52 protein-coding genes (1 of these 52 running past the window's edge) are annotated in these 57,671 nt (G+C 75.9%); 34 read left to right on the top strand and 18 right to left on the bottom strand.

The features are described from left to right. The 4 genes from ACI79Y_RS11825 to ACI79Y_RS11810 all read left to right on the top strand — a co-directional run. On the top strand, positions 1-145 hold the final stretch of the coding sequence (locus ACI79Y_RS11825; protein WP_457158671.1) for an SAF domain-containing protein. It extends 599 nt beyond the left edge of the window; the window shows 145 of its 744 coding nt (coding positions 600-744); its start codon lies beyond the left edge, outside the window; its stop codon occupies positions 143-145. Next, a complete protein-coding gene (locus tag ACI79Y_RS11820; RefSeq protein WP_457158670.1) occupies positions 145-1,422 on the top strand; it encodes an AAA family ATPase in 1,278 nt (425 codons plus the stop codon). Before ACI79Y_RS11825 ends, ACI79Y_RS11820 begins: the two co-directional genes overlap by 1 nt. Positions 1,423-1,514: 92 nt before the next feature. After that, positions 1,515-2,912, top strand: coding sequence for a WS/DGAT/MGAT family O-acyltransferase (locus ACI79Y_RS11815; RefSeq protein WP_457158669.1), 1,398 nt, complete (start codon positions 1,515-1,517; stop codon positions 2,910-2,912). A 132-nt stretch (positions 2,913-3,044) separates the two neighbouring features. After that, a complete protein-coding gene (locus tag ACI79Y_RS11810) occupies positions 3,045-3,557 on the top strand; it encodes a DUF6912 family protein (RefSeq protein WP_457140539.1) in 513 nt (170 codons plus the stop codon). A gap of 13 nt (positions 3,558-3,570) precedes the next feature. Here the strand turns inward: ACI79Y_RS11810 and ACI79Y_RS11805 are convergent, their stop codons facing one another. Next, positions 3,571-7,740, bottom strand: a complete 4,170-nt coding sequence (locus ACI79Y_RS11805; protein WP_457158668.1) for an FtsK/SpoIIIE domain-containing protein — start codon at positions 7,738-7,740, stop codon at positions 3,571-3,573. A 152-nt stretch (positions 7,741-7,892) separates the two neighbouring features. On the opposite strand from ACI79Y_RS11805, the gene ACI79Y_RS11800 reads away from it, so the two are divergent. Further along, the gene (locus ACI79Y_RS11800) at positions 7,893-8,186 is read left to right on the top strand and encodes a WXG100 family type VII secretion target (RefSeq protein WP_457158667.1); all 294 of its coding nucleotides are present in this window, start codon (positions 7,893-7,895) and stop codon (positions 8,184-8,186) included. 92 nt (positions 8,187-8,278) lie between these two features. On the opposite strand, the gene ACI79Y_RS11795 is transcribed toward ACI79Y_RS11800, so the two are convergent. The 3 genes from ACI79Y_RS11795 to ACI79Y_RS11785 all read right to left on the bottom strand — a co-directional run bounded on the left by ACI79Y_RS11795 (position 8,279) and on the right by ACI79Y_RS11785 (position 10,369). Then, the gene (locus ACI79Y_RS11795; protein ID WP_457158666.1) at positions 8,279-9,208 is read right to left on the bottom strand and encodes an MFS transporter permease; all 930 of its coding nucleotides are present in this window, start codon (positions 9,206-9,208) and stop codon (positions 8,279-8,281) included. After that, positions 9,205-9,693 (bottom strand): hypothetical protein, encoded by a 489-nt coding sequence (locus ACI79Y_RS11790; protein WP_457158665.1) that lies wholly within the window; start codon positions 9,691-9,693, stop codon positions 9,205-9,207. The genes ACI79Y_RS11795 and ACI79Y_RS11790 overlap by 4 nt, the downstream gene beginning before the upstream one ends. 238 nt (positions 9,694-9,931) lie before the next feature. Further along, positions 9,932-10,369 carry an NUDIX domain-containing protein gene (locus tag ACI79Y_RS11785; protein ID WP_457158664.1) on the bottom strand — a complete coding sequence of 146 codons (438 nt, stop codon included), beginning with the start codon at positions 10,367-10,369 and terminating at the stop codon, positions 9,932-9,934. A 105-nt stretch (positions 10,370-10,474) separates the two neighbouring features. Between ACI79Y_RS11785 and ACI79Y_RS11780 the strand changes: the two genes are divergently transcribed. The 5 genes from ACI79Y_RS11780 to ACI79Y_RS11760 all read left to right on the top strand — a co-directional run bounded on the left by ACI79Y_RS11780 (position 10,475) and on the right by ACI79Y_RS11760 (position 13,963). Further along, positions 10,475-11,098 carry a DUF6758 family protein gene (locus ACI79Y_RS11780; protein WP_457158663.1) on the top strand — a complete coding sequence of 208 codons (624 nt, stop codon included), beginning with the start codon at positions 10,475-10,477 and terminating at the stop codon, positions 11,096-11,098. Positions 11,099-11,308: 210 nt separating this feature from the next. Next, positions 11,309-11,464, top strand: a complete 156-nt coding sequence (locus tag ACI79Y_RS11775; RefSeq protein ID WP_457084898.1) for a hypothetical protein — start codon at positions 11,309-11,311, stop codon at positions 11,462-11,464. An 8-nt stretch (positions 11,465-11,472) separates the two neighbouring features. Then, positions 11,473-12,156, top strand: coding sequence for a PH domain-containing protein (locus tag ACI79Y_RS11770; RefSeq protein WP_457158662.1), 684 nt, complete (start codon positions 11,473-11,475; stop codon positions 12,154-12,156). Between the two features lie 51 nt (positions 12,157-12,207). Continuing rightward, entirely contained in the window at positions 12,208-13,065 is an 858-nt protein-coding gene (locus tag ACI79Y_RS11765; protein ID WP_457158661.1) for a PHP domain-containing protein, read from the top strand. Between the two features lie 49 nt (positions 13,066-13,114). Next, entirely contained in the window at positions 13,115-13,963 is an 849-nt protein-coding gene (locus tag ACI79Y_RS11760; protein ID WP_457158660.1) for a RecB family exonuclease, read from the top strand. A gap of 24 nt (positions 13,964-13,987) precedes the next feature. On the opposite strand, the gene ACI79Y_RS11755 is transcribed toward ACI79Y_RS11760, so the two are convergent. Next, a complete protein-coding gene (locus ACI79Y_RS11755) occupies positions 13,988-14,614 on the bottom strand; it encodes a LysE/ArgO family amino acid transporter (protein ID WP_457158659.1) in 627 nt (208 codons plus the stop codon). Positions 14,615-14,690: 76 nt separating this feature from the next. Here ACI79Y_RS11755 and ACI79Y_RS11750 point away from each other — a divergent pair, with 76 nt between their 5' ends. Continuing rightward, positions 14,691-15,560 (top strand): LysR family transcriptional regulator ArgP, encoded by an 870-nt coding sequence (locus tag ACI79Y_RS11750; RefSeq protein WP_457158658.1) that lies wholly within the window; start codon positions 14,691-14,693, stop codon positions 15,558-15,560. Here ACI79Y_RS11750 and ACI79Y_RS11745 read toward each other — a convergent pair whose 3' ends face one another. From ACI79Y_RS11745 to ACI79Y_RS11730, 4 genes are read right to left on the bottom strand one after another with little or no spacing between them, the layout of a single operon-like run. Continuing rightward, positions 15,561-16,475, bottom strand: a complete 915-nt coding sequence (locus ACI79Y_RS11745) for an oxygenase MpaB family protein (protein WP_457158657.1) — start codon at positions 16,473-16,475, stop codon at positions 15,561-15,563. Next, a complete protein-coding gene (locus ACI79Y_RS11740; protein WP_457158656.1) occupies positions 16,472-17,431 on the bottom strand; it encodes an alpha/beta fold hydrolase in 960 nt (319 codons plus the stop codon). Before ACI79Y_RS11740 ends, ACI79Y_RS11745 begins: the two co-directional genes overlap by 4 nt. A 45-nt stretch (positions 17,432-17,476) precedes the next feature. After that, positions 17,477-18,640, bottom strand: a complete 1,164-nt coding sequence (locus ACI79Y_RS11735) for an outer membrane protein assembly factor BamB family protein (RefSeq protein WP_457158655.1) — start codon at positions 18,638-18,640, stop codon at positions 17,477-17,479. Continuing rightward, complete coding sequence (locus tag ACI79Y_RS11730; RefSeq protein ID WP_457158654.1) at positions 18,640-20,595, bottom strand: DEAD/DEAH box helicase; 1,956 nt, start codon at positions 20,593-20,595, stop codon at positions 18,640-18,642. Before ACI79Y_RS11730 ends, ACI79Y_RS11735 begins: the two co-directional genes overlap by 1 nt. A gap of 211 nt (positions 20,596-20,806) precedes the next feature. Between ACI79Y_RS11730 and ACI79Y_RS11725 the strand changes: the two genes are divergently transcribed. Then, complete coding sequence (locus tag ACI79Y_RS11725) at positions 20,807-21,481, top strand: ferritin-like fold-containing protein (RefSeq protein WP_457158653.1); 675 nt, start codon at positions 20,807-20,809, stop codon at positions 21,479-21,481. Between the two features lie 120 nt (positions 21,482-21,601). Here ACI79Y_RS11725 and ACI79Y_RS11720 read toward each other — a convergent pair whose 3' ends face one another. Together ACI79Y_RS11720 and ACI79Y_RS11715 are read right to left on the bottom strand one after the other, a co-directional pair. Then, positions 21,602-21,832 carry a DUF3107 domain-containing protein gene (locus ACI79Y_RS11720; RefSeq protein ID WP_457158652.1) on the bottom strand — a complete coding sequence of 77 codons (231 nt, stop codon included), beginning with the start codon at positions 21,830-21,832 and terminating at the stop codon, positions 21,602-21,604. A gap of 105 nt (positions 21,833-21,937) precedes the next feature. Beyond that, the gene (locus tag ACI79Y_RS11715) at positions 21,938-22,594 is read right to left on the bottom strand and encodes a TetR/AcrR family transcriptional regulator (protein WP_457158651.1); all 657 of its coding nucleotides are present in this window, start codon (positions 22,592-22,594) and stop codon (positions 21,938-21,940) included. A gap of 103 nt (positions 22,595-22,697) precedes the next feature. On the opposite strand from ACI79Y_RS11715, the gene ACI79Y_RS11710 reads away from it, so the two are divergent. The 10 genes from ACI79Y_RS11710 to ACI79Y_RS11665 all read left to right on the top strand — a co-directional run bounded on the left by ACI79Y_RS11710 (position 22,698) and on the right by ACI79Y_RS11665 (position 35,880). Then, positions 22,698-23,723, top strand: coding sequence for an alpha/beta fold hydrolase (locus ACI79Y_RS11710; protein ID WP_457158650.1), 1,026 nt, complete (start codon positions 22,698-22,700; stop codon positions 23,721-23,723). 208 nt (positions 23,724-23,931) lie between these two features. Next, entirely contained in the window at positions 23,932-24,789 is an 858-nt protein-coding gene (locus ACI79Y_RS11705; RefSeq protein WP_457158649.1) for a DUF3152 domain-containing protein, read from the top strand. Positions 24,790-24,984: 195 nt separating this feature from the next. Next, positions 24,985-25,347, top strand: coding sequence for a DUF6578 domain-containing protein (locus ACI79Y_RS11700; protein WP_457158648.1), 363 nt, complete (start codon positions 24,985-24,987; stop codon positions 25,345-25,347). 224 nt (positions 25,348-25,571) lie between these two features. Then, positions 25,572-26,732, top strand: coding sequence for an adenylyltransferase/sulfurtransferase MoeZ (gene moeZ / locus ACI79Y_RS11695; protein WP_457158647.1), 1,161 nt, complete (start codon positions 25,572-25,574; stop codon positions 26,730-26,732). A gap of 156 nt (positions 26,733-26,888) precedes the next feature. After that, the gene (locus ACI79Y_RS11690; protein WP_457158646.1) at positions 26,889-27,476 is read left to right on the top strand and encodes a TIGR03086 family metal-binding protein; all 588 of its coding nucleotides are present in this window, start codon (positions 26,889-26,891) and stop codon (positions 27,474-27,476) included. Positions 27,477-27,827: 351 nt separating this feature from the next. Then, entirely contained in the window at positions 27,828-28,436 is a 609-nt protein-coding gene (locus tag ACI79Y_RS11685; protein ID WP_457158645.1) for a hypothetical protein, read from the top strand. Between the two features lie 3 nt (positions 28,437-28,439). Further along, complete coding sequence (locus tag ACI79Y_RS11680) at positions 28,440-28,754, top strand: MGMT family protein (RefSeq protein WP_457158644.1); 315 nt, start codon at positions 28,440-28,442, stop codon at positions 28,752-28,754. 51 nt (positions 28,755-28,805) lie between these two features. After that, entirely contained in the window at positions 28,806-32,024 is a 3,219-nt protein-coding gene (locus tag ACI79Y_RS11675; RefSeq protein WP_457158643.1) for an ATP-dependent helicase, read from the top strand. Continuing rightward, a complete protein-coding gene (locus ACI79Y_RS11670; RefSeq protein WP_457158642.1) occupies positions 32,021-35,347 on the top strand; it encodes an ATP-dependent helicase in 3,327 nt (1,108 codons plus the stop codon). Before ACI79Y_RS11675 ends, ACI79Y_RS11670 begins: the two co-directional genes overlap by 4 nt. An 83-nt stretch (positions 35,348-35,430) precedes the next feature. Next, positions 35,431-35,880, top strand: coding sequence for an N-acetyltransferase family protein (locus ACI79Y_RS11665; RefSeq protein ID WP_457158641.1), 450 nt, complete (start codon positions 35,431-35,433; stop codon positions 35,878-35,880). Positions 35,881-35,970: 90 nt separating this feature from the next. Here the strand turns inward: ACI79Y_RS11665 and ACI79Y_RS11660 are convergent, their stop codons facing one another. Continuing rightward, positions 35,971-36,855 carry an alpha/beta fold hydrolase gene (locus ACI79Y_RS11660; protein WP_457158640.1) on the bottom strand — a complete coding sequence of 295 codons (885 nt, stop codon included), beginning with the start codon at positions 36,853-36,855 and terminating at the stop codon, positions 35,971-35,973. 59 nt (positions 36,856-36,914) lie between these two features. Between ACI79Y_RS11660 and ACI79Y_RS11655 the strand changes: the two genes are divergently transcribed. The 5 genes from ACI79Y_RS11655 (at position 36,915) to nudC (ending at position 43,075) form a co-directional block, all read left to right on the top strand. Beyond that, positions 36,915-38,327 carry a dipeptidase gene (locus ACI79Y_RS11655; protein WP_457158639.1) on the top strand — a complete coding sequence of 471 codons (1,413 nt, stop codon included), beginning with the start codon at positions 36,915-36,917 and terminating at the stop codon, positions 38,325-38,327. A gap of 1 nt (position 38,328) precedes the next feature. Next, positions 38,329-39,213, top strand: coding sequence for a DUF2510 domain-containing protein (locus ACI79Y_RS11650; RefSeq protein WP_457158638.1), 885 nt, complete (start codon positions 38,329-38,331; stop codon positions 39,211-39,213). A gap of 207 nt (positions 39,214-39,420) precedes the next feature. Further along, positions 39,421-40,728, top strand: coding sequence for a M16 family metallopeptidase (locus ACI79Y_RS11645; RefSeq protein WP_457158637.1), 1,308 nt, complete (start codon positions 39,421-39,423; stop codon positions 40,726-40,728). Further along, positions 40,725-42,098, top strand: a complete 1,374-nt coding sequence (locus ACI79Y_RS11640; RefSeq protein WP_457158636.1) for a M16 family metallopeptidase — start codon at positions 40,725-40,727, stop codon at positions 42,096-42,098. The genes ACI79Y_RS11645 and ACI79Y_RS11640 overlap by 4 nt, the downstream gene beginning before the upstream one ends. Next, a complete protein-coding gene (nudC, locus tag ACI79Y_RS11635) occupies positions 42,095-43,075 on the top strand; it encodes an NAD(+) diphosphatase (protein WP_457158635.1) in 981 nt (326 codons plus the stop codon). The genes ACI79Y_RS11640 and nudC overlap by 4 nt, the downstream gene beginning before the upstream one ends. Here the strand turns inward: nudC and ACI79Y_RS11630 are convergent. The 3 genes from ACI79Y_RS11630 to ACI79Y_RS11620 form a co-directional block, all read right to left on the bottom strand. After that, complete coding sequence (locus tag ACI79Y_RS11630; RefSeq protein WP_457158634.1) at positions 43,068-43,601, bottom strand: uridine kinase; 534 nt, start codon at positions 43,599-43,601, stop codon at positions 43,068-43,070. The two genes, nudC and ACI79Y_RS11630, sit on opposite strands and share 8 nt — an antisense overlap. Before the next feature lie 137 nt (positions 43,602-43,738). Continuing rightward, complete coding sequence (locus ACI79Y_RS11625; RefSeq protein WP_457158633.1) at positions 43,739-44,335, bottom strand: ANTAR domain-containing protein; 597 nt, start codon at positions 44,333-44,335, stop codon at positions 43,739-43,741. Positions 44,336-44,457: 122 nt separating this feature from the next. Continuing rightward, complete coding sequence (locus ACI79Y_RS11620; RefSeq protein ID WP_457141907.1) at positions 44,458-44,721, bottom strand: mycoredoxin; 264 nt, start codon at positions 44,719-44,721, stop codon at positions 44,458-44,460. Positions 44,722-44,867: 146 nt separating this feature from the next. Between ACI79Y_RS11620 and ACI79Y_RS11615 the strand changes: the two genes are divergently transcribed. From ACI79Y_RS11615 to ACI79Y_RS11600, 4 genes are all read left to right on the top strand, one after another. Further along, positions 44,868-46,898: an ATP-dependent helicase gene (locus ACI79Y_RS11615; protein ID WP_457158632.1), complete on the top strand. Its 2,031-nt coding sequence runs from the start codon at positions 44,868-44,870 to the stop codon at positions 46,896-46,898. Positions 46,899-47,126: 228 nt separating this feature from the next. After that, a complete protein-coding gene (locus ACI79Y_RS11610) occupies positions 47,127-47,450 on the top strand; it encodes a hypothetical protein (RefSeq protein ID WP_457158631.1) in 324 nt (107 codons plus the stop codon). 147 nt (positions 47,451-47,597) lie between these two features. Then, positions 47,598-47,933: a WhiB family transcriptional regulator gene (locus ACI79Y_RS11605; protein WP_457158630.1), complete on the top strand. Its 336-nt coding sequence runs from the start codon at positions 47,598-47,600 to the stop codon at positions 47,931-47,933. Positions 47,934-48,051: 118 nt separating this feature from the next. Beyond that, positions 48,052-48,216, top strand: coding sequence for a hypothetical protein (locus tag ACI79Y_RS11600; protein WP_457084932.1), 165 nt, complete (start codon positions 48,052-48,054; stop codon positions 48,214-48,216). A 34-nt stretch (positions 48,217-48,250) separates the two neighbouring features. Here the strand turns inward: ACI79Y_RS11600 and ACI79Y_RS11595 are convergent, their stop codons facing one another. Both ACI79Y_RS11595 and ACI79Y_RS11590 read right to left on the bottom strand, forming a co-directional pair. Further along, the gene (locus tag ACI79Y_RS11595) at positions 48,251-49,573 is read right to left on the bottom strand and encodes an ABC1 kinase family protein (protein ID WP_457158629.1); all 1,323 of its coding nucleotides are present in this window, start codon (positions 49,571-49,573) and stop codon (positions 48,251-48,253) included. Next, entirely contained in the window at positions 49,566-50,642 is a 1,077-nt protein-coding gene (locus tag ACI79Y_RS11590) for a ThiF family adenylyltransferase (RefSeq protein ID WP_457158628.1), read from the bottom strand. The genes ACI79Y_RS11595 and ACI79Y_RS11590 overlap by 8 nt, the downstream gene beginning before the upstream one ends. A 342-nt stretch (positions 50,643-50,984) precedes the next feature. Between ACI79Y_RS11590 and ACI79Y_RS11585 the strand changes: the two genes are divergently transcribed. Next, positions 50,985-51,602: a M48 metallopeptidase family protein gene (locus ACI79Y_RS11585; protein WP_457158627.1), complete on the top strand. Its 618-nt coding sequence runs from the start codon at positions 50,985-50,987 to the stop codon at positions 51,600-51,602. Positions 51,603-51,720: 118 nt separating this feature from the next. Here the strand turns inward: ACI79Y_RS11585 and ACI79Y_RS11580 are convergent, their stop codons facing one another. Further along, positions 51,721-53,136 carry a zinc-dependent metalloprotease gene (locus tag ACI79Y_RS11580; protein ID WP_457158626.1) on the bottom strand — a complete coding sequence of 472 codons (1,416 nt, stop codon included), beginning with the start codon at positions 53,134-53,136 and terminating at the stop codon, positions 51,721-51,723. A gap of 171 nt (positions 53,137-53,307) precedes the next feature. Here ACI79Y_RS11580 and ACI79Y_RS11575 point away from each other — a divergent pair, with 171 nt between their 5' ends. Further along, a complete protein-coding gene (locus ACI79Y_RS11575; protein ID WP_457158625.1) occupies positions 53,308-54,330 on the top strand; it encodes a YlbL family protein in 1,023 nt (340 codons plus the stop codon). 238 nt (positions 54,331-54,568) lie between these two features. Beyond that, positions 54,569-57,544, top strand: coding sequence for a UPF0182 family membrane protein (locus tag ACI79Y_RS11570; protein WP_457158702.1), 2,976 nt, complete (start codon positions 54,569-54,571; stop codon positions 57,542-57,544). Positions 57,545-57,671: the final 127 nt, after the last annotated feature.

Genomic DNA, 57,671 nt, shown 5'->3' with positions numbered 1-57,671 from the left:
CGTCCCGACCGACGACGCCCCCGTGGTGCTGGCCGCCATCGGTGGCCGCGGGCTGGTCGTGGTCGTGCGCGACTCGGTCGACGCCGCTGCGGGAACAGCCACCTCCAGGGACGACGCCGCCGCCGACCGGGGACCGACCGGCTGATGGGGCTGCAGGTCTTCACCGCCGTCACCGGGGCGGCCTGGGAGTCCGAGCTGGTCGGTGCCCTGGACCGGGAGGACCACGGCGTCACCGTCGTCCGCCGGTGCGTCGACGTCGCCGACCTGCTCGCCGCGGCCAGCACCGGCACCGGCCAGGCCGCGCTGCTCTCCGCGGAGCTGCGGAGGCTGGACGGCGCGGCCGTGACCAGGCTGATCGCCGCCGGGGTCGCGGTGGTGGGGTTGGTCGAGCCCGGTGACCTGCGTGCCGGCGACCGGCTGCGCCAGCTCGGCGTCGAGCGGGTGCTGCCGGCCGACGCCCCGGCGGAGGAGATCGCGCGGGCGCTGCGTGCCGCGGTCGCCGGGGGTGTGCCGGCCGGCCGGGACGTCGCCGATCCGCGTGGGGCCCTCCGCCCGGCCGAGCCGGGGCGGGAGGAGCCGCCCCGGCCGTCCGGGCGTGGTCGGGTCGTCGCCGTCTGGGGTCCGACGGGAGCCCCGGGGCGGACCACGGTCGCGGTGGGCCTGGCCGACGAGGCAGCCCGGCTGGACGTGAGCACCCTGCTGGTGGACGCCGATGTCTACGGCGGCGTGGTCGCCCAGGTCCTCGGGCTGCTGGACGAGTCGCCGGGGGTGGCCGCTGCCGCGAGGCAGGCCGGCGCGGGCACCCTCGACGGCCCCGCGCTGTCCCGACTGGCCGGGGCGGTGGGGCCACGGCTGCGGGTGCTCACCGGGCTGGCGCGCGCCGACCGGTGGCCGGAGCTGCGTCCGCAGGCGCTCGCCGTGGTGCTGGAGGAGGCCCGGCGGCTGACCGCCCTGACCGTGGTCGACTGCGCGTTCTGCCTGGAGGAGGACGAGGAGCTGTCCTTCGACACGGCGGCGCCCCGGCGCAACGGCGCCACCCTGGCCGTGCTCGAGGCCGCCGACGAGGTGCTGTGCGTGAGCGGTGCCGACCCGGTGGCGCTGCAGCGGACGATCCGGGCGCTCGACGAGCTGCGTGAGGTGCTGCCCGAGGTCCACCCGAGGGTGGTCGTCAACCAGCTGCGCCGCGGCCCGGTGACCGGGGACCCGCGGCGGGAGGTCGCTGCGGCGCTGGCCCGCTTCACCGGCGCGGAGGTGGACTGCTTCCTCCCCGCGGACCGGCGGTCGACCGACGCCGCCCTGGCCGCGGGCCGGACGCTCGCCGAGGTGGCGCCCGGGTCTCCGCTGCGGGCCGCGCTGCGCGAGCTCGCCGCCGGCCTGAGCGGTGCGCCGGTGCCGGTGGGCCGCCGGCGCGCTCGCGGCTGAGCCGCCGGTCGGGGCGGATCCTGGGGGCACCCCCGACCGGGCGGCGGGCCACCCCGTAGGTTGGGGTGATCGTCAGTGAGGGGGGTCACGCCGTGGTTCAACGGCTCACCGCGCTGGACGCGTCCTTCCTGTACCTCGAGGAGCCGGCGACGCCCATGCACGTGGGTGGGGTGCTGGTGCTCGAGTGTCCCGACGGCGGGCTCGACCACGAGGCGCTCGTCGCGCTGGTCCGGGCCCGCCTGCCGCTCGTACCCCGCTACCGGCAGAAGGTGCTGGAGGTGCCCGGGCACCTGGCCAACCCGGCCTGGGTCGACGACCCGGACTTCGACATCAGCTACCACGTCCGGCGCTCTGCGCTGCCCCGCCCGGGCACCGAGGAGCAGTTGCTGGACCTGGTCGCCCGGCTGACCGCCCGACCGCTGGACCGCACCCGGCCGCTGTGGGAGATGTACCTGGTCGAGGGGCTGGCCGGTGACCGTACGGCGGTGGTGACCAAGACCCACCCGGCGCTGGTCGACGGGCTCGGCGCGATCGACATCGGGCAGGTCATCCTGGACCCCAGCCCGCACGCCGACGCCGGGACGGTGGCGGTGCCCGACGACTGGCGGCCCCGGCGCCCCCCGGGCCCGGCCGCGTTGGTCTGGGAGGCGGTCGAGGACTACCTGCAGCGGCCCTCGGCCGTGCTGGACACCGCCCGGACCGCGGTCGGTGACGTGCGGGCCACGGCCGCCCGCTGGGCCGGCGTGGCCACCGGCCTGCTGGCCGCCGCCGCCCGGACTGCGGTGTCGCCGGCTCCGGCCAGCCCGCTGAACGCGCCGATCGGCCGGCAGCGGCGGTTCGCCGTCGCCCGGGTGTCCCTGGCGGAACTGCGGGAGGTGCGCCGGTCCCTCGGCGGCACCATCAACGACGTGCTGCTCAGCACGGTCACCGGGGCACTGCGGGACTGGTTGCTGTCCCGCGGGGAGCCGGTGGTGGGCAGCACCGTGGTGCGGGCCCTGGTGCCGGTGTCGGTGCGCACCGACGACGACGCGGGCGGCAATCGGGTCTCCTCGTTGCTGGTGGACCTGCCGGTCGGGGAGCCGAACCCGCGGGTGCGCCTGGCCCGGATCAGCTACGCCATGCGCGGGCTGGCGCCCCGCGGCCAGTCGGTGGGCGCCGACACGCTCAGCGCGCTGTCCGGCTTCGCCCCGCCGACGCTGCACGCCCTCGGCGCCCGCGCCGCCAGCGGGCTGTCCCGGCGGCTGTTCAACCTCGTGGTCACCAACGTCCCCGGACCACAGGTGCCGCTGTACGCCGGCGGGGCCCGGATGGTCGAGGTCTTCCCGGTGGTGCCGCTGGTCCGCGGTCAGGGCCTGGCCATCGGCCTGACCAGTTACGACGGCACCGTGTACGTCGGCCTGAACGCCGACCGGGACAGCGTCAGCGACGTCGAGGTGCTCGCCGACCTCATCGAGCAGGAGGTCGGCGACCTGCGCGGGGCCGCCAGCTGAGGGAGGACCTCCTTCCCACTCCTCGCAGGCCCTCCGGGAGGTGGCCGGACCGGCTGCTCTCGCCTGCCGGGGAACGGTGCGCGCGGCCGGCGACGTTACGGTCGCTGTTCCACGACTGAGGAGGCGACCCGGGTGCGCGTGTACGTGCCGGCCACGACGACCGTCCTGCGACGGCTGCTGGACGACGGCCGACTGGAGGGGCCGCTGACGGTGTTCGCCGTCACGCCGCAGCTGCGCAGCCACTACGAGCTCAGCGACGGTCTCAGCGACGACGAGGAGCTGGAGTACGCCGCGCTGCTCGCCGCGGCCCGAGCCAGCCTCCGGCTGATCGACGTCGACCCGGCCGCCGCCCGGCGCCGGGTGGTGCTGGCCGCCGACGTGCCCGACGCCTCGCTGACCCCGATCGAGGACCCCGCCGCTGATCCCGGGGCCGCGCGGACCACCGCTGCCGTCGCCCTGGCGGACGTGGCCAGTGCGCACCTCGACGTGGCCGAGGCCGAGGCGGACGTCGCGGCCGCGGTCGCCGTGGTGCTGGAGGCGGACCTGGGCAGTGACGAGGCGCAGTTCACCGTGGACCAGGCCGAGGGCCACGAGCTCGCCTGGTACGCCACGCAGGAGATCGGGCCGGCGCTCGAGCTGCTCTGACCGCCGCGCCGGGTCATGCCGCCTCGCGCGGGTTCCGGCGCCGTGCGACCTGCACCCGCGTCGGCTCGCCGCGGACGAGCAGCCACCCGGAGCCGGGCCGGGCCGGCAGGGGCGTGCGCGGGACGCGCAGTCCGAGCAGTTCGGCGTCGCCGGGGCCCGGACGCAGCAGCAGTGCGGTGCGGGAACGGCGCAGCGCGGCCACCGGCCCGCGGAAGCTCCCGGCCAGCTCGGCCGGGCTGCCGGCCGCGATGACGAGCACGGCACCCGAGGCGGGTGCGTCGCCCGCGGGGCTCCCGGCCGGTGCGCCGCCCGCGACCGCGAGCGCGTCGGCCACCGCGTCGGGCAGCGAGGTGACGTCGTCGGCCAGCACCACTCTGGCGCCGGGGCCCGGCTCGGCGAGCCAGGCCCGCAACCCGGTCACATCGCCGCGGTCCACCCGGTCCACCCGGTGCTCCTGGCTGTCGTGGTCGTCGCCCGGGGGCGTCGCCGCCAGTTCGAGCACCCGGGCGCCGCCGGCGCGGCAGTGCCGGCCGAAGGCGCGCACCGCCTCGCTGCGGCCGCTCCCGGGCGGACCGACGACGAGCAGCCCACCGCCTGCCCCGAGGTCGACCCCGGTCACCTGCCCCTCGTCGCCACCGGGGCCCACGGGGAGCCAGCGGTACCTCGCGTCCGGGAACGGCAGCGGCAGCTCGGGGTCGGCAGGCAGGTCGGTGACCCGTACCGGGGCGGAGCCGCCGGTGCCCGGCGGCCAGGCCCGGACGGTGTCCCGGGGCGACGCCAGCTGGCACTCCACGGCGTCCTCACCCACCAGCGCCCGGCCCGGGGGGCGGTGTTCGGGAACCGCGCGGGCGGGCACCCCGGCGACCGCGTAGTCGGTGCGGTCCGGCAGTGGCAGGACCAGACGCTCCCGCACCGCACTGGCCAGCCTGCTCCCGGGCACCGCCCGATCGGCCGTCAGGGCGACGGTCAGCCCCACCGCACCGCCTTCCCGGCACAGGCGGATGAGATCGGCGGCGCCGCCCGTGGGGTCGCCGCTCTCGAGCTCGGCGGCGAGGCTGTCGTAGCCGTCGACCAGCAGGAGGACGAGCGGCTGGTCCGGCGGGTCGCCGGCACGCCGGCGCTCCAGCTCCGCCGCCAGCCGGTGCAGCAGCCGACCACTGCGGTGCGGGTCGCCGCGCCTCACCACGGTGCCGGTGTGCGGCAGCTCCGCGGCCCGCGTGGCCACCGCGCCGCCGCCGTGGTCGAGCACGTGGACGTGCAGCTCATCGGGGGAGAGCTGCGCTGCCGCCTCGGTCAGCACCGTCTCCAGCGCGGTGCTCCGCCCACTGCGCGGCCCACCCACCGCCAGCCAGCCGCCACCGGCGGCGAGGTCCATTTCCAGAGGCGGTTGCACCTGCCGGTCGGGGACGTCGAGCAGGCCGATCCGGAGGACCGTCGGGCTGGCCGTGGCCCGGTCGGTGGGCAGGTCGGCGACGGTGAGCCGGCTGGGCAGCGGGGGCAGCCAGGGACGCTGGGGCAGCTGCAGCCCCTCTCCGATCGCCCGCCGACCGACGGCGGCGGCGATCCGGGCGAGGTCGGTGGTGCCGTCGGTGCGGCCCCCTCCTGCGACCGGTGCGGACTGCGGTGGCCAGGCCCGCCGGCGGACGTGGACCTCCGGCCCCGCCGGTGCCGGTGTGGAGACCCGGGCGACCTGGAGGAGGACCGGTGCCGCGCCGCCGGCCCGCAGCCACGCCCGACCGGGGCGGTCGGCGGGCAGCTGGGCGGGCAGTGCGCTGCCGAGCACGTCGCGGGCCTCTGCCTCGTCGGTGGTGCGCAGGCAGATCCGCAGGGAGCAGTTGGCCCGGATCTCCGGGCTCACCACCCCGGAGGGGCGTTGGGTGGCGAGGACCAGGTGCACCCCCAGGGAACGACCGCGCTGCGCGATGCCCACCAGTCCGCTGACGAAGCCGGGCAGGTCCTCCACCAGGGTGGCGAACTCGTCGACCACGATGACCAGCCGGGCCAGCGCCACCTCGTCGGGCAGGCCATCGACGTCCCGGGCGCCGTGGGCGGCGAGCAGCCGCTCCCGGCGGGTGAGCTCGGCGGCCAGGGACCGCAGCGCTCGCGCGGTCGACTGGTGGTCCAGGTCGGTGAGCACCCCGACGGTGTGCGGCATCGCGGCGGCCTCGGCGAAGGCCGCGCCGCCCTTGTAGTCGACCAGCAGGAGGCTGCAGCGGTCCGGTGGGTGGTGCAGCGCCAGGCCGGCGACGAGGGTCTGCAGCAGCTCGGACTTCCCCGACCCGGTCGTGCCCGCGACGAGCGCGTGCGGCCCCTGGGCCACGAGGTCCAGGGTCAGCGGGCCGCGGGCGGTGGCGCCGAGGGTGGCCGTCAGCCGGGTGCGCGACCGGTCCCAGTCAGGGGTGGGCTCGTCGCCGGTCTGCCCGGGGGGTGCGCAGAGCTCGAGCAGCCGGGCGCTGTCGGGGATCCCGGAGCCGTCGGCCGGCGCGGTGAGAGCGGCCAGCGTGCGGGCCAGTGTCGCCGCCGTCGTCTCCTGCACCCCGTCCAGGGTGATCGGGCGGCCGGGGGTGCCGGGCAGCACCAGCCGGCCGGCCGAACCGGTCTCGCCGGTGACGGTCAGATGCGCACCGGACGCCGACCCCGGCCGGTCGGTGAGCTCGAGCACGGCCACGCGCGGCGCACCGGCCACCAGCGCAGCCCGCGCCTCTGCGTTCATGGGGCCGTCGACCACGACGAGGGTCCGGCCACCGGCGTCGCCGCCCCGGTCACCGCCTGCGCCGCCGGTCGGGGACGGGTCGGGCCGGTCGCCCGTGGAGAGCCCGGCCGGGTGGACCCCGCCCAGCTGGGGCAGCCAGCGGACCCACGCCCAGTCGGCGAGTCGGGCCGGGTCGCAGACCAGCTCGAGGGACAGGGCGCCAGGCGGGCTGAGTGCGGCCAGTTGGCACACGAGTGCCCGTGCCGTGCCCAGGACGGCCGGCCGCGGACCGGAGAGCGTCAGACCGCCGCAGGAGCCGAGGTCCAGGGTGACCGGGACGGCGTCGGCCGGCGCCGCGGACCGCCCGCCGTCCGGGCCGGAGACGGTCACCGCCGTGGGGCCGGGGCCGGTGCCCAGGCGCACCACCCAGGCGGACGGGTCGTGCGCGCCGCGGGACCACAGCGGTGAGACCCGCCGCCGCGCCGCGGCGACCAGCCGGGCGACGTCGGGGTGGCGCTCCTCCTGGCCGGCCACGTCCGCGGTGACCGCGGCAGCCAGCTCGAGCTCCGCCCGGGCCAGCGCGACCGCGTGCTCGGCGCGGGCCCGCCGGCCGGCCCGGCGGCCGGCGAGCCGGTCGGACCACCAGCCGGCCACCGCCACCGCCGGGCTGAGGAGGGCGAAGAACAGGAACGCCGGGGTGTCGAGCAGCCAGGCCATCGCGACGCCGCCGACCGCGGGCAGGGACACCGCCACCCAGCTCAGGCGCCGGCTCGGCGGGTCGGCCGGCGGGGCGGGCAGCTCGACGGTGACCGGGACGGCCGGCGGCGGGGTGCCCGTGAGGGGACGCACCACCAGCCGTCCCGCGCCGGTGTCCCGGCTCTCCAGCGGGGAGCCCGCGGGCCCGGTCAGTCGGAGGGTGGTGGCACCCAGCCGGATCGCCTCGCCCACCGGCCAGGTCGTCTCGGCGGAGCCCAGCGGGACGGCGCCCTGCCGCGTGGTCAGCACCGTGCCGTTCGAGGAACCGAGGTCGGCGACGGTCACCCGCCCCTCGGCGACGGTGACGGCGGCATGCCGGCGGGACACGTCCGGGTCGTCCAGGTTCAGCCCGCACGTCGAACTCCGGCCCACGACGAGCCGCCCGCGCTCCAGCGGCAGGCTGCGTCCGGCGTCGGGCCCACCGACGACCTGCAGCTCCAGTGCGCCGGCGCCCTCCGCGGCCGGGTCCCGCGGGGCAGGCCGGCCCCAGCCCAGCACCGCGGCGTGGTGCAGCTCGGGGATCGACAGCGGTGTACCGCCGGGCAGCTCCGTCGAGCTGGACCACAGCGGGCCGGCCGGCGGACCCAGCTCGGCGGCGAGGGCGGGCAGGACGTCGTCCAGCACGGCGTCCTCAGGCGCGGAGACCTCGACGTCGACGGCGCCCCGGGCTGTCTGCAGCGTCCAGCTGCGGCGGGTCGTCCGCGCCCCGCCCGGGGCGCCGGCTGAGGTGGGCACCGGGGGATCGTGCCGCTTCCGGATGGCCCGTGGCGCCGGCCCGGCGGATCTGTGGACAGCGCCGGAGGCTGTGGACGACGGACGACGCCGACCGGCCCGGCCACCTAGCGTCCTGCTCCACCCGGGAGGTGCCCGGGTCAGGAGGAGGAACCGTGAAGATCGACATCGCGACGCTGCAGGGGATGGCCGGCCGCTGCCAGGCCGAGGCCGGGGAGACCACGGCGCGGCACACGGCGTTGTCCGCCGGGATCAACACCTCGGTGCTCGAGGGGTGGACCGACAGCCAGGCGGCGGTGCAGTTCACCGAGCTCTACGAGAAGTGGCGGCTGTCCAGCCAGGGGCTGAGCGAGGCGCTGACCGGGATGGGGCAGCTGCTCACCAACGTCGCGGCCGCCTACCAGCAGCACGAGGCGGAGATGGCCGCCCGGATCGGCGCGATGATCTGAGTGCCGCGGTCTGAGGTGCCCGGGGTCTGAGGTGCCCGGGGTCTGAGGTGCCCGCGGTCTGAGGTGCCGGGTGCCGCCGCACCCGGCGCCGGTCAGTTCCGGGCGGGAGCCGGCACCGGTGCGGCGGGCCGGTCGGGGGTCGTGTCCCGGCGGCGGGCGGTGAGCCGCTCCCAAGGCAGGATCGACAGGATCGCGATGCAGTGCGGCAGGAAGATGATCCCGACGCCGGCGTAGACCATCACGTGGAAGCCGAGCAGGAAGAGCACCAGGCCGATCCGGGCCCGGTCGGTGCGCACCAGCAGGATCAGCGGTGCGGCCAGCTCGACCACGATCATCACCCACTGCGCCGCCGGCAGCAGCCAGGCCACGTCCAGCGTCCACATCGACAGGTCCGTGCCGCGGCGCAGCACGGCGCGGGTGAGCGTCGACCCGGTGGCCCAGTCCCAGCCCCCGAACCGGATCTTCGCCCAGGCGGCGAGGAAGTAGGTGAGCATCACGGTGACCAGCACGGCGGCCATCGCGAAGCCGGCGGCCTCCGAGGAGCGGCGGTCCCGGAACCGCGCCGCCCCGATGGTGGGCAGCACGGCGAGGGCGACCAGGAAGGCGATCCGGTCGTGGTCGACCTTCCCGTAGCTCATCGCGATCACCATCCACTCCATGTAGAGGAGGAAGACGGCGAAGCCCAGCAGCCGGGGCGCGCGGCCGGTGGCGGCGGCCACCGCGGCGAGCACCAGCGCCCACTGCACGACCACCACGACGGTGTGCGTCGGAGTGGGCAGGTGCAGCAGCCGGCCGATCAGCAGCGGCGCGTACCAGTCGGTGGGCACGTCGGCGTGCGCGCGCACCCAGGCGGTGGTGAGGAGGACGTCGACCGGGATGAACAGGTAGGCGATCGCCCGGAAGACCGCGATCCGGGCCAGCGGCACCGGGCGGAACCACCAGCGCGGGGTGCCGGGGACGGCCGGCGCCTCCTCGGGGCGCACCGGCGCCGCGGTGGGCGGGGTGGTGGCCGCGGTGCTCACTCGCCGTCCTCCAGCTGGTGCTCGATCAGGACCCGGTCGCTGACCTCGCCGGTCCGCTGGCCGTCGGAGAGCTCGAAGCGGCGTTGCACGACCTGCACCTCCACCAGCTCCTCGGCATCGGGGTGGCGCTCGGCGTAGGAGTCGGCGAGGAGCCCCAGCAGCGAGGGGTCGCGGTGGATGCGGGGGAGCTGCCCCTCGAACTCCGCCCGGCGCAGGCCGACCTCCCCACCGGACAGCCGCACCTCCGTGCCGGCCGTGGTCAGCCCGACCACCCGGGTGGAGGTCACCGGGGTGTCCGGGTTCGCGCGGGTCGAGTACATCCGGAACGGGCCGAAGGGGAACGCGTCGTCGTCGCCCCAGACGGTGCCGGCCAGCAGCAGCGCCAGCACCACCGTCGCGGCGGCGAGCCGGGCACGCCGTCCGGCCGGTGTCAGCCGCACCACCTCGCCCTCGGCGGGGAGGTCGGGAGCGGACTGCAGGCGCACCGGACCATCGTAGGAGCGGCGCCCGTCCGGACGGGTCATCGTCACCCCGCGCGGGCAACTCCCGTTCCGCGTGTGGAACGGGGTTCGCCTGTGGCGCCCGGGTCCCGTCGTCGCGAGCTGACGGTCGGGAGCCGAGCGCATGCAGTCCGGCCGGTACCGCGAGGAGTTCGTGGTGCCCGAGCGGGGCAGCGCGGCGGCGAGCACCCCGGCCGTCCGGAGCCGGTCCGCCGGTGACCGGTCACCGGTGGGGGAGCAGACCCCAGCCGGCCAGGGCCGCGACGACGCCGGGCGCCATCCGGCCGGCGGCCGCCAGCGCGGCCAGGCCGGCGGCGTCGACGAACGCCACCTCGGTGGCGTCGTCGCCGGCCACCGGCACCTGGCCGTCACCGGCCAGGTCGCAGGTCCAGTCGGTCACGGTGAACAGCACGCCGTCGCCGGGGATGCGCACCCGCCCGGCGACCGCGACCGGTCGCACCCGCAGCCCGGTCTCCTCGTGGGTCTCGCGCACCACCGCGTCCGGCTCGCTCTCGCCGGGCTCCACCCGGCCACCCGGCACCGACCACAGCCCCGCGCTCGGGGCGTGCCCGCGCCGGATCAGCAGCAGCCGGCCCGCGGCGTCGTGCACGACCGCGCCCACGCAGGGCACCTCCGGGACGGCGACCTCGAGCTCGGGCACGCCCGCAGGCTACGGCGGTGTGCACGGCCCCCGGGCGGGCGACCGCGACACCGCCGGGGGGCCGACGCTTGACGAAACCGCGTCGGGGACCGACGGTGAGCGGCGATGAGCGTCTCCCCGGTGTGCCCCCGATGCGGCGAGGCGCTGGTGGTGAAGCCCGGCTCCACCGCCGAGGGCTGGTGCCACCTGCACGCGGCGGTCACCCCGCTGCACCACACCGCGGTGGTCGCGCACGACGCCATCACCGCCGTCTGCGCCGACGCCCGGGTGCCGGCCTGGGTGCCCGACCCGATGCCACCGGGCTGGGCGGTCACCGGTCTGGCCTGGGGCGGTGAGCCCGGCGCCCGGGCGATCGTGGTCGCCTGCGCCGGCCCCGGCCCGCTGGGCGAGGCCGCGGAGGTGGTGCTGGTCGCCGAGGAGCCGGGCACGGGGCTGGGCTGCGGGTACGCCGGGCTCCCCGGCGTCGATCCCGGTGAGCTGATCGACGGCCCGTCCACGGCGGCCGTCCGCGCCGCCGGGCAGCGGGCGCCGCTGTGGGCCGTGCCCACCAGGGACGACCGGGCCGCGTTCGTCGGCGAGGCCTACGGGGTGTGGCTGTGGCTGGTGACCTGGCCGTCGTCGGCCGCCTGGCTGCTGGCCGAGGATCCGGCGCTGCTGGACCTGCGCGAGCGGGTCTACCCCGACCTCCCGCTGGGCCCGCCGACGGAGCGGCTGCTCCCCGGGCGCTGAGCGGGAGCGCTCCTCGGGCCCGCCGGCAAGCCCGACCCGCCGGCGGGATCCGACGATTCGCCGCCCCCCGGCGTGGCGGCTGGTGTTGCCCGTGGGACTGCTGTTACCCATGGGGCGCGGTCGAGCAGGCCGTGGTGAGTCGTGCCGTCGTCCGTGCACTGCGGCGCTCGGAGACCCGCCTGGCTGCCCGATGGGAGGAATGGTGCGACCGTGCTGAAGAAGGTGCTCACCTGGGTGGCCATCGCCTTCGTCGTCTTCTACGTGATCCAGCGACCGGAGGACGCGGCCGGGATCGTGCGCAGCGCGGGCTCGGCCCTGGGTGACGCGGCCCAGTCGCTGTCGGCCTTCGTGGGCTCGCTGGTCTGAGCCGGGGCGTGTCCGGCCCGCGACGGCCCCGCTGGGGCAAGGACGCCGAGAAGTACCTGCTCGCCGACGAACCGCCGGTGATCGCCACCCGCCGCCACCCGGCGGTGCTGGCGCGCCCCTACGTGCGGGGGCTGCCGGTGCTCGTCGTCGGCGTCTGGCTGCTCCAGTTGGACCCGGACAACCGGGTGGGCGCGGTGCTCGGCCTGGCCGCCGTCGTCGGGGCGCTGGCGTACCTCGGCCTGCACACCGCCGAGTGGTGGGTGCGGCACCTGCTGGTCACCCGGCGCCGGGTGCTGCTCACCTCCGGGGTGATCATCCGCACCGTCGCCGTCATGCCGCTGCGCCGGATCACCGACCTCACCTGGAAGGAGACATTCTGGGGGCAGATCCTCGGCTACGGCACCTTCCGCTTCGAGTCGGCCGGGCAGCAGCAGGGCCTGGACGTGGTCACCTTCATGCCGCACGCCGGGTCGCTGTACAAGCGGCTGAGCGAGCTGATGTTCGGCACCGACTTCTCCACCAACCCGGTGAGCAGCGACGAGGAGGCCGACGGGTCGCTGAGCGCCGACGACCGCGGGGACGACGGCGCGCCCGAGCAGCACCTGCCCCGGCCGCTGGTGTCCGGGCGGCGACACGACACCGAGCCCATCACGCGGGTGCGGGCCGGGCGGCGCACCCCGCCCGCCGAGTGATCGCCGGCCTCCGGTCGGCCGGCACCGCGCCCGGTGCGGCAGGCTGAGGGCGTGCTCATCGACCTGCACACCCACTCCGCGGTGTCCGACGGCACCGACAGCCCCGCGACGCTGCTCGCCACCGCGGCTGCGGCCGGCCTGGACGTCGTCGCCCTCACCGACCACGACACGACCGCCGGCTGGCAGCCGGCCGCCGCGGCCCGGCCGACCGGGCTCACCGTCGTGCCGGGCATGGAGCTGTCCTGCCGGTGGTTCCCGGCCGACGAGCCGCCGATGAGCGTGCACCTGCTGGCCTACCTGTTCGACCCGCAGCACCCCGGGTTCGCCGCCGAGCGGGTCCGGCTGCGGGAGGAGCGGCTCGAGCGCGCCGAGCGGATCGTCGGCAACCTGGTCGCCGCCGGCTACCCGATCACCTGGGACGTGGTGGTGGCCCGCAGCGGCGGCGGGGTGGTCGGCCGGCCGCACATCGCCGGTGCCCTCGTGGCGGCCGGCGTCGTCGACTCGGTCGACCACGCCTTCGCCACCGTGCTGGACCACCGCAGCCCGCACTACGTGACCAAGGCCGACACCGACGTGCTCGACGGCATCGCGCTGGTCCGCGCGGCCGGCGGGGTGCCGGTGTTCGCCCACGGGCTGGCCACCTCCCGTGGCCGGGTGGTCGACGACGCCGCGATCACGACGATGACTGACGCCGGCCTGCTGGGGCTGGAGGTCGACCACCCCGACCACACCCCCGCCCAGCGCGAGCACCTGCGCGGCCTCGCCGGTGGCCTCGGGCTGATCCGCACCGGGTCCAGCGACTACCACGGCACCAACAAGCTCACCCCGATCGCGGCGTGCACCACCGACCCCGACCAGTTCGAGGCGATCGTCGCTGCGGGCACCGGGAGCACCGTCCTCACCGACTGAGGACGGTCGGTGGCCCCGGCTACGGTGGCGACATGGGGGAGGACCGCCGGTGAGCGCCCAGCTGGAGATGCCGGGCATGCCCAAGCGGCTGTTCGCCTGCACGCCGAGCAAGCTCGCCACCTTCGCCGACTGCCCGCGCCGCTACCGGTTCGCCTACGTCGAGCGGCCCAGCCCGCCCAAGGGCCCGCCGTGGGCGCACAACACCGTCGGCTCCGCGGTGCACGCGGCCCTGCGCAGCTGGTGGGAGCTGCCGGTCGAGAAGCGGACCACCGCCGCGGTCCGCCAGCTGCTGTACGGCGTCTGGTCGCCCACCGGTTTCCGCGACGAGGAGCAGTCGCACCGCTGGCGGGCGAAGGCGGCCACCTGGCTCACCGACTACGTCGCCGGGCTCGACCCGGCCGACGAGCCGGCCGGCACCGAGCGCACGGTCGGGACGACGACGCCGGCGCTGGCGCTGTCCGGCCGGGTCGACCGGATCGACCGGCGCGGCGACGAGCTGGTCGTCGTCGACTACAAGACCGGTCGGACGCCGTCCACCGAGGACGAGGCCCGCGGCTCACCGGCGCTGGCCGCCTACGTGCTCGGCGTCCGCCGCACGCTGCGCCGGCCGTGCAGCCGGGTCGAGCTGCACCACCTGCCCAGCGGCACGGTCGCGGCGTTCGAGCACACCGACCGGTCGCTGGCCAACCACGTGCGCCGCGCCGAGGACATCGCCGCCGACATCGCCACTGCCACCGAGGCGGTCGAGGCCGGGCAGAGCCCCGACGAGACGTTCCCGACGGTCACCGGCCGGCAGTGCAGCTGGTGTGACTTCCGGCCCAGCTGCCCCGCCGGCCAGGCCGCCGTCCCCGCACGGGAGCCGTGGAGCTTCCTCCCCGAGGAGCCAGCGGTCGACTGAGCCGGCTGCCGGACCGGGACGGGATCAGGCGCTGCGCACGCCGCGGATGACCAGCGAGAGCGCCAACGACACCATGACGACGGCGATCACCGCGTCGAGCACCCGCCAGGCGGCCGGCCGGGCGAACACCGGGCGCAGCAGCCGCGCCCCGTAGCCGAGCCCGGTGAACCAGACCGCCGACCCCAGCGCGGCGCCGGCGGCGAACCACCAGCGCTGCTCCGACCAGGTGCTGGCCAGCGAGCCGAGCAGCACCACGGTGTCCAGGTAGACGTGCGGGTTGAGCCAGGTGAGCGCCAGGCAGGTGGTGACCACCGCAGCCAGCGAGCTGCGCGCCCCGCCGTCGGCGGGCAGCAGCGCCGCCGGGCGCAGGGCCCGCCGGGCGGCGAGGAAGCCGTAGCCCAGCAGGAAGGCTGCGCCGGCGAAGCAGACGACGACGAGCAGCGCCGGCACCCGGGTCACCAGGGCACCGGCGCCCGCCGTGCCGGCCGCGATCAGCATGACGTCGGAGACCAGGCAGACGGCGACGACGGCGGCGACGTGCTCGGCGCGGAGCCCCTGCCGCAGCACGAAGGCGTTCTGCGCGCCGATCGCGATGATCAGCGACAGCCCCAGTCCGAGTCCGGAGGCGGCAGCGATGGCGGCAGTGGGCACGCCGGAGACCCTAGGCAGCTGCCCGCTGCAGCACCGTTCATGTCCCTCACCTTCCAGTAGTTGCTCTAATGCACGGGTGGATCTCGATCTCGGCCAGCTGCGCGCCCTCGAGGCGACGGTCGCCGCCGGCAGCCTGGACGCGGCCGCCCGGGCGCTGCACGTCACCCCGAGCGCGGTCAGCCAGCGGCTCAAGGCGCTGGAGACGGCCACCGGCCGGGTGCTGCTGGTCCGCAGCCGGCCGGTGCGGGTCACCTCGTCGGGGGAGGCGGTGCTGCGGCTGGCCCGTCAGGTGGGGCTGCTCACCGCCGAGACCGCCCGGGAGCTGGGCGCCGACCGCGGCCCGGTGACCTTGCCGATCGCGGTGAACGCCGACTCGCTGGCCACCTGGGTGCTGCCGGCGGTCGCCCCGCTCGCCGGCGAGGTCGCCTTCGACCTGCGCCGGGAGGACCAGGAGCACACCAGCGCGCTGCTGCGCGACGGGTCGGTGATGGCCGCGATCACCGCCGATGCCGACCCGGTGCCCGGCTGCACGGTGACCCGGCTCGGGGGCATGCGGTACCGGCCGATGGCGACCGCCGCCGTCGTCGCCCGGTGGTTCCCCGACGGCGTCACCGCGACGGCGCTCACGCAGGCGCCGGTCGTCGTCTTCGACCGCCGGGACGATCTGCAGCACCGGTACCTGCGGTCCCGTGGGGTCGACCCGGACGGCGTCCCGGCGCACTTCGTCCCGTCGTCGACCGACTACGTGGAGGCCGTGCGCCTGGGCTTCGGCTGGGGCATGGTGCCGCCGCAGCAGGAGCCGCCGGGCGAGCTGGTCGCGCTGGACGACGCCGGCGCGGTCGAGGTCCTGCTGCACTGGCAGCAGTGGAAGCTGCGCTCCCCGGCGCTGGACCGGGTGGCCGACGCCGTCCTCGCGGCGGCCCGCGGGGTGCTGGACCAGGAGTGATCAGGCGAGCTGCGGCCCCGTGCAGGGTCCCGCCGCGAGCGTGCGAGTGGTGGGGGGCAGGGGGTCCTTCGTCCGCTCCCGGGCGGCGCGCACGATCGGGGACTCGCGCACCCGAGCGGGCACGGTCAGCGCCGTCTGCCGGAACGCACGCAGGGCAGCGGTCGCGGCCGCGTCGGTGATGCCCAGCCCGGGCAGGCCGTACAGCCGGCGGGCCCACTGGGGGAGCGTCGCCGCGCCCAGCGCGGCCAGGGTGCTCCACGCCGGACGGGCCGGGGTGAACAGCTGCACCCAGCCGGGCATCGGCGGTGCGAGCACGAAACGCGAGGCGGTCCGCGCGGCGGGGGTGACCGCCAGCCGCGGCCGCGTCCAGTCCAGGTAGCCGGCCAGCTCGGCAGCGGTCGTGGGGACCTCGCCCTCCGCACACCCGATGAGCACCGCGGCCACCACCTGCTCGGCGACGTACCGGTCGGCGTCGGCGTCGGTCAGCGGCACCCCCGCGCGGCGGACGGTGGACAGCAGCGAGTCGACCTCGCAGCAGTGCACCCACAGCAGCAGGTCGGCGTCGTCGACCGAGTAGGCGCGCCCGGTGGTCTCCTCCACCGCCGACTTGTCGCGGTGCATCCCGCGGACCCGGCGCACCGCACGCAGTGCGTCCCGACGGGTGCCGAAGGTGAGCGTCGCGACGTACTCGGCGGTGCGGGTCAGCCGTGCCCACGGCTCGCTGCCGAAGGCCTCGGAGAACTGGTGGACGCCGTCCATCGCCACCGGGTGCAGCGCCTGGAGCAGCAGCGCCCGGATGCCGCCCACGGAGAACGCCGGGTCGGCGTGGATCCGCCAGCTGATGCTGTCGGGGCCGAAGAAGCCCAGCCGGTCCTCCGCCGGGGTGAACTCGCGCGGCGACGGCGTCGGCCTCACCGCACCGCCCCGGCGTCGTCGGCGGACCGGGCGGCGGCGGTCGAGGCGGCGGGGTCGGCGAGGAAGTCGAGCAGGACGGCGAGGGTGCGGGCCGGGTTCTCGATGGCGGGGGAGTGCACCGCCTGCGGGATGACCTCGTGCCGGGCGCCCAGCCGCGCGGCCATCTCCGCCTGCAGCGCCGGGCGCCAGGCGTCGTCGGCGATGCCGTGCGCGACGAGCACCGGCACCCCGGTGGCGGCCAGCTCGGCCACCCGATCGGGCTCACCGAGCATCGCGTCGGCCATGCCGCGCAACCCGGCGGCGCTGTTGGCCAGGAAGCGGCGGGTGAGGAACTCGCGGGTGGGCGCGGGCACCGCCTGCGCTCGAGGATCGGTCATCGCCAGCTGTTCCAGCGTGTCGCTGACCAGCTGCACGCCGCCGGCGTCCAGCAGCGGGGAGAGGTGGTCCAGCAGCTCCGCGCGGGGGCCGGTCAGCGCGGCCGGGCCGCTGCCGAGCAGGGTCAGCGAGGCGAACCGGGCCGGGTCGGCGAGCACGGCGGCGCGGGCCACGATGCCGCCGAAGCTGTGCCCGAGCAGGTGTACCGGGCGGCCACGCCCCTCCTGCAGCTCGCCCTCCTGCAGCTGGCGGGCCACGGCGACGACGTCGGTGGCGAGCTCGGCCACGGTGTAGGCGGCCGGGTCGTCCGGGCCCGGGGACTCGTACTGCCCGCGCTGGTCGATGGCCACGGCGCGCAGCCCGGCGTCGGCCAGCGGCGTCAGCAGCGGGGCGAAGTCCTCCTTGCTGCCGGTGTAGCCGGCCACCAGCAGCACGGTGGCGCGGGCGTCGCGGTCGGCGCCGGTGTCCAGCCCGGCGATCGGCCCGCTGCCACCCCGGAAGGTGACCGGCCGGGCGTCGTGCACGGCGAGCTGGCGGAGGTCGTCGGGAGCGGTGTGCTCGGAACCACCTGGCAGGACCATGACCCCGAGTGTGCACCGGACCGCCGACAGTCGCCCCGACCGGCCTCAGCGGAAGGCGCGGACCTCACCCGGGGTGGCGACGACGACCGTCGGCCCGACGACGGCGGTGCGGCCACCGGAGGGCACCTGGCCCCCGACCGTGGACCGGTCCAGCTCGGCGCCGTCGGCCAGCGCCCGCCGGACGAACGCGCCGTCCTCGGGCACCAGCACGCCGGTGACCGGGGAGCTGCCCACCGCGGCGGGCAGCCCGAACGCCGGCCGGCTCCAGCGGGGTTCGCCGGTGCCCTGGTCCAGTGCGAACAGCGTGCCGCGGGCCCACAGCAGGGCGACGTCCTCGACGCCGGCCTGCAGCAGTGGCTCGCTGCGCACGTCGGCGCCGACGGGCAGCGGCGGCAGGTCGAGCACCTGCAGGGTGGCGCCGTCGGCGGGGTCGAGCACGGTGACCGTGTCCCCGACGACGACGTCGACCAGCCGGTCGGCGCCGACCAGCCGTGCCGTTGCGGGACCGGTGTCCAGCTCGCGGGTCCAGGTGAGGTCGCCGCCGACGCCGTCGTAGAGCAGCACCTGCAGCGGCGAGCCCTCACCGCAGCGCTGCAGCACGGCCACGCCGGCGCTGCCGGCGTCGGCGTCGACGAACCGGCACCCCTCCGCGGGGGAGACGCGCCAACGCGTGTTGTCGCCGGTGGGGTCGATGGTGACGATCCCGGTGGGGGTGCTGGCCAGCAGCACCTGCTCGGTGCTGGTCAGGTCGACGTCGGTGCGGAAGCGCACGTTGCGGTACCAGGCCCGCTCCCCGGTGGCCGCGGTCAGCGCGGTGAGCTCGTTGCACCGGCTGGTGGTGCGGAAGGCGACGATCACCAGCCCGTCGATCGCCGTGGCGTCGCACAGCTGGGCGTTGGACCGGCGGTAGTGCCAGGCCTCCTCACCGGTGGCCGGGTCGACCATGGCGACCCCGTGCTCGTCGGTGACCAGCGCCCGACCGCTCTCCACCACCCGGCCGCCCGGGGCCTCGCCGGTCGGTGCCGACCAGGCCGCGGTCAGCGCGCCGGCCGGTGCCTGGTCGGCCACGGACGCCGGTGGGGAGGTCGTCGAGGAGGTCGCGGCGACGTCGGAGGTCAGCCACAGCGAGACGGCGACGGCGGCCACCACGAGGGTGACCGCCGTCCAGACCCACACCCGCAGCGGCGGGCGCGGACCTCCTGCCGTCATCAGGCGGTGGGCTCGCCGCCGCCGGCCGAGCCGGTGTCGGCGCTGCCGCCGGTCGCGCTGCCACCCGCCGAACCGCTGCGCTTGGCGCCGCCACGGCGCCGGCGGCGGCGCTTCGGCGCGCCGCCGTCACCGGTGGCCGAGGCGGTCGCGGTGGCCGCGCCGTCGCCGCCACCGGCCACACCTGCGGCCGGTGCGTCGTTGCCGAGGGCGGCTGCCGCACCCGCGGCGGCCTCCCCGCCACCGCGGGTGCGCCGACGCGGGCGGCTCTTGCTCGGCCCGGCCGACGGCTCGGTGTCCTCCCGGCCGGGGCCGGAGTGGTTCGCGCCGCCGTGGCCGCGTCCCGAGCCGGTGGCGGAGCCACCGCCGGTCCGCTGGCGCTTGCCGGTCTCGCCGAGGTCCTCGAGCGTCTCGGCCTCCAGCCCCTCGCGGGTGCGCTGCGAGCGGGGCAGCCGGCCCTTGGCCGTGGTCGGCACGTCCAGATCGGTGTAGACCCACGGCGACGTGGAGTAGGTCTCCGGCGGGTCGGCGAAGTCGAGGTCCAGTGCCTTGTTGATCAGCTGCCAGCGCGGGATGTCGTCCCAGTCGACCAGGGTGACCGCGACGCCGGTGCTGCCGGCGCGGCCGGTGCGGCCGATCCGGTGCACGTAGGTCTTCTCGTCCTCGGGGCACTGGTAGTTGACGACGTGGCTGACGCCGGTGACGTCGATGCCGCGGGCGGCGACGTCGGTGGCGACCAGCACGTCGACCTTGCCGGCGCGGAACGCGCGCAGCGCCTGCTCGCGGGCGCCCTGGCCCAGGTCGCCGTGCACCGCGGCTGCGGCAAACCCGCGGTCGACCAGTTCGTCGGCGACCTTCTGCGCGGTGCGCTTGGTGCGGCAGAAGACCATGACCAGCCCGCGGTCGCGGGCCTGCAGCACCCGGGACAGCAGCTCGGGCTTGTCCAGGTTGTGCGCCCGGTAGATGAACTGGGTGGTCTGCGGGACCGTCGAGCCCTCGTCGTTGCCGTGCGCCCGGATGTGGGTGGGCTGGCTCATGAACGACCGCGACAGGGTGACGATCGGGCCGGGCATGGTCGCGGAGAACAGCATCGTCTGCCGCTTGTCCGGGACCATCGCCAGGATGCGCTCGATGTCGGGCAGGAAGCCCAGGTCGAGCATCTCGTCTGCCTCGTCGAGCACCAGACCGCTGACCTTGCCCAGGATCAGGTGGCCCTGCTGCGCCAGGTCCAGCAGCCGGCCGGGGGTGCCGACGACGACCTCGACCCCGGCCTGCAGCGCGGCGACCTGCGGCTCGAAGGCCCGGCCACCGTAGATGGCCTGTACCCGGATGCCGCGCTTGGCGCCGGCGGCGGCGAGGTCGCGGGAGACCTGCACGCACAGCTCGCGGGTCGGGACGACGACCAGCGCCTGCGGGACGCCGTCGGCGCCCTCGGACGGCGGGGTGACCCGCTGCAGCAGCGGGACGCCGAAGCCCAGCGTCTTGCCGGTGCCGGTGCGGGCCTGCCCGATGAGGTCGTTGCCGGCCAGGGCCAGCGGGAGGGTCAGCTCCTGGATGGCGAAGGTGCGGGTGATCCCCACCTCGGCCAGCGCGGCCACGATGTCGGGGTGCACGTCGAAGTCGCTGAACAGCGGGCTGTCGCTGGCGACGGGGGCGCCGCCCAGCTCCTCGACCTGCTGCGCGAGCTCCTCGGGGGCCGGCGCGCCGGACTCGGCGTGCTCCAGCTCCGGTGCGGCGGGAGTGGTGCTGGCAGTGGGGGTGTTCTCGATGGAGGTCAGTTCTCTCGCCTCGGTCTGGTGGGGGACCTCGGCGTCGTGGTCCGGCCCCGGTCTCGGGGCGCCGCCGGCGACGCACGTCGGTCCCGGTCGGTTCCGGGATTGGTGATCCAGCGCCGACGTGGCCAGTTCGACCGGGCGTCGAGTGCAGACTGCCCGGGAGAGCTCCGGGAGGAGCGTCATCCAGCGGTCATCAGCGCACACGGAATTGCATTGCGGTCTTGATTGCACCGCCGCCTTGGGACTGCGGTCGTGCACTTCGGTCAACGGACCTCGCGGCCCGCACATTCCATCCTAGCCTGCGGCAGCCCGTTAACCTGCCGGTGCGCCGCTGCGACACCGCCGGGACCACCCGGCGGGGGCAGGGCGGACGGCGACGGGGGGCGGACGCGGAGTGGGTGCCGACGGGCGCGTGCTGGACGCCGAGGTGCAGCGGCGGGCGGTCGTGGAGCTGCTCGGCGTGCTCTCCTACGCGGAGCTCACCGCCTTCGACCGGCTGGCCGAGGACGCCCGGATGGCGCCGACGCTCGCCGGCCGCGCGGCGCTGGCCCGGATGGCGGCCGCGGAGATCGACCACCACGGCCGGCTGGCCGCCCGGCTGGTCGAGCTGGGGGTGGACCCGGCGGACGCGATGGCCCCGTTCGTCGCCGCCCTCGACGGCTTCCACGACCAGACGCGGGCCGGGAGCTGGCTGGAGGGGCTGGTCAAGGCGTACGTCGGCGACGGCCTGGCCACCGACTTCTACCGCGAGGTCGCGGCGTTCCTCCCGCAGCCGGACCGTGCGCTGGTGGAGGAGGTGCTCGCCGACACCGGGCACGCCGACTTCGCCGTCCGGGAGGTCCGCGCGGCGATCGCCGCCGACCCGACCGTGGCCGGGCGGCTGGCGCTGTGGGCCCGTCGGCTCGTGGGTGAGGCGCTCACCCAGTCGCAGGCGGTCATCGCCGAGCACGACGACCTCGCCGACCTGATGATGACCGGCACCGGCGACCTCGCCGGTGTGGGCCAGCTGCTGCAGCGGCTCACCGAGGCGCACGGGGTGCGCATGCGGGCCCTCGGCCTCAATCCCTGAAGAACGCCAAGGGGCGCCGCCGCAGCTGCGGCGGCGCCCCCTGGTGGGCTGATGGAACGGCCCCGGTGCAGGGGCCCGCGACGAGCGTCAGCGAGTCGTGGGGGGCGCCGGGGTCCTTCTTCAGCCGGAGATGAAGCCCACCCGACGCTGGTCGGCCTCGGCGATCTCGACGTAGGCGATCCGGTCGACCGGGACGACGACGCGGCGGCCGCGCTCGTCGACCAGCGTCAGCAGGCCGTCCTTGGACGCGCTCATGGCCTCGGACACCTCGGCCGCGATCTCGTCGGGGCTCTTCGGGCTGTCGATGACCAGCTCGCGGGGGGAGTGTTGGACACCGATCTTGACTTCCACGTGGAGATGCCTCCTCAGGTCTGGCTTCTCCGGCCCACGCTAGTGCAGCGCCCGCGGGTCAGCCGGTCCGGCGGATGCGCCGTCAGCGAACGACGGCGCCGGACGTCACTGCCCGTCGCCGTCGCCGTCGTCGCGGCGCGGGAAGCCGGAGATGCCGCGCCACGCCAGCGCGGACATCAGCGCCACCGCTTCCTCGCGGGGGAGCGTGCCCTTGCGGGCCAGCCACCAGCGGGCGCTGCTCTCCGCGAGGCCGGTCAGGCCGGCCGACAGCAGCAGGGCCCGCTCCCGGTCGGCGCCGGTGTCGGCGGCGATCACCTCGGCGATCGCCTCGGTGACCGCGTGCGTCCCGCGGTCGGCGAGCTCCCGGACCTCGGCGTCGTTGCGCAGGTCGGACTCGAAGACCAGGCGGAACGCCTCGCCCTCGGCGTCGATGAAGTCGAAGTAGGCCCCGACCGCGCCGTCGACCCGTGCCCGGTTGTCGTCGGTGCCGGCCATCGCCTGCCGCACCCGGGCGGTGAGCTCGTCGACCTGCTGCTCCAGCAGCGCCAGGTACAGCTCCCGCTTGCCGGGGAAGTGCTGGTAGAGCACCGGCTTGCTGACTCCGGCCCGGTCGGCGATGTCGTCCATCGCCGCGGCGTGGTAGCCCTGGGCGACGAAGACGTCCTGGGCGGCGCGCAGCAGCTGCAGCCGGCGGGCGCTGCGCGGCAGGCGGGCGGTCCGGCGGCCGGCCGACGGCGCGGGGGCGGGGAGGCTGGGCTGCATGGCCCGGCGATCGTACCGGCGGGTAGGCCGGACGACGTCGTACCGGCCCGCGGTCGGGCGGCTCCGGCCGGCGGGGTCGCGCCGGTGTTCTACCGTCGAGCGGGTGACCGACGCACGGCTGTCCGAGAGCCCGCTGCCGCGGCTGGGCCGGTTGCTCCCGCCGTGGCCCGGGGAGATGGTGCCCGTCACCGGCGGCGAGGTCTTCGTCCGCTCCACACCCTGGCGGGGGCCCGTCGACGGCACGGACGTCGCCGCGGCCCCGCGGGAACGGGCGTTGTACGTGCACGGGCTGGGCGGGGCCTCGACGAACTGGACCGACCTCGCCGGACTGCTCGCCGTCCGCTTCGAGGGGCACGCCCTGGACCTGCCCGGGTTCGGCCGGTCGGGCCCGCCGCGGCGCTACTCGATCGAGCGGCACGCGCAGGCCGTCATCGACGTCCTGGAGTGGGTCGTCGCCCGCCCCGGGCCGGGGCAGGGGCGGCCGGTGCACCTGATCGGCAACTCCCTCGGCGGGCTGGTGAGCGTGTGGGTGGCCGCGCGCCGTCCGGACCTGGTCGCCACCCTCTCGCTGATCTCCGCGGCCATGCCGGTCTACCGGGTGCCCGCCGCCTTCGACCGGGCGATCACCCTGGTCCTGCTGCCCGGGGTGCCGGCGCTGGCCGAGAAGCGGCTGGCGGGGGTGAGCCCGGAGGAGCGGGTGCGGGGGCTGGTGCAGGCCTGCTTCGGTGACCCCGGCGCGGTGCCACCCGAGCGCCTCCAGCAGGTCGTCGAGGAGATGCGGGAGCGCGACGAGCAGCCCTGGGCGGGGCAGGCGCTCACCCGCAGCCTGCGCGGCCTGATGACCTCCTACCTGCGGTTCGGCCGGGCCAATGCCTGGCGGATGGCCCGGTCGGTGCGGATGCCGTCGCTGGTGGTCACCGGCGACCGGGACCGCCTGGTCGACCCGGCGCTCGCCCCCCGGCTCGCCGACGTGCTGCCCGACGCCCGCCTCCAGGTGCAGCCCGGCATCGGCCACCTGGCGATGATGGAGGCCCCCGAGGCCACCGCCCGGGCCGTGCTCGCCCTCGCCGAGGACGTCGCGGACCGCTCCCGGGCCGCCGGACGGGACTCCTCGACGGCGCAGGCCTGAGCCGGACACGCGACCGGGACACGCGACCGGGACACCGCCCGGCGGCTCTGCCGCCCCGCCCGCGATCCGTGAGAGCCTGGCCGCCGTGGCCAGCCCCGACGACCGCCCCGGTCGCCATCCGGCACGGCCGCCGCGGCCTCCCGTCCCGGCTCCCCGGGCAGGGCGCGGCACGCCCCCGGCCGGTCCCGGCCCGCGCACCGGACCGCTGGTGGCCCGCCGGGACCCGGTGCCCCGGGTCCGCCGCCAGGAACCGCCGCCCGCCGGTCCGCTGCGGCGGTTCACCCGCCGGTACGGGTGGCGCGCCTACGCCATCCCGGTGCTCGCGCTGGCCACCGTCCTCACCCTGGCCGACGTCGCACTCAGCGGCGCGGACCAGACCCCGGTCGCCGATCCGGCTGCGGCTCCCTCGTCGGTCGCCGCCCCTGCCGTCGAGCCGACGCCCACGCCCACGCCGACCGAGCAGGCGCCGGCCGAGGGGGAGGGCGCACCCACCGAGCAGCCCCCGCCGGAGCCGGCCCCGCCCACCTACGTCGAGCAGGGCGCGGGCAGCGTCTCGGTCGTCGACGGCAGCTCGCAGGTCCACGGCACCGGACCGCTGCAGCGCTTCGTCGTCGAGGTGGAGGACGGCATCGGCGTGGACGGCGCCCAGTTCGCCGCCGCCGTCGAGGGCATCCTCGGCGACCCCCGCTCCTGGGGCGCCGGCGGCCAGCGGTCCTTCCAGCGGGTGGGGTCGGCCGAGGCCGCCGCCGGTGGCTACGACTTCCGGGTCAGCCTGGTCAGCCCGGGCAGCATGGAGACCTACTGCCCGGGGGTGGGCACCGGCGGCTACACCTCCTGCCGGTACGGCGAGCGCGCGGTCATCAACCTGGCCCGCTGGGAGACCGCCGTCCCCGACTACGGGGGCGACATCGCCACCTACCGGCAGTACGTGGTCAACCACGAGGTGGGGCACGCGCTGGGCAACGGGCACCAGCCCTGCCCCGGGCCGGGCCAGCTCGCCCCGGTCATGCAGCAGCAGACCCTGGGCCTGCAGGGCTGCGTCAAGAACGCCTGGCCGTACCCCTGAGTCGCCCTGCCGGGCTCCACCACGGCCACGTGCCACGGACCTTGCGCTGAGCCCTTCCCGGCGTCTCCGGCGGGAGGCCTGCGGGCCCCGCGCCGTCCCCGCTGAGGTGGCTCCGCCACCGTGGTCCGTACCTGTGGTCGTCCTACCGGAGTCCTCATCGCCCGGGCGGCAGGGTGGGAGGCATAGCGTGCTGCGGTGGACGTCGTCGTGGAGCTGGGTGGCTGGGAGCACGAGTGCTGCGGGGAGCCCGTCGAGAGGAACCAGCTCGTCGACTTCCGGTGCATCCGCCACACGGAGCCGGACGGCCGGGTGCACCTCGTCGAGACCCACCACGGCGGTCTCGACGTCGCAGCCGATGAGCGGGTTCGGGGACGGGTGACCGACATCCAGGCGGTCCAGGGAGCAGGGGCCGCGCAGCCGGTCCTCCGCGTACCGGGCGGGCCGGCCCTGCGGGGCTTCGACGATGACGACGACGGTCATCTGGAGGATCCGTGGACCGGCGAGGTGATCACATCGAGACCCGCGGAGTTCCTCGTGACCGTGCGGACGGCTCGCTGACAGCGCCCTCCTGGTCCACCGTCCTGGTCCCCGGGCCGTCGTCACGGCGTGGCCGGCCGGGTCGTCGACGAGGACCGGGCAGCGCCAGCGCTGGGCGGGGGTCGTCCCGCTGAGTGGGACGGCATCCGGGACCGGGATTACGGACCCGTGTCAGGCTGTTGGGCAGTCCAGGACGCCGGCTCGGGCCGGCGCGCCTGACGACACAGCCGTGTGAGGAGCGCCCCGTGCAGTTGCCACCCCTGGTGGAGCCCGCCGACGACCTGTCGATCGACGAGGTTCGCCGCTACAGCCGCCACCTGATCATCCCCGACGTCGGGATGGACGGGCAGAAGCGGCTCAAGAACGCCAAGGTGCTCGCCGTCGGCGCCGGCGGCCTCGGCTCGCCGGTGCTGATGTACCTGGCCGCGGCCGGCGTGGGCACCCTGGGCATCGTCGAGTTCGACACCGTCGACGAGTCCAACCTGCAGCGCCAGATCATCCACGGGCAGTCCGACGTCGGCCGCTCCAAGGCCCAGAGCGCCGCGGACTCGATCCGGGAGATCAACCCCTACGTCGACGTCCGCCTGCACGAGACGCGGCTGGACAACGAGAACGTGCTGGAGATCTTCAGCCAGTACGACCTGATCGTCGACGGCACCGACAACTTCGCCACCCGCTACCTGGTCAACGACGCCGCCGTCCTGCTGAACAAGCCGTACGTGTGGGGCTCGATCTACCGGTTCGACGGTCAGGTCTCGGTCTTCTGGAACGAGCACGGGCCCAACTACCGCGACCTCTACCCGGTGCCGCCGCCGCCCGGCATGGTCCCCAGCTGCGCCGAGGGCGGTGTCCTGGGCGTGCTGTGCGCGACCGTCGGCGCCATCCAGGCCACCGAGGCGGTCAAGCTGATCACCGGCATCGGTGAGACGCTGCTCGGCCGGCTGATGGTCTACGACGCCCTGGAGATGACCTTCCGCACCATCAAGGTGCGCAAGGACCCCGAGGGTGAGCCGATCACCGGACTGATCGACTACGAGAGCTTCTGCGGCGTCGTCTCCGACGAGGCCCAGCAGGCGGCAGCGGGCTCGACGATCACCGTCGACGAGCTCAAGGACATGATGGACGCCGGCAAGGAGTTCGAGCTGATCGACGTCCGCGAGCCCAACGAGTACGAGATCGTCTCGATCCCGGGGGCAAAGCTCATCCCCAAGGACGAGATCCTCTCCGGCCGGGCCCTGGCGCAGCTGCCCAACGACAAGCCGATCGTGCTGCACTGCAAGACCGGCGTCCGCTCCGCGGAGGCGCTGGCCGCGGTGAAGAACGCCGGGTTCAAGGACGCCGTGCACGTGCAGGGCGGCGTCACCTCCTGGGCCACCCGGATCGACAAGACCCTCCCCACCTACTGACAGGACCCCTTCGCCCCCGGCGAAGGGGCCGCTCCTCGAAGGACCTGGTCTCCCCCCGCGACACGCTCCGCGCGTCTCGGGCCCCTGGGACCAGGCCGATCCGGGCCCCGGTACGCCACCGCGCGTGCCGGGGCCCGGCTGCGTTCTACTGGCGGCATGCCCGCGCCCAGCCACACCGACCTGCTGCTGCTCTTCCAACGGGCCCAGGCGCAGTTCACCGACCGGGTGGACGCCGTGGAGCCCGGGCAGTGGGACGCTCCCGCGCTGCCCGAGTGGAGCGTCGCCGACCTGGTGGCGCACCTGACCAGCGAGCAGCTCTGGGTGCCGTCCCTGCTGGCCGGCGAGCCGCTGGAGACCGTCGCCCAACGCATGCCCACCGACACCGACGAGCTGATCGGCACCGATCCGCTCACCGCCTGGGACACCGCCGCCGACGGTGCCCTGGCGGCGTGGGCCGACCCCGCCGTCCTCGACCGCACGGTGCAGCTGTCCGCCGGCCCGGCGAGCGCCGCCGACTACCTCACCGAGATGACCGCCGACCTCACCGTGCACGCCTGGGACCTCGCCCGGGCGGTGGGTGGCGACACCCACCTGGACCCCGAGCTGGCCGCAGCCGCCTTCCGGTACGCCGAGGCCAACCTCGGGGACGACGGGCAGCCGGGCCTGTTCGCCGCCCCGGTCGAGCCGCCACCCGGAGCGGACCTGCAGACCCGGCTGCTGGCGAGGTTCGGGCGTCGCTCCTGAGGGTGGGTCGTGGGCCCGTTCGGCCCGATGACGCGCGTCACGCACCTAGGCTCCGTCGTCGAACAGCCGAGCCGGAGGTCCGCACGCATGAGCCAGCCACCCCAGGGACCACCCCCGCAGGGCCCCCACGACGCGCAGCCCACCGGGCCGTCCCCGTGGGGTCCCCAGCCGGGTGCGGACTGGGGCATGCCGCCGGTCGGGCACCAGCCGTCCGGTGCCGGCTGGGGGCCGCCACCGGGGCAGCCCGGCCCCTGGGGAGCCCCCGCGCCGGGGGCCGGGAACGGCGGGCCGGGCGCGCCCGGAGGCTCGGGAACGGACCGGAAGCGGACGCTGGCGCTCACGGCTGCCGCCGTGGCGGCCCTGGTGGTCGTGGTGGCCGTCGGGCTGACGCTGTGGCTGGGCGGCGACGAGCCGTCCGCCACCGCCGCAGCCGGGCGCGCCACCGACTCCTCGACCTCCGCCTCCCGGCCGGCGCCCTCGCCGTCCGCGGGAGCCAGCGGTTTCACCGCGGCCCCGCCGTCCGTGGGCGTCGAGGAGTTCCTCGCCTCGCTGCCCGTGGACTTCACCGAGTGCAGTGAGGCCGAGCCGATCGGTGACGGTGACGTCGTCGCGGCCGACTGCGGTTCGGCGTCCACCCAGCCGGGCCCGACCGACGCGACGTTCCTGCGCTACCCCGACGTCGACACCCTCGACGACGTGTTCGTCGCCGACGTGACCTCCCTCGGCCTCGAGGAGTGGGGGGGCGCGACCGACTGCACCGAGGACGGCTACGGCGAGTGGGTCCGTGGTGAGGACGTCGGTGGGCTGCTCGCCTGCGGGCTGACCGACGGCACCGCGTTCCTCTACTGGACCGATGACGAGTTCCTCACCGAGGGCGTGGTGAGCGCGCCGGGGGAGACCCAGGACGACGTCGTCGCGCTCTACGAGTGGTGGGTCGAGAACAGCGACTTCGTGAGCTGACCCGTGGGCTCAGCGGGGGAGGGCCGGTCGGCCGCCGACGTCGACGAGGCCGTCTTCGACGCGGTCGAGGCCATCCCGCCGGGCCGGGTCAGCACCTACGGGGCCATCGGCCGGCTGGTCGGCGTGGGCCCCCGGCGGGTGGCCCGGGCGCTGTCGGCCGGCGGCGGGGCCGTCCCGTGGCACCGCGTCGTGCGCGCCGACGGCACCCCGGCCGAACCGGTGCGGGTGCGCCAGCTCGCGCTGCTGGCCGCCGAGGGCGTGCCGGTGCGCGGCGTCCGGGTCGACCTCGCCGCCGTCGGCTGGCCCGACGAGCCCTGAGCCGGCGGCGCGCTCCCGGGGACCGTCGGTGGGTCGTGTTCTCATCGAGGGGTGCGGGGGGACGGCGGGGCGGTCGCGACGGGGGAGCCGGTCTACCGGCTGGTGCAGCCGGAGGCGGTGCCGGTCGTCCGCCCCCGGCTCGACCCGACCCAGCAGGCGGTGGTCGACCACCCGGGCGGGCCGCTGCTGGTGCTGGCCGGGCCCGGCACCGGGAAGACGACGACGATCGTGGAGGCCGTCGCCGCCCGCATCGAGGGCGGCGCCGACCCCGAGCGCCTGCTGGTGCTCACCTTCAGCCGCAAGGCCGCCGGAGAGCTGCGCACCCGGATCACCGCCCGCGTGGGGCGCACCATCCGGGAGCCGGTGGCCCGCACGTTCCACTCCTACGCCTTCGGCGTCCTCCGCCGGGCTGCGGTGCTGCGCGGCGAGCCGGCGCCCCGGCTGCTGACCGCGGCCGAGCAGGACGCCGTCGTCGCCGAGCTGCTCGCCGGCGACGTCGCCGAGGACGGCGTGCGCTGGCCCGACGAGCTCGCCGCGGCGCTGCAGACCACCGGCTTCCGGGACGAGCTGCGCGAGCTGCTGCTGCGCGCGACCGAACGGGGCATCGACCCCGAGCGGCTGGCCGCCTGGGGCCGGGACCGCGGCCTGCCGCACTGGGTGGCCGCCGCCCGCTTCGCCGACCAGTACGCCGGGGTGTCCGCCTTCGCCACCGCCGCCCGCGGCGGCGCCAGCGGCTACGACCCCGCGGAGCTGGTGCGCACCGCGATCGACGAGCTGCGCGCCGACCCCGACCTGCTGCGCACCGAGCGGGAGCGGGCCCGCTGGCTGTTCGTCGACGAGTACCAGGACACCGACCCGGCGCAGGTGGAGCTGGTCGAGCTGCTGGCCGGCGGCGGTGGCGACCTGGTCGTCGTCGGCGACCCCGACCAGGCCATCTACGCCTTCCGCGGGGCCGAGCCGCGGGGCATCGTCGAGTTCCCCACCCGCTTCCGGCACCGCGACGGCCGCCCCGCCGACCGGCTGTCGCTCGGCGTCTGCCGCCGCTCGGGGGCCGAGCTGCTCGCGGTCAGCCGCCGGGTCGCCGAGGGGCTGCCCGGTCCCTGGGAGCACCGTCGGCTCGCCCCCGGCGAGGGGATCCCGCCCGGGGAGGCGGAGGTGCACGTCTTCGACTCCCCGGCCACCGAGGCGGCGTTCCTCGCCGACACGCTGCGCCGGGCGCACCTGCTCGACGGCGTGCCCTGGTCGCAGATGGCGGTGGTGGTCCGCTCGGCAGCGGCCGCTCTCGCCCCGGTGCGTCGCGCGCTCACCCAGGCCGGGGTGCCGGTCGCGGTCTCCGCCGACGACGTCGCGCTCGCCGCCCAGCCGGCGGTGCAGCCGTTCCTCGCCGCGCTGGGGGCCCTCCTCCCGGCGCCGTCCCCGGTCGGCGGCGAGCCCGGTGAGGCGGGGTTCGACGAGCCGGGCGCGGAGGCGCTGCTCGCGTCGCCGCTGGGCGGGGCCACCGTCCTCGACCTGCGCCGGCTGCGCCGCGCGGCCCGGCGGGCGCTGGTCGACCGTGGGGAGGACGCCGGCTCCCGGGGCGCGCCGCTGGCCGCGGTGCTCGCCGACGCCACGCTGCTGGACGCGCTGCCCGAGCACGTGGCCCGGCCGGCCGCCCGGGTCGCCCGGGTGCTGTCGGCCGGGCGGCTCGCGCTGACCACCGGCGGTTCCGCCGAGGACGTGCTGTGGGCGATGTGGCAGGCCAGCGGGCTGAGCCACCGCTGGGCCCGGGCCAGCGCCGCCGGCGGGCCGACCGGCGCGGTCGCCGACCGCGACCTGGACGCCGTCGTCTCGCTCTTCGACGCCGCCGCGGCCTTCGTCGACCGGCTGCCGCACGCCGGGGTGGCCGCCTTCGTCGCCCACCTGGGCGCCCAGCAGCTGCCGGGTGACAGCGGCGCGGCCCGGGCGCCGGCCGGGGAGACGGTCCGGCTGCTCACCGCGCACGCCGCCAAGGGCCTGGAGTGGGACGTCGTCTGCGTGGCCGGGGTGCAGGACGGTGTCTGGCCGGACCTGCGCACCCGGGCCAGCCTGCTCGGCGCCGAGGACCTGGTGGACGCCGCCGGTGGCACCGACCCGGAGCACCTCGACCGCCGCACGCTCGCCCTCGCCGAGGAACGCCGGCTGTTCTACGTGGCCTGCACCCGCGCCCGGCGGCGGCTGCTGGTCACCGCCGTCGACGGCGCGCTGGAGGGCGGGGACGCCGGGGCCGCCGCCTCGCGCTTCCTCGACCTGGTCGACCCGCTGCCGCCCGGCGGCGACGGCACTCGGCCGCACACCCCGCTGCCCCGGCAGCTCACCCTCCCGGCGCTGGTCGCCGAGCTGCGCCGGCACCTCACCGACCCGCAGACCCCGGCGCCGCGCCGGTCCAGCGCCGCCGCCGTGCTGCGCCGGCTGGCCGACGAGCGGGTGCCCGGTGCCGACCCGGCGGGCTGGTGGGGGCTGGCACCGCTGTCCGACGACGCCCCGCTGGTCGACCCGGCCGACGTCGTCCCCGTCCGGCCCTCGGCGATCGACACCTTCCAGCGCTGCCCGCTGCGGTGGGTGCTCGGGGCGGTCGGTGCGGAGGCGGCGCCGGAGGCGACCCGCACCGTCGGGTCGGCGGTGCACGACGTCGCCCAGCGGGTGGCCGAGGGCCTGCCCCCGGCCGAGGCCGCGGCGGTGCTGGACACCGAGCTCGACGGCCTGGACCTCGGGCCGGGCTGGTTCGACCAGCGGCAGCGGGACCGCGCCCAGGAGATGCTGGCCAAGTTCCTCGCCTGGCACGCGAAGGGTGACCGCGAGCTGGTCGCCGCCGAGGAGGACTTCGACGTCGTCGTCGGCCGGGCACGGCTGCGCGGTCAGGTCGACCGGCTGGAGCGCGATGCCGACGGCCGGCTGGTGGTGGTCGACCTGAAGACCGGCAAGACCGCGCCGCGGGCCGTGGAGGAGCACGGGCAGCTCGCGGCCTACCAGGTGGCCGTCGCCGAGGGCGCCTTCGAGCGGCACGGCACGGTCAGCGGGGGAGCCGCGCTGCTGCAGGTGGGCGGTGCGCAGAAGGCGGCCAAGGAGCACGCGCAGTCGCCGCTGCCTCCCGACGTCGACCCGCGGCAGACGTGGGCCGGGGAGCTGATCGCGGAGGTGGGCGAGGGCATGGGTGCCGGCACGTTCGTCGCGCGCACCGACACCGACTGCGAGCGCTGCGCGTTCCGCCGCAGCTGCCCGGTGCAGGAGTCCGGCCGGCAGGTCACGTCATGACGCAGCTCTCGTTCGACCTCCCCGGCCTGGGGCCGGTCGGCGAACCGGCGCTGCCGGAGCTGCTCACCCCCGCCGAGGTCGCCGCCCGGTGTGGCTTGAGCTATGCGCCCTCACCCGAGCAGGCCGGTGTCGTCTCCGCGCCGGTCGACCGGCCGCTGGTCGTCGTCGCCGGTGCGGGGTCGGGCAAGACCGAGACGATGGCCGCCCGGGTCGCCTGGCTGGTGGCCAACCAGCTGGTCGCCCCGGAGGCGGTGCTCGGGCTGACGTTCACCCGCAAGGCCGCCAGCGAGCTCAACGCCCGGGTGCGGCTGCGGCTGGGGGCACTGGCCGAGCACCCCGACACCGACCCGGCGCTGCGCGAGCGGCTGGCCGTCGCCGCGCCCACCGTCGCCACCTACCACGGCTACGCCGCCGGGATCGTCGCCGAGCACGGGCTGCGGATCGGGGTGGAGCCCGGCGCCGGTGTGCTGGGCCCGGCCATGTGCTGGGGGCAGGCCGCCACCGTCGTCGCCGGGCACACCGGCGACATGGCCGACGTGGCGCTGGGCCTGGTCACCACCACCGAGGACGTGCTGCAGCTGGCTGCCGAGCTCGGCGAGCACGACGTCAGCCCGGACCGGCTGCGTGCCTGGACCGCGCGGTTCGAGGCCCAGCTGCGCGGCTACGCCGACGCCGGCCGGAAGAAGGGGCCCTACGCCGACGTGCTGGCCATGCTCGCGCGACAGCGGGCCCGGGTGGCGCTGCTGCCGATGGTCGAGGCGTTCGAGGCGCGCAAGCGGGCCGCGGGCGCCATCGACTACGCCGACCAGGTGGCCTACGCCGCCCGGGTGGCGGTCAGCTCCCCGGAGGTGGGGCGCCGGGAGCGGGCCCGCTGGCGGGTGGTGCTGCTCGACGAGTACCAGGACACCAGCGTCGGCCAGCTGCGCATGCTCGAGGCGCTGTTCGGTGGTCCCGGTGGGCACCCGGTGCTCGCCGTCGGCGACCCGCGGCAGTCGATCTACGGTTGGCGCGGGGCCTCGGCCGGCACCATCGAGCGGTTCGCCCGCACCTTTCCCGGCACCCCGGAACGGCCGGCCGAGCGACTCACGCTGTCGACCAGCTGGCGCAACGACCGGGCCGTGCTCGCCGTCGCCAACACCGTCGCCGCCGCGCTGCCCGAACCCGAGCAGCCACTGCCGGACCTCACGCCCTCACCCGTCGCCGGGCCGGGCGCGGTGCACGTCGGGCTCTACGAGACCGTCGCCGAGGAGACCGCGGCGCTCGCCGACCGGCTGGCCGCCGAGTGGCACCGTCCCGACCAGCGCGGCCCTGCCGAGAAGCGCCCGACGATCGCGGTGCTGGCCCGCCGGCGGGCCCAGCTGCCCGGCATCGCCGCGGCGCTGCGCGAGCGCGGGCTGCCGGTCGAGGTCGTCGGCCTCGGTGGGCTGCTCGACGTCCCGGAGGTCTCCGACGTCGTCGCCACGCTGCGCGTGCTGGTCGACCCCACCGCCGGTGACGCGCTGGGCCGGCTGCTCACCGGCGCCCGCTGGCGGATCGGCCCGCGCGACCTCGCCGCGCTGGAGGGCCGCGCGCGGTCGCTGGTGCGCGAGCGGCGGACCGCGGCCGCGGAGCCCGGCCCGCCCGGCGACGTCGCCGCCGCCCCCACCGAGGGCGCCACCCCCGAGCTGCCCCGGGAACGGGGCAGCATCATCGAGGCGCTCGACGACCTCGGCCGCCCCGAGGCCTACTCCGCCGAGGGCTTCCGCCGGCTCCGGCGGCTGGGCACCGAGCTGGCTGCGCTGCGCGGACGGCTGGGGGAGTCGCTGCCCGACCTGGTCGACGAGGTGGTGCGCGTCCTGGGCCTGGAGACCGAGCTCGCCAGCCACCCCGACGTCACCCCCGGCCGGGCGCGCACGCACCTCGACGCGCTGCACGAGGTCGCCGCCCAGTTCGCCGAGCTGGCCGAGCTCCCCTCGCTGCCGGCGTTCCTCGGCTACCTCGCCGACGCCGAGGTCCGTGAGCGCGGGCTGGAACCCGGCGAGGTGGCGGTCAACCCGGAGGCCGTGCAGCTGCTCACCGGGCACTCGGCCAAGGGCCTGGAGTGGGACGTCGTCGCCGTCCCCGGCATGACCGTCGGCCAGTTCCCGGCCAGGGGCGACGCCTCCGACTCCTGGATCCGTGACCCCGGCGCCGTACCGGTCGACCTGCGGCTCACCGACCGCGCCGAGCTGCCCCGGCTCCACCTGCCCGTGCCCGGCTCCGGCGACCAGGCCGCGGTCCGCGACGCGCTGGCCGACTACGTCGCCGAGTGGAAGGACTTCGGGCTGGCCGAGGAGATCCGGCTCGGCTACGTGGCGGTCACCCGGGCCAAGCACCTGCTGCTGTGCTCGGGCAGCTGGTGGCGCGACGGCAAGACCGTCTGCGGGCCGTCCTCGCTGCTCCTCGCGGTCAAGGACGCCGTCGACGCCGGTGCCGGCGTCGTCGACGCCTGGGCCGAGGCGCCGGCCGACGACGCGGAGAACCCGGCGCTGGCCGAGTGGCCGATCGGCGTGTGGCCGGCCGACCCGCTGTCCGCGGGACGGCGCCGGGCGCTGAGCGCCGCCGCCGAGCTGGTCGCCGCCAGCCGGCCGCACCCGCTCACCGACGAGGCGCTGCAGGCCACCGACGACCCGCTGGTCGCCGACTGGCTGCGCGACGCCGACCTGCTGCTGCGCGAGCGGGCCGAGCACTCCCGCGGCAACGTCGAGGTGGTGCTGCCCGCGCACCTGTCGGTGTCGGCGCTGGTGGCGCTGCGCCGCGACCCGGCGGAGCTGGCCCGGCGCCTGCGCCGCCCGATGCCGGCCGCGCCGGCGCCGCTCGCTCGCCGGGGCACCGCGTTCCACGCCTGGCTGGAGGAGCGGTTCGGTACCTCCCGGCTGATCGACCTCGACGAGCTGCCCGGCTCCGGCGACGCCGAGGCCGCTCCCGACGAGGCGCTGGCCGCGCTGCAGGAGGCGTTCCTGGCCAGCGAGTGGGCCGACCGGCAGCCGGTCGACGTGGAGGCGCCGTTCGAGACACCGCTGGGTCCGCTCACGCTCCGCGGGCGGATCGACGCCGTCTACGCGACCCCCGACGGGGGCTTCGAGGTGATCGACTGGAAGACCGGTCCGGTGCCCGGCGCCACCGAGCTGGCCGCCGCGGGCGTGCAGCTGGCCGCCTACCGGCTGGGCTGGTCGCGGCTCACGGGGGTGCCGGTCGAGCGGGTCAGCGCCGGTTTCCACCACGTCGCCGCCGGGGTCACCCTCCGCCCGGTCGACCTGCTCGACGAGGCCGGCCTGCTCGCTCTCATCGCCGGCGCGGACTGACGGAGTCCGACAGTGTGCGCAGAGTGCTGGTTGCCGGCCCCGGAACTGGCGGTCAGCGCACATCGTCGGACCAGGGGGTCGGCATGATTCGAGACGCGCTCGAGAGCGACCTCCCGACGGTCGTGGCGCTGTACGCGGACGACGCACTGGGGTCCGCCCGTGAGCAGCCGGGCGAGCCACTGGTGGCCGACTACCTGCGGGCGTTCGCGGCGATCAGCGATGACGCGCGCACCCGGTTGGTCGTCGCGGACGTCGACGGAGAGGTCGTCGGCACCCTGCAGGTCACCTTCCTGCCTCACCTGGTGCGGCGGGGCGGCCAGCGGGCGCAGATCGAGGCCGTGCGGGTGGCGGCCGCGCACCGCGGGAACGGGGTGGGCCGCCGGCTGGTCGACTGGGCGGTCGACCGGGCCCGGGAACGCGGCTGCACGCTGGTGCAGCTCACCACGGACGCCGCCCGGGCCGATGCGCACCGCTTCTACGAGTCCCTCGGGTTCACCGCGAGCCACGTCGGGATGAAGCTGCCCCTGCGCTGAGCGCTCACAGACCACCCTGACGGTGTGCGCAGAGTGCTGGTTGCTGCCCCGCCGACCAGCAGTCAGCGCACACGCGTGGGGCCGAGACGGTCAGCTGGGCGGGGCCAGGTGGTGGCCGCGGGCGGGGTCGAACGCGGCGCCGGCGAGCACCCGCTCGATGATGGCGCCGGCCAGCGCGTCGGGCGCCTGTTCCGGCACCCAGTGGGTGATCCCCGGCAGCTCCACGAACCGGTAGTCGCCGGTCACCTGGTCCGCGCACGCCTCCGCCGCGGTGCGGCCGATCGCCACGTCGCCGTCGCTCCACACGAACGTCGTCGGCACCTCGACCCGGTCGACCCGGGTACCGGCGTCCATCGCCCGGTACCAGTTCAGCGCGGCGGTCAGCGCGCCCGGCGCGGACAGCACGCCGACGTAGGCGTCCACCGCCTCGGCCGGCACGCCGGGTGCCTCCAGCAGCCGCCGCAGCCGCCGCGCGTCGTCGGCGAGCAGCGTCTGCTCCGCCTCCCCGGGCGTCCGGAACAGCCGGATGTAGCCCGACCGCTCCTTCTGCTCCCGGTCCGCGCGGTAGGCGAGGGTGAACGCCGTCGGGTGCGGCAGCGAGACCGCGGTCAGCGACGCGACCCGGTCCGGGTGCCACGCGGCCAGCGCCCACGCCACGTTCGCGCCCCAGTCGTGGCCGACCACGTGCGCCACCGGCACGTCCAGCGCCGTCATCAGGTCGGCGGTGACCTGGACCAGGTTGGGCAGCGCGTAGGCGTCGACGTCCAGCGGCCGGGCCCCGGGGGAGTAGCCCAGCTGGTCGGGGGCGAAGGTGCGCAGCCCGGCCTGGGCCAGCAGCGGCGTCACCGCCGACCACGACAGCGAGGTCTCCGGGAAGCCGTGCAGCAGCAGCACCGGCAGCCCGTCGTCCGGTCCGTCGGTCCGGACGTCGAAGGTCAGGTCACCGACGTCCACCTGCAACATCCCCACCGGCATGCACGCAACGTAGCCGCCACCGCGCCGGTCGGCTCGGCACCCCGCGTTACCGTTCGACGGTGAGCAGCAGCGCCGAACGCGACTTCGTCACCACCCACCTCGAGGACCTGCACGCCGACCTCGACGCCTGGCTGCGGATCCCGTCGATCTCCGCCGACCCGGCCCACGCCGGCGACGTGCGGGCCAGCGCCGAGTGGCTGGCCGAGGCGCTGCGCCGCACCGGCTTCCCGACCGTGGAGATCTGGGAGACCCCCGGCGCCCCGGCGGTCTTCGCCGAGTGGCCCTCGGCCGACGCCGGCGCCCCGGTCGCCCTCGTCTACGGCCACCACGACGTCCAGCCGGTCGACCCGCTGGAGCTGTGGGAGCACCCGCCGTTCGAGCCCACCCGCGTCGAGGGCGCCGACGGCCCCGAGCTGCACGCCCGCGGAGCCATCGACGACAAGGGCAACGTCGCCTTCCACCTGCTCGGCATGCGCGCCCACCTGGCCGCCACCGGCCGGGACACCCCTGCGGTCACCGTGAAGCTGGTCATCGAGGGGGAGGAGGAGTCCGGCTCGCCGCACTTCGCGGAGCTGCTGCGGGAGAAGCGGGACCGGCTCGGCTGCGACGTCGTCGTGGTCAGCGACACCGGCATGGCCGCTCCCCACCTGCCCAGCGCCGTCACCTCCATGCGCGGGCTGGCCGACGCCGAGATCACCCTGCGCGGCCCGGCCGTCGACCTGCACTCCGGCTCCTTCGGCGGCGCCGTCCCCAACCCGCTGCACGCTCTGGCCGAGCTGATCAGCGCACTGCACGACGAGCAGGGGCGGGTCACCCTCCCCGGCTTCTACGACAAGGTGCGGCCGCTGTCGGACCGCGAGCGCGAGCTCATGGGCCGGGTGCCGTTCGACGAGGCCGCGTGGCTGGCCGGGCCGGCCGCCTCCCGGACCACCACCGGCGAGGCCGGGTTCAGCACCCAGGAGCGCATCGGCGCCCGGCCGACGGCGGAGGTCAACGGCATGTGGGGCGGCTACACCGGCCCCGGCCACAAGACGATCATCCCCGCCGAGGCGCACGCCAAGCTGACCTTCCGGCTGGTCGCCGACCAGCGACCGGAGGAGATCGCCGACCAGGTGCGCGCCTGGGTCGAGCAGCACCTGCCCGACGGCATCGAGGCCGAGGTGCAGGCGCCGCCCGGCGGCGTCGCCCCCTGCGCCAGCGACCTGGACTCCCCGTACATGGACGCGCTGCTGTCGGCGATCGCCCAGGCCTGGGACAGCGCGCCGGACCAGGTGCTGTTCATGAAGGAGGGCGGCAGCGGCCCGGAGGCCGACCTCGTCGAGCAGCTGGGTGCGCCGCTGGTGTTCCTCGGCGCCGGGCTGCCCACCGACCGGATCCACTCGCCCAACGAGCGGGTGCTGCTGTCGATGCTGCACCGCGGCGCGGAGGCGGCCGCCCACCTGTGGCGCGAGCTGGCGACCGTCGCCCGCTGACGTGACCGCACCCGGAGCCGCCCCGCCCGGCTGGTACCCCGACCCGGACGGCGGGCCGGGGCTGGTCCGGTGGTGGAACGGCGCCGGCTGGTCCGACGTCACCACCCCCGCCGGCCCCGGCGTCCAGGTCGGTCAGCCGTTCGAGGCGCCCACCCGGCCGGCCGCCGAACCGGCCTGGGAGGCGTGGAGCGCCGGGTCGCCCGAGCCCGCCCCCCGGTCACGCCGGCCGCTGCTGATCGGGCTCGGTGCCCTGCTGGTGGTCGCCCTCGTCGTGCTCGTCGGGGTGCTCGTCGGCCGCGCCGGCGACGACGGGTCGGGCACCCCGGTCGCCCGGCCCAACATCGAGCCCGGCACCCCGTTCCCCCCGGGCACGGTGCGGGTCGTCGACGAGGCCGCCGGGATCTCCTACCCGTGGCTCGGCGACGGCTGGTTCGAGTGGGACCGCCGCGACCAGGTGGAGACCACGGCCACGGCCGGGCAGTACTTCGTCACCCAGGAGGAGCTGCCCGACGGCTTCGACTCCTTCATCGCCCAGTGCACGTCCGGGCCGCTGGTGTCCGCGTTCGGCTGGAGCGGCCCGGCCAGCCTGCAGATCACCACGACCACGATCGCCGACTTCGTCCGGTACGCCCACTACCCCGGCCCCAACGAGCGCACCGTGCGCCGCGACGAGGCGGTCACCGTCGATGGCGCGCAGGCCTGGGTCTACGAGTTCGACCTCGCCTGGGACGTCGAGGGCTACGACGCCACCGGGGAGCGGGCCGCGCTGCTGCTCGTCGACGTCGGCCGCGAGGCGCCGGCGCTGCTGTACGTCTCCGTCCCCAACACCCACGCCGAGCTCTACGGCGTCGTCGACCGCGTGCTGGAGTCCGTCGAGGTGCTGTGACACTGGTCGGCCTTCCTGGCTCCACCGCGGCCAGGTGCCGTGCCCGGCCGGCGCTGCACGCAGGGGTCCAGGACGCTTGTGCTCTGCTCACCACGGGTGAGCAGAGCACAAGCGCCGGAGGGGTTCCTCCCGGCCGGCTTCGTCGTACCCGTCCGAACGGGCGAACCGCTGGGCGGCGCGTCCGCGGGCGCGGTTAGGGTCGGGCGTGTGACAGCAGCTCAGGGCGACCTGGTCCTGCGCCACCCGGTCGAGCGGTTCACGCTCGACAACGGGCTGCGCGTGGTCCTGGCGCCCGACCGGAGTGTCCCCGTCGTCGCCGTCAGCGTCTTCTACGACGTCGGCATGCGTTCCGAGCCGCCGGGCCGCACCGGCTTCGCCCACCTGTTCGAGCACATGATGTTCCAGGGTTCGGCGAACGTCCCGAAGATGGAGCACGCCCGGCTGGTGCAGGCCGCCGGCGGCACCTTCAACGGCTCCACGCACCAGGACTACACGAACTACTTCCAGGCGCTGCCGGCCGAGGCGCTCGAACGGGCCCTCTTCCTGGAGGCCGACCGGATGGCAGCCCCGGCCATCACCGAGGAGAACCTCCGCAACCAGATCGACGTGGTGAAGGAGGAGATCCGGGTCAACGTGCTCAACCGCCCCTACGGCGCCTTCCCGTGGCTGCAGCTGCCGCCGATCGCGTTCGAGACCTTCGCCAACACCCACGACGGCTACGGCTCCTTCGTCGACCTGGAGTCCTCCACGGTCGACGACGCGCAGGACTTCTTCGACCGCTACTACGCCCCGGCCAACGCCGTGCTCTGCATCGGCGGCGACCTCGACGTCACCGAGACCGAGCAGCTGGTCCGCCGCTGGTTCGACCAGGTGCCCGCCCGCCCGGCCCCACCGATGCCGAACACCGGCGAGCCGTCACCGACCGCCGTCCGGCACGGCGTGGTCGAGGACCCGCTGGCCCCGGCCCCCGCGGTCGCGATCGGCTGGCGGGTGCCCGACCCCGTCAACGACCTGGACACCTACCTCGGCACCGTGCTGCTCACCGAGCTGCTGAGCGAGGGCGACGCCTCCCGGCTGGAGCGCCGGCTGCTGCACACCGACCAGCTCGCGGTCGGGCAGAGCAGCTACCTGGGCCTGTTCGGTGACCCGTTCGACGTCCGCGACGCCACGCTGCTGGTCACCCAGGTGCACCACCCGGCGGAGGTCGACACCGACACGGTGCTGCGCGCCGTCCACGAGGAGGTCGAGAAGGTGGCCACCGACGGCGTCCCCGCCGAGGAGCTCGCCCGGGTGACCGCCCGGGCGGAGGCCCAGCTGCTGCAGCAGGCCGACTCCGTGCTCGGCCGCACGCTCGGCTTCGCGGCCGCGGAGCTGATCCACGGCCGTGCCGAGCTGGCCGGTGAGCTCGCCGCGCGGCTCGCCGCGGTCACGCCCGACCAGGTGCGGACGGCGGCGCGGGGCCTGTCCCCGGACACCGCCGCGGTCCTCGAGCTGCGCGCGGGCGGTGCGCGATGAGCGCCCCGGTGCTGGTGCCGCCGCTGGGCGACCCCCGGCCCATGCCCGTTCCGCAGGTGCACGAGACGACACTGCCCAACGGCCTGCGCCTGGTCGTCGTACCGCGCCCCGGCGTGCCGCTGGTCGAGCTCCGGCTGCGGGTGCCCTTCGCCGCCGCCACCCCGCGCACCGCCGCCGTGCACGCCGCGCGCACCGCCGTCCTCAGCGGCGCGGTGCTGCTGGGCACCGCCCGGCACGACGAGCTGGAGCTCGCCCAGCTGCTGCAGGCACAGGGTGCCGAGCTGTCGGTCTCGGCCGACGCCGACCGGCTGCTGCTCGCCACCACGATGCTGCCCGGCGGTCTGGGCGAGGTCCTCGGTGTCGTCGCCGAGCTGCTCGGCTCGGCCACCTACCCGGCGCGCCAGGTCGAGGCCGAACGGTCCCGGGTCGGGGAGCGGCTGCGCATCGCCCGCTCGCAGCCGGGGCTCATCGCCCGCACCGCCCTGGCCGAGCGCCGCTACGGCTCGCACCCCTACGCCCAGCAGCTGCCCTCGGCCGAACTGGTCGGGGCGGTCACCCCGGCCGCGCTGCGCAAGCTGCACCGTGACCGGGTGCTGCCCGCGGGCAGCACGCTGGTGCTCGTCGGCGACGTCGACCCGGTCGCGGCGGCCGACGCGGTGGGCACCGCCCTGGCCGGCTGGACCGCCGAGGGCGTCGCCGTCACCGCGCCGCCCGCTCCGGCGACCGCCCCCGGCCCGCTCCAGCTGGTGCACCGGGACAGCGCGGTGCAGTCGAACATCCGCCTCGGTGGTCCGGCTCCCGGCCGCACCGACCCGCAGCTGCCCGCCGTCCGGCTGGCCAGCATGGTGTTCGGTGGCTACTTCTCCTCCCGGCTGGTCGAGAACCTCCGTGAGCGGCGGGGGTACACCTACAGCCCGCGCAGTTCGGTGGAGCACCTGGTCGCCGGCTCCTCCTTCCTGGTCGACGCCGACGTCGCCACCGAGGTCACCGGCCCGGCGCTGCTGGAGACGCTCTACGAGCTCGGGCGCATGGCGCTGATCCCGGTCTCCGAGGCCGAGCTCGAGTCCGCCCGCCGCTACCTGCTCGGCACGCTCGCGCTGGGCACCGCCACCCACGCCGGCCTGGCCAGCACCCTCTCGGCGCTGTTCGGGTCGGGCCTGTCCGCCGAGTGGCTGGCCGACCACCAGCGAGCGCTGGCCGCCGTCGGGGTCGACGAGGTCACCGAGGCCGCTCGCCGGTGGCTCGCGCCCACCGCGCTGACCGCGGTCGTGGTCGGGGACGCCGAGCGGGTCGCCGACCCGCTCGGCGCGGTCGGTCCGGTCGAGGTCCGTCCGGTCCCGACCGCGCCGGCGCCGCAGGCCGGGGCGTGAGCGTCCCGCCCGGCGGCAGCACCCCGGCCGACGACCCCGCACCCGGCACCACGCCGCCCGACGTCCGCGGGTTCTGGCCCGACGACCGCTACGCCGGCGCGGTCACCGACACCCCGTTGCTCTCCCGCACCGCGCACGACCGCGGGCACCTCTCCCGGCTGCTGCCCGACCCCGCCCAGGGGCGGCCGGTGCGGGTGCTGCTCGTCGATGACCAGCGCGCCGCGCCTGTCCGCGACGCCGGCGGCCGGCCGGAGCTGGTCTACGACGAGCGCCCGGCGATGCCCGAGGGCGCGATCTACCTCGGTGAAGCCGACGACGTCCCCTACGCCGCGCTGCGCACGCCGCGCCCGGCGGCACTCGACGGCCGGCAGGTCGACCGCTGGGCCGGCCTGCGCGAGGTGGGGGGCGAGCTCGGCGACCTCGACGCCGGTCTGCTGGCGCAGGCCGTGGGCATCATCGAGTGGCACGAGCGCAACCGGTTCTCACCGATGACCGGTGCGCGCACCACGATCGAGCGCGCCGGCTGGGTGCAGCGCGACCCGGAGAACGGCCGTGACGTGTTCCCGCGCACCGATCCGGCCGTGATCATGCTCGTGCACGACGGCGGCGACCGCTGCGTCCTGGGCCGGCAGGCCGTCTGGCCGGCCGGGCGGTTCTCCATCCTGGCCGGCTTCGTCGAGCCGGGGGAGTCCGCGGAGGCGGCGGTGGCCCGCGAGGTGGCCGAGGAGGTCGGCATCCGTGTCACCGACGTGCGGTACGTCTCCAGCCAGCCCTGGCCGTTCCCGCAGTCGCTGATGCTGGGCTACGTGGCCCGCGCGGTCGACACCGAGCTGCGCATCGACCACGACGAGATCGAGGAGGCGCGCTGGTTCAGCCGGGACGAGCTGCGCTCGGGCAGCGGCCCGCAGGCGCTGCCGCCCAGGGTCTCCATCGCACGGCACATCATCGACCGCTGGGTGGCCGGCGAGTTCAGCTGAGCAGCCGGCCGGCCGTCACCAGCGCCGGGCGGTCGGCGTGGTCGGCGAGCACGACCGCGTCGGCCAGCGCCGTCGGATCGACCTCGTCGTCGTAGCGGTCGAAGGCGGGCAGCTCCCACTCCCGCTCCGCCGGCACCCGACGGCGCCGGGCGGCCGGGCTGACCCGCAGGTGCGCGACGACGTCGAATGCCAGCCCCAGCCCCTGCAGCAGCGAGCCGGGCACCAGCAGCACGCCGCCGGCCGGAGCGGGGCGGTAGCTCTCGCGGGCCGCCCGGTCACGCGCCACGTCCCAGAGCGCGGGCAGGTACTCGCCCGGGCCACCGGGACCGCAGCGGTCCAGCACCTCCCGCGCCAGCGCGCCGGCGTCGAGCCAGTCGGAGTACCGGGCGTCGGGATCGGTGCGGCCGTGCTCCAGCCGCAGGGAGGCGGGGCGGTAGAAGCCATCGGCCGGCACGACCGCGGCCGCGCGGCTGAGGCCCGGCAGTCGTTCGGCCAGCGCAGTGGCCAGCGCCCCCGGCCCGGTCACCCCATCAGCGGCGCCCGGCAGGTCCGGGCCGTCGACGGCCACCCGCAGCGCGGCCGCACCGGGCTCGGGCGGCAGCGGGGCGAGCAGCTCGGCCAGGCGATCGGCGAGCGCGCCGGGGGAGAGCGGGAGCGGAGCGGTCAGCTCGGCGCTCCCGGGGCGGGCGCGTCGGTGCCGCTGGAGCCGAGCACGTGCGGCGCCCGGCCAGTGCGCTCGTCGTGGGCACCCCGGCGTCCCGGGGCCGGGTGCGGTGGCTCCGGGGCGAGGGAGGCCAACACCTCCAGAGCGAGGTCGGCGGCCGAGCGGCCCGAGCTGCGGGCCTGCTGGCGCAGCCGCTCGAAGGCCTCTCTCGGCGGGGCGTCGTGGCGCTCGGCGAGCACCCCGATCGCCCGCTCGATCGACACCCGGGCGGCCAGGGCGTGCTCCAGCTGGGCGATGGTGCGCCGGAGGGCCTGGACCTCCTCGGTCTCGGCACGGCCCTCGGCAGCCGCCGGTGCCGCGCCGGACCGGGCCGCCCGGCGGGCCTGACGGTCGGGCTCGGGATGGACTCCCAGCTCGCCGGCCACCAGGTCGGCGAGGGTCATCGCCTCGACCAGCGGGAGCCCGGTGTCGCCCTCCGCGCCGGCGGACTGGCCGCCATCGGCCGGGGGCTGCAGCACCGTCCACCCCGCCGTGGTGCGGGTCAGCAGCACGGCCGGCGCGCCGTCGGGCGTGCGCAGCGCGTCCGGTGGCAGCACGACCCAGGTGCTGCGGGTCGCGGCCAGGGGGCAGTCGGCAGCAGCGGGCTCGGAGGCGGCGGACGCGTTCCCGCAACCCCCCGCGGGGCGGTCGTCGCCCCCGGAGGGCCGCGGGTCGGGGATCACGCGTCCGGGAGCTGCGCGAGCTGGCCCTTGACCTGCTCGATGCTCGGGTTGGTCAGCGCGGAGCCGTCAGCGAACACCAGGGTGGGCACGGTGCGGTTGCCGCCGTTGGCCTGCATGACCAGCTCGGCGGCGTTCTCGTCGGTCTCGATGTTGACCTCGGCGTAGTCGATCCCCTCGAGCTGCATCAGCTTCTTCAGCCGGACGCAGTAGCCGCACCAGCTGGTGGTGTACATCGTGACCGTGGGTGCCGGAGCGCTCATCGGGTGGATCCTCCCTCGTTCGTGCCCCCGAGGGCCACCCGGGGAGGGTGGCCCGACCCGGGGAGCCTGCCGGTGAGGCAACGCCGCGGTCCTGGGGATGCTTCCCCGGCCTGTCGTCCCGGGCTGGGAGGATCGGGTACGTGGGGATGCCGCGGACAGCAGAGGGCCAGATCGCAGGGGACGGGGTCCGGGAAGGGACGGCGGGCGCCGCGGCGGTGCTGGCCGGCCTGGACGAGCAGCAGCGGGCGGCCGCGGCCGCGGTGCGGGGGCCGGTCTGCATCCTGGCCGGCGCCGGCACCGGCAAGACCCGCACGATCACCCACCGGATCGCCTACGGCGTGCACCTCGGGGAGTTCGTCCCCGAGCAGGTGCTCGCGGTGACCTTCACCGCCCGCGCCGCCGGCGAGCTGCGCGGGCGGCTCTCCGCGCTCGGTGTGGGGGGCGTGCAGGCCCGCACCTTCCACTCCGCGGCGATGCGCCAGCTGCGCTACTTCGCCCCCCGGGTCCTCGGCGGCCCGATGCCGGAGCTGATCGAGAACAAGCTCCGCGTCGTCGCCGGCGCCGCGACCCGCAACCGGCTCACCACCGACCGCACCAGCCTGCGCGACCTCGCCAGCGAGATCGAGTGGGCCAAGACCACGCTGGCGACCCCGGAGGACTACCCGGCCCGGGCCGCGGCGGCGGGGCGGGAGCTGCCCTTCGACGCCGCGGCGGTCGCCGAGGTGTACCGCAGTTACGAGTCGGCCAAGCAGCGTGACGGCACGCTGGACTTCGAGGACCTGCTGCTGGTCACGGCCTACGCCATCGAGGAGCACCCGGACGTCGCCCGGCAGGTGCGCGCGCAGTACCGGCACTTCGTCGTCGACGAGTACCAGGACGTCAACCCGCTGCAGCAGCGGCTGCTCGACGCATGGCTCGGCGGGCGCGCCGAGGTCTGCGTGGTCGGCGACCCGAACCAGACGATCTACTCCTTCACCGGTGCCGACCCGGACTACCTGCTGGGCTTCGCCGACCGGTACGGCGACGCCGAGGTGGTCAAGCTCGAGCGCGACTACCGCTCGACCCCGCAGGTGGTCGGCCTGGCGAACAAGCTGATCGGCCAGGCCCCGCCCCGCAAGGGCCTGCCGGGGCTGCGGCTGCTGGGGCAGCGTCCGGAGGGCCCGGCCCCGCGGTTCGTCGAGCACCCCGACGAGCCGGCCGAGGCCGCCGCGGTGGCGAAGGCCTGCCGGGAGCTCATCGACAGCGGGCTGCCGGCCAGCGAGATCGCTGTCCTGTTCCGGATCAACGCCCAGTCCCAGGTCTACGAGTCCGCGCTGGCCGACGTCGGCGTGCCGTACGTGCTCAAGGGCGGCGAGCGGTTCTTCGAGCGGCCCGAGGTGCGCGAGGCGGTCCTGCTGCTGCGCGGCGCGGCTGCCGGTGGGCACGAGGAGGGAGCCCTGGTGCCCACCGTGCGCGACGTGCTGGCGTCCGTGGGCTGGGCCGAGCACCAGCCGCCGGCCGGTGGCGCGGCCCGGGACCGGTGGCAGTCGCTGGCCGCGCTGGTCGACCTCGCCGTCGACCTGGTCGCCGAGCAGCCCACGCTCGACCTCGCCGGGTTCGTCGCCCACCTCGCCGAACGCGCCAACGCCCAGCACGCGCCGACCGTGCAGGGCGTGACGCTCGCGTCGATGCACGCGGCCAAGGGCCTGGAGTGGGACGCGGTGTTCGTCGTCGGCCTGGTCGACGGCGTCGTGCCGATCGCCCAGTCACAGTCTCGCCCGGATGCGGTCGAGGAGGAGCGTCGGCTGCTCTACGTCGCGGTGACCCGGGCCCGCGAGCAGCTCACCCTCTCGTGGTCACTGGCGCGCAACCCCGGCGGGCGCCGGGCCCGGCCGCGCAGCCGGTTCCTCGACGGGCTGGCCCCGGACACCGCCGCAGCGCCCCGGCGCCCGGCGAAGCGGCCCAAGGTGGTGCTGGAGGGGGAGGCCGGCGAGCGGTTCGAGCGGCTGCGCGCCTGGCGGAGCAGCACCGCCCAGGAGGCGTCCGTCCCGGCCTACGTGGTGTTCACCGACGCCACCCTGCAGGCGATCGCGGAGACGCGGCCGACGTCGCTGCGCGACCTGTCCGCGCTGCCCGGCGTCGGGGCCCGCAAGCTCGAGCTCTACGGCGCCGGGGTGCTCGCGGCCCTCGACGGCTGAGCACCCGGCTGACCTGCGTGAACACAGTTCCTCGCGGTTCACCGGTAATTCGATTGACCCGTTCGTCGGCCAGCCCCTAGCCTTCGCTGCAGCACCTGGGGGTGACCCAGGACGCACTCGGCGGGACCGAAGACGGCACCGCCGGAGACCAGCACCACCCAGGACAGAGCAGCACCAGCAGGGAGCGCGGCCGGCAGGCCGGCTCCGACCCCGGAGAGGAGGGGACCCGTGAACAGCACCGACTTCGTCGTGACCGGCCTGGGCGTCGTGGCCCCCGAGCCGGCCGCTGCCGTGTGCGCCACCGCGTGGACCGAGCGCGCCGTCCTGATGGCGCCCACCGCCGCTCCGTTCCAGGGGACCGGTCTGCCCGCCGTCCGGCTGCGCGACCTGCTCTCCGGCGCCACTGCTGCTGACGCCACCGGTGCGCCGTACGGCGCCCGGGCGCACCTGATCGACCCCACCCGCACGGGCCTCGCCGCCACCGGCGTCCCCGCGCAGCGCGCCACCAGCACCACCCCGGGTGACCTGCCCCCTGAAGACCCGCTGAGCTAGCCGCTCGGCTGGTCCTCCTCGAGGCCGCGGAACCCGGAAACCGGGATCCGCGGCCTTCGTCTTTCTCTGCCTCGCGGACCCACCCCGACCACCGGTCGGCGGGACCCCGTCGACCGGCCTACCGACCGAGGAAGAGGAGGAGCGGTCGTGCCGACCACGATCGAGCCCGCGACCCACCGCCGGCGAGGGATCGACCGCACGCACGTGTCCACCACCGGGCTCACCCCGGCGCCGCGCCGCACGCTGCCCTGCCGGGCGTCGTCCGACCCGGACCTGTGGTTCGCCGAGGCGCCGGCCCAGCTCGAGCAGGCCAAGAGCCTGTGCGTCGAGTGCCCCGTCCGGGCGTCCTGCCTGGCCGGAGCGCTCGACCGGGCCGAGCCATGGGGCGTCTGGGGCGGGGAGATCTTCGACCGCGGTGTCGTGATCGCCCGCAAGCGGCCGCGGGGGCGTCCCCCCAAGGTCCGGGCGGAGGCCGCGGCATGAGCCACGCCCACCGCACCACCCGGCCGGCTGCCGTCCGACGTCCGGGCGGCAGCCGGCCCGTGACCCGATGCACCACCCACCGGCGCCGCACGGCGCCCCCGCACCCGGAGGACCCGCGATGTTCCTGATGGACCCCGACCTGGTCCTCGACCAGGTACGGCAACGACTGGCCGACGCCGACCGGTCGGCGCGCGCGCGACGGATCGCCACCGCCCGCCGCTGCGACCGCCGGGCGGAGCGGGCCACCCGCCGCGCTGCCCGGGCCGGGGCGGCGGTCTGGTGAGCCCGGCCACCCAGCACACCACCCGGGTGGACCGTCAGCCGGCGAAGCCCGGCAGCCACTCCTCGCACACGCCCCGGTAGGGCGCCTGGGCGTCGAGCTGGCAGAGCACCCCGATCGACCCGATGGTCACCCGGTGGATCAGCAGGTACGCCGGCGGCAGGTTCAGCTGGCGCCCCAGCCGGCTGGCGTCGCTGCGCGGGTCACCGATCCGCACGGCCTGTTCCTGCATCCACGTGCGGGTGAACTGGAAGGACGGCACTGCGATCGGCTCCAGGAACGGCAGCACGAAGTCGAGCACGCTCTCGGCGTCGACCTCGACGTTCGGCAGGACGAAGCCCTCCGTCCGCAGGTCGGTCAGCACGTCCTCGGCCCGGCCCTCCAGCGCCCACCGCACCAGGCGGCCGATCGGCTCGGGCAGACCCTCCGGCAGCCGGGCGGTGGCGCCGAAGTCGATGACCCCCAGCCGACCGTCGGGCAGCAGCCGGTAGTTGCCCGGGTGCGGGTCGGCGTGCAGCAACCGGGCCCGCTGCGGACCGGAGAAGTGCAGCACCGCCATCAGGTGCCCGGCGCGGTCGCGCTGCTCCCGGGTGCCGTTGGCGATGATCCGGGACAGCGGGGTGCCCTCCTGCCACTCGGAGACGATGACCTTCGGCGCGCTGGCCACCACCCGCGGGACGGCGATCTGCTCGTCGTCGGCGTAGGCCGCGGCGAAGCCCCGCTGCGCGTCGGCCTCCAGCCCGTAGTCCAGCTCCTCCTCCGCGCGGGCCTTCAGCTCGGCGATCAGCGGCTTGACCTCCATGCCCGGGAACAGCACCGCGAACATCCGCGCGAAGCGGGCGAGCTGGTTCAGGTCGGCCATCAACGCCGTCCCGGCCCCGGGGTACTGGATCTTCACCGCGACGTCCCGACCGTCGCGCCAGGTCGCCCGGTGCACCTGACCGATGCTGGCCGCCGCGGCCGGGGTGTCGTCGAAGTCGCGGAACCGCTCCCGCCACCGGCCGCCCAGCTGCTGCGCCAGCACAGCGTGCACGGTGCGCACCGGCATCGGCGGCGCGGTCTCCTGCAGCTTGACCAGCGCCTCGCGGTAGGGGCCGGCGACCTCGTCGGGCACCGCCGCCTCGAAGATGGACAGCTGCTGGCCGAGCTTCATCGCCCCGCCCTTGAGCTGCCCGAGCACGGCGAAGAGCTGCTCCGCGGTGCGCTGCTGGAGCTCGGCGTCGACCTCCTCGGCCGGCCGGCCGGACAGCCGCTTGCCGATGCCGAGGGTGGCCCGCCCGGCGGCGCCCAGCGGCAGGGCTGCCAGCCGGGCCGTTCGGGACACCGCCCCCCGTGGGATGTCCCGCCCGGTGTCACTCACCACCCCATTGTCCCCTCTCCGCCGCGACCCCGCCCTCTGCTGCGGCGCCGCAGCTGCACTCGGGGTGCGGCGGCCAGCGACGCAGGCGGGGTTCCAGCGACGGTGGTCGCAGCTCCACCGCGGCGTCGAGCACGGCCGGGGCCCGGTCGCCGCCGTCGAGATGGGCGAGCGCCTGGACGGCTGCGGTCACCGCGGTGGCCAGGCAGGTGAGGGTGCTGCCCGCCGGACCCGGCCGGCTGGCGGCGAGCTGGACGGCGATCGCCGGCCAGGCCGGGTCGTCGTCCCGGCGCCACCCCTCGGCGCAGCGCAGGCAGCTGCTCACGCCCGGCAGGACGAGCGGACCGACCACTCCGGTCTCCCCGCGCACCGTCGCGACCAGGTGCGCCACCCCGTCGCGGTGCAGCGCAGCGGTCAGCGGGTCGAGGGCCGCCCAGGGGCGGCACAGCACCACCAGGTCGGGGTGCTGCTCCGGGGGGAGTGGGCGCAGGTCGGTCAGCGGGCTGGCCCGTCGGACCGCGTCGGCCGCAGCGAGCACCCGCGGCCGGCCCTCGTCGACGGCGGCGACGCCGCCGACGACCGGTTCCCCGGCGGTCGTCAGCCCGCGGTCGCGGACGGAGACCCGCCCGACGCCGCTGGCGGCCAGCAGGGCCGCGAGCGGGGTGCCGACCCGGGTCGCGCCCTCGACGACGACCGAGCTCTGCCGGCGGACCCGCCAGCGCCCGGCGGCGACGGTGGGCAGCTCCAGGCCGGCCCGGGCGGCGGCCGCCGGGCCGGGGTCGGTGGCCAGCAGGTCGCCGGCGGTGACCTCGTGCAGCAGCCCGGCGCCGCGGAGCCCGGCCAGCAGGTCCTCGACGACGTCGTCACCGAGCCCGGCCGCGGACCAGTCGCCGCGCAGGGCGCGCTCGGTGCGCCGGCCGTCGATGCCGGTGAGCAGCCGGGCGATCTCCGGACCGGCCGGCCACACCCGCACGCCGTCGCGCCCGTCGGCACCGCCGACCTGCACCGTGCCCTCGTCCGGGCAGGACACGGGCGTGGTGGCGGGGAGCAGGGGGTGCGGGGTCTCGGTCACCGGCAGCAGGGTGCCAGCGGGTGGGGCGCCCGTGCCGACGTCGTCCACAGGCCGGCTGGCGCGGACCGGTCCGCAGCTGGCCCACACTCTGTGGACAGAGGTGTGGACACGATGGGGAAGCGTCGGGATCGGGCTGTGCACCGACGGGGGACCGGCGCGCGGCCGACCCGGCCGGTGGGCCGCTCACCTGCACCGACGCCGTCCCCGGGGTGTGGAGGACGGGAGCGCGTTCCACCGTTCGGGGGATCCGTCGGCAGCAGCTGTCCACTGACCGTGTGGACCTGTCCACCACCGGGTGTCGGCCCACTGGGCGGACCCCGCGCCGACGGCTACCGTGCGTCCGTGCACCAGCGACCCGAGCGCCGCCCGGACGCCTCGCCCGCCGCCGCGGGCGAGGCGCTGACGACCGTGGCTGGCCCCGTCGAGGTGCGGCGCAGCGCTCGGCGACGGCGGACCGTGACCGCGTACCGGGAGAACGGCCGCACCATCGTGCTGATCCCTGCCGCGTTCAGCGCCGCCGAGGAGCGCCGCTGGGTCGACCAGATGGTGGCCAAGCTGCAGACGCGGGAGGAGCGGCGCAAGCGCACCCTCGGCTCGGACGAGGACCTGATGGCGCGCGCCCGGCAGCTCGCGGACGCGCACCTCGACGGCCGCGCCGTGCCGGTCAGCGTGCGCTGGGTCGACAACCAGAACCGCCGCTGGGGGTCGTGCACGCCGGCCGACGGCACGATCCGGCTGTCCAGCCGGCTGCGGGGGATGCCGGAGTTCGTCGTCGACTACGTCCTGGTGCACGAGCTCGCCCACCTGCTCGAGCCCAACCACGACCAGCGCTTCTGGGCCCTGGTGCACGCCTACCCGCGGGCCGAGCGGGCGCTCGGGTTCCTCGAGGGCGTCGAGCACGGCGGGCGGACCGCGCCCGCCGCGGCCGACGGCGACCTGGAGCCCGGCGCCATCGACTGACAAAGGTCGAAGGACCCCGTCCTCCTCACCCCTCGCAGGCTCGGGGCGAGCCTCGGGACGGGGCCGATCCCCACCGCTCGCACGCTCGCGGCGGGCCCCTGCGGCGGGGCCGGGTGCGTCACGTGCGGGGGGTGTCGCCGTCCTCCGGGTCGTCGCTCGGCTGCTCCCCACCGTCAGCGGCTTCGTCGCGGGGCTGCTCGTCGATCCCGTCGGCGGTGAGCTGGGCGAAGGGGTCCCCGGCGCCCTGACGGGCGACGAAGTCCAGCGGCTCGTCGAGGTCCTCGGAGGTGGGCAGCAGGTCCGGGTGCGACCAGAGCCGGTCGCGCTCCGCGCTGCTGTGCTGCTGGGCCATGGCCCCCCACACCGTGCTGGCGTCGCGCAGCCGGCGCGGTCGCAGCTCCAGCCCGACCAGGGTGGCGAACGTCTGCTCGGCCGGGCCGCCGGAGGCCCGGCGACGGCGCATCGTCTCGGCCAGCGCGGAGTGCCCGGGCAGGCGCTCGGCGGCCGCGGCGGCGACCACGCTGTCCACCCAGCCCTCGACCAGGGCCAGCAGGGTCTCCAACCGGCGCAGGGCCATCTGCTGCTCGGGGGTCTCCTCCGGCTCCAGCACCCCGCTGCCCAGCAGCCGCTGGATGCTCTCCGGGTCGCTGGGGTCCAGGCCGCCCTCCATGCCGCCCATCGCCTCCTGGATGCCCCGCTCGATCGCCTCGCGGTCGACGTGGATGCCCCGGGCGTAGGCGTGGACGGCGTCGGTCAGCTGCTGGCGCAGCCACGGGACGTGCGCGAACAGCCGCTGGTGGGCGGCCTCGCGCAGCGCGAGGAAGAGGCGGACCTCGTCCTCGGGACGGTCCAGCCCGGCACCGAAGGCGGCGACGTTCTGCGGCACCAGCACGCCGGCGCCCTGCGGGCCCAGCGGCAGCCCGACGTCGGTGCTGGTGGTGACCTCGTCGGCGAGCCGGGCCAGCGCCTGGCCGACCTGGGCGCCGAACATGACACCGCCCATCTGGCCCATGATCCCGGCCAGCGGGCCGGCGATCGCTGCGGCCTCGGCGGGCAGGGCGCTGGTCATGGCGGCGACCACCCGCTCGGCCAGCGGGTCGATGAGGGCGGCCCACGCCGGCAGGGTCTGCTCCACCCACTCCACGCGCGACCAGGCCAGACCGCGGTCGATGCCCGAGGGAAGCTCGGTGACCTGGTCCAGCCAGAGGTCGGCCAGGCGCAGCGCCTCGGTGACCGCCGACCGCTCGCCCGCGGAGGTGGGCTGGTGCCCCGGGGCCAGCTGGCTGATCGCCCCCTGGCGCGCCAGGTCCCAGTTCACCGGGCCGCCGGACCAGTTCATCAGCTTCTGCAGCTCGGCGAACAGCGGCATCTTGCCCATCAGGTCGGCCGGGCCGCCGGCGCCGCCGGCAGCGCCGAAGAGGGCTCCCAGGCCGAACGGGTCGTTCCCGGCCGGGCCACCGCCCGAGCCGCCGGACTCGCCCCGGCGCTCGGGATCGCGGTCGGGTGGGCCGAAGCCGAACGGGAGATCACTCATGACCCCACCGTAGACGCGGGCGGCGGTCCGCAGCGCACCTCCGGGCGCTGCCCGGCGGCCCGTGGTTGCGCTCTGAGCGGAGCGCGCTCCGCGGCCGCCGGCGGCAGGTCACCTACTCTCGCCTGTCGACAGGCGACGCTGGGTCGGTGTCGCGCCGGACGAGGAGGAGCCGTGAGCCGTCGGACCACCGTGCTGGTCGCCGGGTCGGTGTTGCTGTTCGTGTTCGGCGCGCTCGGCTCGCTGCTGCCGGTGCCCTACGTCGCACAGGTGCCCGGCCCGACCTACAACACGCTCGGCGAGATCGACGGCACCCCGATCATCAGCGTGGTGGGCCGGGAGGAGAACGAGACCTCGGGGAACCTCAACCTGACCACGGTCGGGGTCCCCTCCGGGCCGCTGACGCTGGTCGGCGCGGTGCAGGGCTGGTTCGACGACGAGGTCACCGTGGTGCCCCGGGAGCAGGTCTACCCGTCGGGCCAGTCGGAGGAGGAGACCCGCCAGCAGAACCGGCAGGCCTTCCTCACCTCCGAGCAGGCCGCCCGCGGAGCGGCGCTGGGCGAGCTCGGCTACCCGGAGGCGGTCGTGGTCCAGGAGCTGGTCGACGGCTCCCCGGCCGAGGGGACGCTGCAGGCCGGTGACGCCGTCCGGGCCGTGGCCGGCACGCCGACGCCGGACTTCGAGACGCTCGCCGCGGTGCTCGGCGGGATCGAGCCGGGCACCGAGGTCGAGGTCGACTACACCCGGCTCGGTGTCGCCGGCAGCGGCACCGTGACGACCGCCGCCGCGCCCGACGGGGAGGGCGCCGCGCTCGGCATCAGCGTGCTGGAGACCCCGCACGCACCGTTCGACGTCGACATCCGGGTGGACGACGTCGGTGGCCCGTCGGCGGGCCTGATGCTCAGCCTGGGCATCATCGACCTGGTGGGGGACACCGACCTCACCGAGGGCGCCGTGGTGGCGGGCACCGGGACGATCGACGTCGAGGGTGCCGTGGGGCCGATCGGCGGTGTCCCGCTGAAGCTGGTCTCCGCCCGGGAGATCGGCGCCGACCTGTTCCTGGTGCCCAGCGCGAACTGCGCCGAGGCGCTGGCGAACGCCCAGCCCGGCCTCCCGATGGCCGAGGTGGCCACCCTGGACGACGCGCTCCAGGCGCTGGCCGACCTGCGGGCCGGGGTCGCCCCCGACCCCTGCTGACCCGGGCTCCGCCCGTGTGCTGACCGGATTCGGCTCGCCTCGGGAACCCGGCGCGGTCGACAACAGTTGAGGATGCGACCCGGGAGTGCCCGGCCGGCCCACGGGTGCGGCCGGTGCCCCTACGGTCGGAGCCCGGGTGACCGGTGTCGTGCTGGTCCCCGGGAACATCCCCCGAGAACACCTCTCGGGAACACCGCTCTTCGAGAACGTCGCAACAGACAGGAGACCGACCGTGGCCATGCGGCCCCCCGTGCCGGTGCCGACGCTGTCCCGGCGCGCCAAGCTGGTCATCGGCGTCGTCGCCGTCCTGCTGGTGCTGTTCAGCGTCATCGGCACCCTGACCAACGTCTACGTCGACTACCTCTGGTTCGACGAGACGAACTTCACCGAGGTCTTCTGGACCGAGGTGCAGACCCGCGCGCTGCTGTTCGCGGTGGCCGGCGTGGCCACCGGTGGCCTGGTGGGGCTGGCGGTGTACCTGGCCTACCGCTTCCGGCCCACCTTCCGGCCCATGTCCCTGGAGCAGCAGAACCTCGAGCGCTACCGGCAGTCGATCGAGCCGCGCCGCAAGACGCTGCTGACCGCGCTCGCCGTGGTGCTGGGCCTGTTCGCCGGATTCACCGCCCAGGGCAGCTGGCGCACCTGGCTGGAGTTCCGCAACGCCACCGACTTCGGGGAGACCGACCCCCAGTTCGGCCTGGACCTGTCGTTCTTCGTCTTCGACTACCCCTTCTACCGGCTGCTGCTGGGCTTCGGGTTCGCGATCGTGCTGCTGGCGCTGATCGGTTCGGTGCTCACCCACTACGTCTTCGGTGGCCTGCGGCTGCAGACGCCGGGTCAGAAGCTCAGCGGTGCCGCCCGCGTGCAGCTGTCGGTGCTGGTCGGGCTGTTCGTCGCGCTGAAGGCGGTGGCCTACTGGCTGGACCGCTACGGGTTGGTCTACTCCAACCGCGGTGACGTCTTCACCGGCGCCTCGTACACCGACGTCAACGCGCTGCTGCCGGCGAAGAACATCCTGGTCTTCGTGGCGGCCATCTGCGCCATCGCCTTCTTCGCCAACATCCTGGTGCGCAACACGCTGCTCCCGGCCGCCGCGCTGGGGCTGCTGCTGGTCGCCAGCCTGGTGATCGGGGTGGCCTACCCGGCCATCGTGCAGCAGTTCGTCGTCAAGCCCTCGGCCGACCAGCGGGAGCAGGAGTACATCCAGCGGGCCATCGAGTCCACGCTGGCCGCCTACGACCTCGACGAGGTCGAGTACGTCCCCTACGCGCAGGACCAGACCACCAGTGCCGGCGGAGACGGCGACGTGTCCGGCAACAGCACCGACACCGATGCCGCGCTGGCCGAGTTGGCGGACTCCCCGACCATCTCCAACGCCCGGCTGCTGGACCCGAACGTGCTCTCGGCGACGTTCACCGCGCGCCAGCAGATCCGCAACGTCTACGGCTTCCCGGAGAAGCTGGACATCGACCGGTACACCGTCGACGGCGAGCTGCAGGACTACGTGGTCGCCGTCCGTGAGCTGGACCAGTCGGGGCTGAGCGAGAACCAGAGCAGCTGGATCAACCGGCACACCGTCTACACGCACGGCAACGGCTTCGTCGCGGCACCGGCCAACGAGGTCGTCGCCGGCCAGGAGGGGGGCGAGCCGAACTTCACCACCGGCAACCTGCCGACCACCGGCGACATCGACGTCGACCAGGCCCGCATCTACTACGGCGAGCTGATGAACGTGCTCGGCCAGGACGTCTACTCGGTGGTGGGCGGCACGGACGACCCGCGGGAGTTCGACCTGCCCGAGGGCGGGTCGGAGGACCGGCAGATCAACTCCACCTACGATGGTGAGGGCGGGGTCTCGATCGGCAGCTTCTTCCGCCAGCTGACCTTCGCGATCTTCTACCGCGAGCGGAACTTCCTGCTCTCCGGCGCGGTCAACGACCAGTCGAAGGTGCTCTACGTCCGCGACCCGCTGGACCGGGTGGAGAAGGCCGCGCCCTTCCTCACCGTGGACGGCGACCCCTACCCGGCGGTGATCGACGGCCGGGTGCAGTGGATCCTCGACGGCTACACGACGTCGGACGCCTACCCCTACGCCGAGCAGATGTCGCTGGGTGAGGCGGCCACCGACGCCCTGACCGGCGTCGGCACCACGGCCCTGCCGAACGAGCAGTTCAACTACATCCGGAACTCGGTCAAGGCCACCGTCGACGCCTACGACGGCACGGTGAGGCTCTACGCCTGGGACCAGGAGGCCAACCCCGACCCGGTCCTGCAGACGTACATGAAGGCCTTCCCGGGCACCGTGCAGCCGCAGAGCGACATGTCCGAGGAGCTGATCAGTCACGTCCGGTACCCGGAGGACCTGTTCAAGCTCCAGCGGGACGTGCTGACCCGGTACCACGTGGCCAACCCGGTCGACTTCTACAACCAGAACGACCGGTGGCAGGTGCCGAACGACCCGACCCGGCCGGTGGAGGAGGCGCAGCCGCCGTACTACATCCTGGCGCAGCGGCCGGGCGACGACCAGGCCAGCTTCCAGCTGACCAGCGCGCTCAACGCCTTCAACCGGGACAACCTCTCGGCGTTCATCTCCGCGTCGTCGGCGCCGGAGAGCTACGGCGAGATCCAGGTGCTGCGGCTGCCGGGCAACACGCCCTACCGAGGTCCACTGCAGGTGCAGAACGCCTTCGAGTCGAACAACCAGGTGCGACCGGACCTGACCCTGTTCAACAGCGACAACTCCGAGCCGGTGTTCGGCAACCTGCTGACCCTGCCCATCGGTGACGCCGGGCTGGTGTACGTGGAGCCGCTGTACGTGCAGGGCACCGGAGCCGGCGGGTTCCCGCTGCTGCAGAAGGTGCTGGTGAACTACCAGGACCGGATCGGCTACGCGAACACCCTGGCCGAGGCGCTGACCCAGGTGTTCGGGGAGGGGGCCGGGGAGGCCGCGCCCGACAGCGACGGCGTCGAGGGCGACACTCCCGCCCCGGATGAGCCGGCGGACCCGGGTGCCAGCCCGCCGGCGGAGGGCGGGGGCGGTTCCCCGACCCTCGAGGCCGCTCTCGCCGACATCGACGCCGCACTGGACGCGCTGGCCGACGCCCAGCGGAACGCCGACTTCGCGGCGATCGGGCAGGCGCAGGCCGACCTGCAGGCGGCGGTGGAGGCGTACCAGGCGGCGCAGGCCGCCGGCGCGGCCGCGCCGGCCGACTGACGGAGGGGGGGGGGGGGGGGGGGGGGGGGGGGGGGGGGGGGGGGGGGGGGGGGGGCGGGCGGGCCCCCCGCCGCCCCCCCGACGACCCCCACCCATGCCATCACAACAAACACACAAACAACTCAAA

It is taken from the genome of Modestobacter sp. SYSU DS0875 (assembly GCF_054050915.1).
Note: the sequence above shows the minus strand (reverse complement) of the source record. Positions and strands in the feature narration are given on the sequence as shown.

Bases quoted from the DNA above. Each gene is read 5' to 3' on its own strand.
- ACI79Y_RS11820 (WP_457158670.1), top strand. From the start codon at position 145: ATGGGGCTGCAGGTCTTCACCGCCGTCACCGGGGCGGCCTGGGAGTCC.
- ACI79Y_RS11780 (WP_457158663.1), top strand. From the start codon at position 10,475: ATGAGCGTCTCCCCGGTGTGCCCCCGATGCGGCGAGGCGCTGGTGGTG.
- ACI79Y_RS11740 (WP_457158656.1), bottom strand. From the start codon at position 17,431: ATGGTCCTGCCAGGTGGTTCCGAGCACACCGCTCCCGACGACCTCCGC.
- ACI79Y_RS11735 (WP_457158655.1), bottom strand. From the start codon at position 18,640: ATGACGGCAGGAGGTCCGCGCCCGCCGCTGCGGGTGTGGGTCTGGACG.
- ACI79Y_RS11730 (WP_457158654.1), bottom strand. From the start codon at position 20,595: ATGACGCTCCTCCCGGAGCTCTCCCGGGCAGTCTGCACTCGACGCCCG.
- ACI79Y_RS11715 (WP_457158651.1), bottom strand. From the start codon at position 22,594: ATGCAGCCCAGCCTCCCCGCCCCCGCGCCGTCGGCCGGCCGCCGGACC.
- ACI79Y_RS11690 (WP_457158646.1), top strand. From the start codon at position 26,889: ATGCCCGCGCCCAGCCACACCGACCTGCTGCTGCTCTTCCAACGGGCC.
- ACI79Y_RS11670 (WP_457158642.1), top strand. From the start codon at position 32,021: ATGACGCAGCTCTCGTTCGACCTCCCCGGCCTGGGGCCGGTCGGCGAA.
- ACI79Y_RS11665 (WP_457158641.1), top strand. From the start codon at position 35,431: ATGATTCGAGACGCGCTCGAGAGCGACCTCCCGACGGTCGTGGCGCTG.
- ACI79Y_RS11660 (WP_457158640.1), bottom strand. From the start codon at position 36,855: ATGCCGGTGGGGATGTTGCAGGTGGACGTCGGTGACCTGACCTTCGAC.
- ACI79Y_RS11640 (WP_457158636.1), top strand. From the start codon at position 40,725: ATGAGCGCCCCGGTGCTGGTGCCGCCGCTGGGCGACCCCCGGCCCATG.
- ACI79Y_RS11620 (WP_457141907.1), bottom strand. From the start codon at position 44,721: ATGAGCGCTCCGGCACCCACGGTCACGATGTACACCACCAGCTGGTGC.
- ACI79Y_RS11615 (WP_457158632.1), top strand. From the start codon at position 44,868: ATGCCGCGGACAGCAGAGGGCCAGATCGCAGGGGACGGGGTCCGGGAA.
- ACI79Y_RS11600 (WP_457084932.1), top strand. From the start codon at position 48,052: ATGTTCCTGATGGACCCCGACCTGGTCCTCGACCAGGTACGGCAACGA.
- ACI79Y_RS11580 (WP_457158626.1), bottom strand. From the start codon at position 53,136: ATGAGTGATCTCCCGTTCGGCTTCGGCCCACCCGACCGCGATCCCGAG.
- ACI79Y_RS11570 (WP_457158702.1), top strand. From the start codon at position 54,569: ATGCGGCCCCCCGTGCCGGTGCCGACGCTGTCCCGGCGCGCCAAGCTG.